Source organism: uncultured Sphingomonas sp. (assembly GCF_937871615.1).
Classification (GTDB): domain Bacteria; phylum Pseudomonadota; class Alphaproteobacteria; order Sphingomonadales; family Sphingomonadaceae; genus Sphingomonas.
Genome location: NZ_CALMPA010000040.1, coordinates 1 through 53,944, shown reverse-complemented (window position 1 = coordinate 53,944; position 53,944 = coordinate 1). Strand labels below are relative to the sequence as shown.

Annotated in this window: 68 protein-coding genes (1 of these 68 cut by a window edge); 52 read left to right on the top strand and 16 right to left on the bottom strand. The window is 65.7% G+C overall.

Annotation, left to right across the window (positions count from 1 at the left end):
- From Q0316_RS11040 to Q0316_RS10835, 42 genes are all read left to right on the top strand, one after another.
- A protein-coding gene (locus Q0316_RS11040; protein WP_298672270.1) for an amidohydrolase family protein crosses the window boundary here: on the top strand, positions 1-989 show its 3' portion. 304 nt of this gene lie to the left of the window's left edge; 989 of the gene's 1,293 nt are visible here — the last part of the coding sequence; its start codon lies off the left edge, out of view; it ends in the stop codon at positions 987-989.
- A gap of 300 nt (positions 990-1,289) precedes the next feature.
- On the top strand, positions 1,290-1,661 hold the full coding sequence (rpsL, locus tag Q0316_RS11035; protein ID WP_298672268.1) for a 30S ribosomal protein S12: 372 nt from the start codon (positions 1,290-1,292) through the stop codon (positions 1,659-1,661).
- 45 nt (positions 1,662-1,706) lie between these two features.
- Positions 1,707-2,177, top strand: a complete 471-nt coding sequence (gene rpsG / locus Q0316_RS11030) for a 30S ribosomal protein S7 (protein ID WP_298672266.1) — start codon at positions 1,707-1,709, stop codon at positions 2,175-2,177.
- A 79-nt stretch (positions 2,178-2,256) separates the two neighbouring features.
- A complete protein-coding gene (gene fusA, locus Q0316_RS11025; RefSeq protein ID WP_298672263.1) occupies positions 2,257-4,329 on the top strand; it encodes an elongation factor G in 2,073 nt (690 codons plus the stop codon).
- Positions 4,330-4,469: 140 nt separating this feature from the next.
- Complete coding sequence (gene tuf / locus Q0316_RS11020; RefSeq protein WP_298672262.1) at positions 4,470-5,660, top strand: elongation factor Tu; 1,191 nt, start codon at positions 4,470-4,472, stop codon at positions 5,658-5,660.
- Positions 5,661-5,850: 190 nt separating this feature from the next.
- Entirely contained in the window at positions 5,851-6,159 is a 309-nt protein-coding gene (rpsJ, locus tag Q0316_RS11015; protein WP_022687067.1) for a 30S ribosomal protein S10, read from the top strand.
- Between the two features lie 293 nt (positions 6,160-6,452).
- Complete coding sequence (gene rplC / locus Q0316_RS11010) at positions 6,453-7,202, top strand: 50S ribosomal protein L3 (protein WP_298672260.1); 750 nt, start codon at positions 6,453-6,455, stop codon at positions 7,200-7,202.
- A 3-nt stretch (positions 7,203-7,205) separates the two neighbouring features.
- Positions 7,206-7,823, top strand: a complete 618-nt coding sequence (gene rplD, locus Q0316_RS11005; protein WP_298672258.1) for a 50S ribosomal protein L4 — start codon at positions 7,206-7,208, stop codon at positions 7,821-7,823.
- Positions 7,816-8,136: a 50S ribosomal protein L23 gene (locus Q0316_RS11000; RefSeq protein WP_298672256.1), complete on the top strand. Its 321-nt coding sequence runs from the start codon at positions 7,816-7,818 to the stop codon at positions 8,134-8,136. The genes rplD and Q0316_RS11000 overlap by 8 nt, the downstream gene beginning before the upstream one ends.
- Positions 8,136-8,969: a 50S ribosomal protein L2 gene (gene rplB, locus Q0316_RS10995; RefSeq protein WP_298672254.1), complete on the top strand. Its 834-nt coding sequence runs from the start codon at positions 8,136-8,138 to the stop codon at positions 8,967-8,969. Before Q0316_RS11000 ends, rplB begins: the two co-directional genes overlap by 1 nt.
- Positions 8,969-9,247: a 30S ribosomal protein S19 gene (rpsS, locus tag Q0316_RS10990; RefSeq protein ID WP_298672253.1), complete on the top strand. Its 279-nt coding sequence runs from the start codon at positions 8,969-8,971 to the stop codon at positions 9,245-9,247. The genes rplB and rpsS overlap by 1 nt, the downstream gene beginning before the upstream one ends.
- Positions 9,247-9,624 (top strand): 50S ribosomal protein L22, encoded by a 378-nt coding sequence (gene rplV, locus Q0316_RS10985; protein WP_298672251.1) that lies wholly within the window; start codon positions 9,247-9,249, stop codon positions 9,622-9,624. Before rpsS ends, rplV begins: the two co-directional genes overlap by 1 nt.
- On the top strand, positions 9,624-10,331 hold the full coding sequence (rpsC, locus tag Q0316_RS10980) for a 30S ribosomal protein S3 (RefSeq protein ID WP_298672249.1): 708 nt from the start codon (positions 9,624-9,626) through the stop codon (positions 10,329-10,331). Before rplV ends, rpsC begins: the two co-directional genes overlap by 1 nt.
- Before the next feature lie 12 nt (positions 10,332-10,343).
- Positions 10,344-10,778, top strand: coding sequence for a 50S ribosomal protein L16 (rplP, locus tag Q0316_RS10975; RefSeq protein ID WP_298672247.1), 435 nt, complete (start codon positions 10,344-10,346; stop codon positions 10,776-10,778).
- 1 nt (position 10,779) lies between these two features.
- Complete coding sequence (rpmC, locus tag Q0316_RS10970) at positions 10,780-10,980, top strand: 50S ribosomal protein L29 (RefSeq protein WP_298672246.1); 201 nt, start codon at positions 10,780-10,782, stop codon at positions 10,978-10,980.
- A gap of 13 nt (positions 10,981-10,993) precedes the next feature.
- Complete coding sequence (gene rpsQ / locus Q0316_RS10965) at positions 10,994-11,278, top strand: 30S ribosomal protein S17 (protein WP_298672244.1); 285 nt, start codon at positions 10,994-10,996, stop codon at positions 11,276-11,278.
- 84 nt (positions 11,279-11,362) lie between these two features.
- Positions 11,363-11,731, top strand: coding sequence for a 50S ribosomal protein L14 (gene rplN, locus Q0316_RS10960; RefSeq protein ID WP_137786756.1), 369 nt, complete (start codon positions 11,363-11,365; stop codon positions 11,729-11,731).
- Positions 11,731-12,048, top strand: a complete 318-nt coding sequence (gene rplX, locus Q0316_RS10955) for a 50S ribosomal protein L24 (RefSeq protein ID WP_298672240.1) — start codon at positions 11,731-11,733, stop codon at positions 12,046-12,048. Before rplN ends, rplX begins: the two co-directional genes overlap by 1 nt.
- On the top strand, positions 12,041-12,625 hold the full coding sequence (gene rplE, locus Q0316_RS10950) for a 50S ribosomal protein L5 (protein WP_298672239.1): 585 nt from the start codon (positions 12,041-12,043) through the stop codon (positions 12,623-12,625). The genes rplX and rplE overlap by 8 nt, the downstream gene beginning before the upstream one ends.
- 39 nt (positions 12,626-12,664) lie before the next feature.
- The gene (gene rpsN / locus Q0316_RS10945; protein WP_298672237.1) at positions 12,665-12,970 is read left to right on the top strand and encodes a 30S ribosomal protein S14; all 306 of its coding nucleotides are present in this window, start codon (positions 12,665-12,667) and stop codon (positions 12,968-12,970) included.
- A gap of 12 nt (positions 12,971-12,982) precedes the next feature.
- Positions 12,983-13,378 (top strand): 30S ribosomal protein S8, encoded by a 396-nt coding sequence (gene rpsH, locus Q0316_RS10940; protein ID WP_298672235.1) that lies wholly within the window; start codon positions 12,983-12,985, stop codon positions 13,376-13,378.
- Entirely contained in the window at positions 13,378-13,911 is a 534-nt protein-coding gene (gene rplF, locus Q0316_RS10935) for a 50S ribosomal protein L6 (protein WP_298672229.1), read from the top strand. Before rpsH ends, rplF begins: the two co-directional genes overlap by 1 nt.
- Positions 13,908-14,258: a 50S ribosomal protein L18 gene (gene rplR / locus Q0316_RS10930; RefSeq protein WP_298672227.1), complete on the top strand. Its 351-nt coding sequence runs from the start codon at positions 13,908-13,910 to the stop codon at positions 14,256-14,258. The genes rplF and rplR overlap by 4 nt, the downstream gene beginning before the upstream one ends.
- A gap of 3 nt (positions 14,259-14,261) precedes the next feature.
- A complete protein-coding gene (rpsE, locus tag Q0316_RS10925) occupies positions 14,262-14,999 on the top strand; it encodes a 30S ribosomal protein S5 (RefSeq protein ID WP_298672225.1) in 738 nt (245 codons plus the stop codon).
- 6 nt (positions 15,000-15,005) lie between these two features.
- Complete coding sequence (gene rpmD, locus Q0316_RS10920) at positions 15,006-15,182, top strand: 50S ribosomal protein L30 (protein ID WP_298672223.1); 177 nt, start codon at positions 15,006-15,008, stop codon at positions 15,180-15,182.
- Between the two features lie 98 nt (positions 15,183-15,280).
- A complete protein-coding gene (rplO, locus tag Q0316_RS10915) occupies positions 15,281-15,811 on the top strand; it encodes a 50S ribosomal protein L15 (RefSeq protein ID WP_298672221.1) in 531 nt (176 codons plus the stop codon).
- Between the two features lie 199 nt (positions 15,812-16,010).
- Positions 16,011-17,375: a preprotein translocase subunit SecY gene (secY, locus tag Q0316_RS10910; RefSeq protein WP_298672219.1), complete on the top strand. Its 1,365-nt coding sequence runs from the start codon at positions 16,011-16,013 to the stop codon at positions 17,373-17,375.
- 28 nt (positions 17,376-17,403) lie between these two features.
- Positions 17,404-18,051, top strand: a complete 648-nt coding sequence (locus Q0316_RS10905; RefSeq protein ID WP_298672217.1) for an adenylate kinase — start codon at positions 17,404-17,406, stop codon at positions 18,049-18,051.
- Between the two features lie 582 nt (positions 18,052-18,633).
- Complete coding sequence (gene rpsM / locus Q0316_RS10900; protein WP_298672290.1) at positions 18,634-19,002, top strand: 30S ribosomal protein S13; 369 nt, start codon at positions 18,634-18,636, stop codon at positions 19,000-19,002.
- A 114-nt stretch (positions 19,003-19,116) separates the two neighbouring features.
- Positions 19,117-19,506, top strand: coding sequence for a 30S ribosomal protein S11 (gene rpsK / locus Q0316_RS10895; protein ID WP_066486290.1), 390 nt, complete (start codon positions 19,117-19,119; stop codon positions 19,504-19,506).
- A gap of 89 nt (positions 19,507-19,595) precedes the next feature.
- Positions 19,596-20,657, top strand: a complete 1,062-nt coding sequence (locus Q0316_RS10890) for a DNA-directed RNA polymerase subunit alpha (protein WP_298672210.1) — start codon at positions 19,596-19,598, stop codon at positions 20,655-20,657.
- A 223-nt stretch (positions 20,658-20,880) separates the two neighbouring features.
- A complete protein-coding gene (rplQ, locus tag Q0316_RS10885) occupies positions 20,881-21,303 on the top strand; it encodes a 50S ribosomal protein L17 (protein ID WP_298672207.1) in 423 nt (140 codons plus the stop codon).
- A gap of 224 nt (positions 21,304-21,527) precedes the next feature.
- On the top strand, positions 21,528-23,081 hold the full coding sequence (gene guaA / locus Q0316_RS10880; protein ID WP_298672205.1) for a glutamine-hydrolyzing GMP synthase: 1,554 nt from the start codon (positions 21,528-21,530) through the stop codon (positions 23,079-23,081).
- On the top strand, positions 23,078-23,902 hold the full coding sequence (bla, locus tag Q0316_RS10875; RefSeq protein ID WP_298672202.1) for a subclass B3 metallo-beta-lactamase: 825 nt from the start codon (positions 23,078-23,080) through the stop codon (positions 23,900-23,902). The genes guaA and bla overlap by 4 nt, the downstream gene beginning before the upstream one ends.
- A complete protein-coding gene (locus Q0316_RS10870) occupies positions 23,899-24,306 on the top strand; it encodes a GNAT family acetyltransferase (RefSeq protein ID WP_298672200.1) in 408 nt (135 codons plus the stop codon). The genes bla and Q0316_RS10870 overlap by 4 nt, the downstream gene beginning before the upstream one ends.
- A gap of 6 nt (positions 24,307-24,312) precedes the next feature.
- Positions 24,313-24,654, top strand: a complete 342-nt coding sequence (locus Q0316_RS10865; protein ID WP_298672198.1) for an ArsC family reductase — start codon at positions 24,313-24,315, stop codon at positions 24,652-24,654.
- 47 nt (positions 24,655-24,701) lie between these two features.
- Positions 24,702-25,136 (top strand): hypothetical protein, encoded by a 435-nt coding sequence (locus tag Q0316_RS10860; RefSeq protein ID WP_298672196.1) that lies wholly within the window; start codon positions 24,702-24,704, stop codon positions 25,134-25,136.
- Positions 25,137-25,179: 43 nt separating this feature from the next.
- On the top strand, positions 25,180-26,037 hold the full coding sequence (panB, locus tag Q0316_RS10855; protein WP_298672193.1) for a 3-methyl-2-oxobutanoate hydroxymethyltransferase: 858 nt from the start codon (positions 25,180-25,182) through the stop codon (positions 26,035-26,037).
- Positions 26,038-26,104: 67 nt separating this feature from the next.
- Positions 26,105-26,812 (top strand): tetratricopeptide repeat protein, encoded by a 708-nt coding sequence (locus Q0316_RS10850; RefSeq protein WP_298672190.1) that lies wholly within the window; start codon positions 26,105-26,107, stop codon positions 26,810-26,812.
- Positions 26,812-28,137, top strand: coding sequence for a PQQ-like beta-propeller repeat protein (locus tag Q0316_RS10845; protein WP_298672188.1), 1,326 nt, complete (start codon positions 26,812-26,814; stop codon positions 28,135-28,137). The genes Q0316_RS10850 and Q0316_RS10845 overlap by 1 nt, the downstream gene beginning before the upstream one ends.
- A 31-nt stretch (positions 28,138-28,168) precedes the next feature.
- Positions 28,169-29,551: a ribosome biogenesis GTPase Der gene (der, locus tag Q0316_RS10840; RefSeq protein ID WP_298672186.1), complete on the top strand. Its 1,383-nt coding sequence runs from the start codon at positions 28,169-28,171 to the stop codon at positions 29,549-29,551.
- A gap of 122 nt (positions 29,552-29,673) precedes the next feature.
- Positions 29,674-30,105, top strand: a complete 432-nt coding sequence (locus Q0316_RS10835) for an Hpt domain-containing protein (RefSeq protein WP_298672184.1) — start codon at positions 29,674-29,676, stop codon at positions 30,103-30,105.
- A 48-nt stretch (positions 30,106-30,153) separates the two neighbouring features.
- Here Q0316_RS10835 and bfr read toward each other — a convergent pair whose 3' ends face one another.
- From bfr to Q0316_RS10800, 7 genes are all read right to left on the bottom strand, one after another.
- Entirely contained in the window at positions 30,154-30,636 is a 483-nt protein-coding gene (gene bfr / locus Q0316_RS10830; protein WP_298672181.1) for a bacterioferritin, read from the bottom strand.
- Between the two features lie 100 nt (positions 30,637-30,736).
- The gene (locus Q0316_RS10825) at positions 30,737-30,907 is read right to left on the bottom strand and encodes a (2Fe-2S)-binding protein (RefSeq protein WP_298672178.1); all 171 of its coding nucleotides are present in this window, start codon (positions 30,905-30,907) and stop codon (positions 30,737-30,739) included.
- Positions 30,908-30,989: 82 nt separating this feature from the next.
- Positions 30,990-32,249: a DUF418 domain-containing protein gene (locus tag Q0316_RS10820; protein ID WP_298672176.1), complete on the bottom strand. Its 1,260-nt coding sequence runs from the start codon at positions 32,247-32,249 to the stop codon at positions 30,990-30,992.
- Complete coding sequence (locus Q0316_RS10815; RefSeq protein WP_298672174.1) at positions 32,246-32,698, bottom strand: hypothetical protein; 453 nt, start codon at positions 32,696-32,698, stop codon at positions 32,246-32,248. Before Q0316_RS10815 ends, Q0316_RS10820 begins: the two co-directional genes overlap by 4 nt.
- 96 nt (positions 32,699-32,794) lie before the next feature.
- Positions 32,795-33,772, bottom strand: coding sequence for a cation diffusion facilitator family transporter (locus Q0316_RS10810; protein WP_298672171.1), 978 nt, complete (start codon positions 33,770-33,772; stop codon positions 32,795-32,797).
- Entirely contained in the window at positions 33,772-35,427 is a 1,656-nt protein-coding gene (recN, locus tag Q0316_RS10805; protein WP_298672168.1) for a DNA repair protein RecN, read from the bottom strand. Before recN ends, Q0316_RS10810 begins: the two co-directional genes overlap by 1 nt.
- 75 nt (positions 35,428-35,502) lie before the next feature.
- On the bottom strand, positions 35,503-36,435 hold the full coding sequence (locus Q0316_RS10800; RefSeq protein ID WP_298672167.1) for an outer membrane protein assembly factor BamD: 933 nt from the start codon (positions 36,433-36,435) through the stop codon (positions 35,503-35,505).
- Positions 36,436-36,536: 101 nt separating this feature from the next.
- On the opposite strand from Q0316_RS10800, the gene Q0316_RS10795 reads away from it, so the two are divergent.
- A complete protein-coding gene (locus tag Q0316_RS10795) occupies positions 36,537-37,379 on the top strand; it encodes a phosphoheptose isomerase (protein ID WP_298672164.1) in 843 nt (280 codons plus the stop codon).
- Positions 37,380-37,524: 145 nt separating this feature from the next.
- On the top strand, positions 37,525-38,148 hold the full coding sequence (locus tag Q0316_RS10790; RefSeq protein ID WP_298672162.1) for a PEPxxWA-CTERM sorting domain-containing protein: 624 nt from the start codon (positions 37,525-37,527) through the stop codon (positions 38,146-38,148).
- A gap of 426 nt (positions 38,149-38,574) precedes the next feature.
- Here the strand turns inward: Q0316_RS10790 and Q0316_RS10785 are convergent, their stop codons facing one another.
- The 8 genes from Q0316_RS10785 to aroQ form a co-directional block, all read right to left on the bottom strand.
- Positions 38,575-39,120, bottom strand: a complete 546-nt coding sequence (locus Q0316_RS10785) for a hypothetical protein (RefSeq protein WP_298672159.1) — start codon at positions 39,118-39,120, stop codon at positions 38,575-38,577.
- Positions 39,120-41,324, bottom strand: a complete 2,205-nt coding sequence (gene purL, locus Q0316_RS10780) for a phosphoribosylformylglycinamidine synthase subunit PurL (protein WP_298672157.1) — start codon at positions 41,322-41,324, stop codon at positions 39,120-39,122. The genes Q0316_RS10785 and purL overlap by 1 nt, the downstream gene beginning before the upstream one ends.
- A 70-nt stretch (positions 41,325-41,394) precedes the next feature.
- Positions 41,395-42,825: a phospholipase D-like domain-containing protein gene (locus tag Q0316_RS10775; RefSeq protein ID WP_298672155.1), complete on the bottom strand. Its 1,431-nt coding sequence runs from the start codon at positions 42,823-42,825 to the stop codon at positions 41,395-41,397.
- The gene (locus Q0316_RS10770; RefSeq protein ID WP_298672153.1) at positions 42,822-43,142 is read right to left on the bottom strand and encodes an arsenate reductase family protein; all 321 of its coding nucleotides are present in this window, start codon (positions 43,140-43,142) and stop codon (positions 42,822-42,824) included. Before Q0316_RS10770 ends, Q0316_RS10775 begins: the two co-directional genes overlap by 4 nt.
- Before the next feature lie 193 nt (positions 43,143-43,335).
- Positions 43,336-44,025: a hypothetical protein gene (locus tag Q0316_RS10765; RefSeq protein ID WP_298672152.1), complete on the bottom strand. Its 690-nt coding sequence runs from the start codon at positions 44,023-44,025 to the stop codon at positions 43,336-43,338.
- 208 nt (positions 44,026-44,233) lie between these two features.
- Positions 44,234-45,583, bottom strand: a complete 1,350-nt coding sequence (gene accC, locus Q0316_RS10760; RefSeq protein WP_298672150.1) for an acetyl-CoA carboxylase biotin carboxylase subunit — start codon at positions 45,581-45,583, stop codon at positions 44,234-44,236.
- A gap of 112 nt (positions 45,584-45,695) precedes the next feature.
- Positions 45,696-46,178 (bottom strand): acetyl-CoA carboxylase biotin carboxyl carrier protein, encoded by a 483-nt coding sequence (gene accB, locus Q0316_RS10755; RefSeq protein ID WP_298672145.1) that lies wholly within the window; start codon positions 46,176-46,178, stop codon positions 45,696-45,698.
- 41 nt (positions 46,179-46,219) lie between these two features.
- On the bottom strand, positions 46,220-46,654 hold the full coding sequence (gene aroQ, locus Q0316_RS10750) for a type II 3-dehydroquinate dehydratase (protein WP_298672142.1): 435 nt from the start codon (positions 46,652-46,654) through the stop codon (positions 46,220-46,222).
- A 74-nt stretch (positions 46,655-46,728) separates the two neighbouring features.
- Between aroQ and thiS the strand changes: the two genes are divergently transcribed.
- From thiS to Q0316_RS10735, 3 genes are all read left to right on the top strand, one after another.
- Positions 46,729-47,724 carry a sulfur carrier protein ThiS gene (gene thiS, locus Q0316_RS10745; protein ID WP_298672140.1) on the top strand — a complete coding sequence of 332 codons (996 nt, stop codon included), beginning with the start codon at positions 46,729-46,731 and terminating at the stop codon, positions 47,722-47,724.
- Positions 47,725-47,817: 93 nt separating this feature from the next.
- Positions 47,818-48,018, top strand: coding sequence for a CsbD family protein (locus Q0316_RS10740; protein ID WP_298672138.1), 201 nt, complete (start codon positions 47,818-47,820; stop codon positions 48,016-48,018).
- Positions 48,019-48,129: 111 nt separating this feature from the next.
- Positions 48,130-48,333 carry a hypothetical protein gene (locus tag Q0316_RS10735; protein WP_298672135.1) on the top strand — a complete coding sequence of 68 codons (204 nt, stop codon included), beginning with the start codon at positions 48,130-48,132 and terminating at the stop codon, positions 48,331-48,333.
- Positions 48,334-48,467: 134 nt separating this feature from the next.
- On the opposite strand, the gene Q0316_RS10730 is transcribed toward Q0316_RS10735, so the two are convergent.
- Positions 48,468-50,117 carry a thiamine pyrophosphate-binding protein gene (locus Q0316_RS10730; RefSeq protein ID WP_298672132.1) on the bottom strand — a complete coding sequence of 550 codons (1,650 nt, stop codon included), beginning with the start codon at positions 50,115-50,117 and terminating at the stop codon, positions 48,468-48,470.
- A gap of 69 nt (positions 50,118-50,186) precedes the next feature.
- Between Q0316_RS10730 and Q0316_RS10725 the strand changes: the two genes are divergently transcribed.
- The 5 genes from Q0316_RS10725 to Q0316_RS10705 form a co-directional block, all read left to right on the top strand.
- Positions 50,187-51,143: an SMP-30/gluconolactonase/LRE family protein gene (locus tag Q0316_RS10725; protein WP_298672129.1), complete on the top strand. Its 957-nt coding sequence runs from the start codon at positions 50,187-50,189 to the stop codon at positions 51,141-51,143.
- A 45-nt stretch (positions 51,144-51,188) separates the two neighbouring features.
- Positions 51,189-51,842: an HAD-IA family hydrolase gene (locus Q0316_RS10720; RefSeq protein WP_298672127.1), complete on the top strand. Its 654-nt coding sequence runs from the start codon at positions 51,189-51,191 to the stop codon at positions 51,840-51,842.
- 113 nt (positions 51,843-51,955) lie between these two features.
- Positions 51,956-52,663 carry a CoA transferase subunit A gene (locus Q0316_RS10715; protein ID WP_298672125.1) on the top strand — a complete coding sequence of 236 codons (708 nt, stop codon included), beginning with the start codon at positions 51,956-51,958 and terminating at the stop codon, positions 52,661-52,663.
- Between the two features lie 74 nt (positions 52,664-52,737).
- Positions 52,738-53,550 (top strand): HAD family acid phosphatase, encoded by an 813-nt coding sequence (locus tag Q0316_RS10710; RefSeq protein WP_298672288.1) that lies wholly within the window; start codon positions 52,738-52,740, stop codon positions 53,548-53,550.
- A 3-nt stretch (positions 53,551-53,553) separates the two neighbouring features.
- Positions 53,554-53,944: CoA-transferase (locus Q0316_RS10705; protein WP_298672123.1), on the top strand; the 391-nt coding region annotated here is incomplete at its 3' end.

The window sequence follows — 53,944 nt, the reverse complement described above, 5'->3', positions numbered from 1 at the left end:
GCTATCAGTCACTCAAATATACCGACAGTTTCTGGGGCGCGGTGAGCGTGGGCAATGCGCTCAAGACATTGCGCGCGGGGTTCACCTCGGTCCGCAATGTCGGCGCGGCCAATTTCCAGGATGTCGGGTTGAAGGAGGCGATCGATGGCGGCTGGGTGCCTGGGCCGCGCATCACGCCCGCCGGCTATGCGCTCGGCGCGACCGGCGGGCATTGCGACAATAACGCGCTCCCGCCGAGCTATGACCGCAAGGAACCCTCGGTGGTCAACTCGCCACAGGAGGCGCGCGCCAAGGTGCGCTGGCTGCACAAATATGGCGCGGAGGTAATCAAGATCTGCGCGACCGGCGGCGTCTTCTCACTCGGCGATTCGGTCGGCGGGCAGCAACTGAGCTATGAGGAGATGAAGGCGATCGCGGACGAGGCGCACATGCTCCACATGCGGGTTGCCTCCCATGCGCATGGCGATGAGGGGATCAAGGCGGCGATCCTCGCAGGCATCGACACGATCGAACATTGCAGCCTTGCCTCCGACGAGGCGATGAAGCTCGCGATCCAGCACAAGACCTGGTTCGACATGGATATCTACAACGACGATTATATCCTTGCGACCGGCACCGCCAACGGCACCGAGCAGGAGAGCCTCGACAAGGAAAAGGCGATCGGCCTGAAACAGCGCCAGACCTTCCAGCGCGCGGTGAAAATGGGGGTGCAGATGCTGTTCGGCACCGACGCGGGCGTCTATCCGCACGGCGACAACGCCCGGCAATTCGCCAAGATGGTCGAATGGGGGATGACCCCGATCCAGGCGATTCGCGCGGCCACGACCAGCGCGGCGCAGGCGCTGGACCGCAGCGACGACGTTGGCGTGCTCGCGATCGGCCATTACGGGGATATCGTCGCGGTGAAGGGCGATCCGCTCACCGACGTGCGCACGCTGGAGCATCCCGTCGCGGTGCTGAAGGGCGGCGTGCCGGTGGCGATGCGCTGATCGGGGCGCGGCGGCTGCCCGTCAGGGCGCCGCTCCGCCCGGCGGCGCCCGAAGGGGCGTGAGCGATCCCCCTGACCATCGACCGGCCCGCGCCATCGACCGGCCCGGCCATTGACCCGAACGCGGCCCGAGCGTATAGGCGCGCCCGTTCGTGGGGCCTTGTGCCCTTCAGACATGCTTGAACATTGCTGGGTGCATGAAGGGCCGGGAGGTCGCGCGCGACCGCCCTGTGGTCCTTTTCGTATTCCGTAAGCTTGTGAAGGCTCCAGCAAAGTAACCTAATGAAAGGTGAAGGCTTCAATGCCGACGATTAACCAGTTGGTCCGCAAGGGCCGCGATCCGCAGAAGGCCGCCAGCAAGGTCCCTGCGATGGAACAGAACCCGCAGAAGCGCGGCGTTTGCACGCGCGTCTACACCACGACCCCGAAGAAGCCGAACTCGGCATTGCGCAAGGTGGCCAAGGTTCGCCTGACCAACCAGCGCGAAGTCATCAGCTACATTCCGGGTGAAGGCCACAACCTTCAGGAGCACTCGGTGGTGCTGATCCGTGGCGGCCGTGTGCGCGATCTTCCGGGTGTGCGCTATCACATCCTGCGCGGCGTGCTCGACACCCAGGGCGTCAAGGACCGCAGGCAGTCGCGGTCGAAGTACGGCGCGAAGCGGCCGAAGTAAGCCGTTTTTCCGCTGCTCTTCCCATCTGTTTGAAAGGTTTTTGCCATGGCGCGTCGTCGTCGTCCCGAGAAGCGGGAAATCCTGCCTGATCCCAAATTTGGTGATGAGGTTCTGTCGAAGTTCATGAATTCGGTGATGCTGGACGGCAAGAAGTCCGTCGCCGAAGGTATCGTGTACGGTGCGCTCGAAACCGTCGAGACCCGCGCGAAGAAGGAGCCGCTCGGCGTGTTCCACGAGGCGCTCAACAACGTGAAGCCGGGCATCGAGGTCCGCAGCCGCCGCGTTGGCGGTGCGACCTATCAGGTGCCGGTCGAGGTTCGCCCGGAGCGCGCGCAGGCGCTGGCGATCCGCTGGCTTATCGCCGCGGCGCGCGGGCGCAGCGAGAACACGATGGCGGCGCGCCTTTCGGGCGAGCTGCTCGACGCGTCGAACAACCGCGGCAACGCGGTGAAGAAGCGCGAGGACACGCACCGTATGGCCGAGGCGAACCGCGCCTTCAGCCATTATCGCTGGTAACCTGGCGAACGCCGCACAACTAACCATATCGTGGGGAGCCGGATCGTCCGGCTCCCCGCATCGTTGAGGAAGCACGACAATGGCCCGCAGCCATCCGCTCGAGAAATATCGCAATATCGGCATCATGGCGCATATTGATGCCGGCAAGACGACCACCACCGAGCGCATCCTTTATTACACCGGCAAGTCGTACAAGATCGGCGAAGTGCATGAAGGCACGGCGACGATGGACTGGATGGAGCAGGAGCAGGAGCGCGGGATCACGATCACGTCGGCTGCGACCACGTGCTTCTGGAACGATCACCGCATCAACATCATCGACACCCCCGGCCACGTCGATTTCACCATCGAGGTGGAGCGTTCGCTGCGCGTGCTCGACGGCGCGATCACCGCGTTCGACGGCGTTGCCGGCGTGGAGCCGCAGTCGGAAACCGTGTGGCGCCAGGCGGACAAGTATCGCGTGCCGCGCATGTGCTACGTCAACAAGCTCGACCGTACCGGCGCGAGCTTCGAGCGTTGCGTGAAGATGATCAAGGACCGTCTCGGCGCGCGTCCGGCGGTGCTGTATCTCCCGATCGGCATCGAGAGCCAGTTCATCGGCCTCGTCGATCTCGTCCATGACCGCGCGATCGTGTGGCTTGAGGATTCGCTCGGCGCGAAGTTCGAATATCGCGACATCCCGGACGACATGAAGGACGCCGCCGCTGCCGCGCGCGCCGAGCTGATCGAAATCGCGGTCGAGCAGGACGATGCCGCGATGGAAGCGTATCTCGAAGGCAATGAGCCTGATGTCGCGACGCTCAAGAAGCTGATCCGCAAGGGCACGCTGGCGTTCGATTTCGTGCCGGTGCTGTGCGGCTCGTCGTTCAAGAACAAGGGCGTTCAGGCGCTGCTCGACGCGGTTGTCGATTATCTGCCGAGCCCGCTCGACGTGCCGGCGATCAAGGGCGTCAAGCTCGACGGCGAGACCGAGGATTCGCGCCCGGCCGACGACAATGCGCCCTTCTCGGCGCTGGCGTTCAAGATCATGAATGATCCGTTCGTCGGCTCGCTCACCTTCACCCGCATCTATTCGGGCAAGCTCGAAAAGGGCTCGTACCTGAACAGCGTGAAGGACAAGAAGGAAAAGATCGGCCGCATGTTGCTGATGCACGCGAATTCGCGTGAGGACGTGGATGAGGCGTTCGCGGGCGATATCGTCGCCATCGCGGGGCTGAAGGAAACGACGACCGGCGACACCTTGTGCGCGCCGGCGGCGCCGATCATCCTTGAGCGGATGGAATTCCCCGAGCCGGTGATCGAGCTGTCGGTGGAGCCGAAGACCAAGGCCGACCAGGAGAAGATGGGCATCGCGCTCAATCGCCTCGCGGCGGAGGACCCCTCGTTCCGCGTTTCGACCGATCACGAATCGGGCCAGACCATCATCAAGGGGATGGGCGAACTCCACCTCGAAATCCTGGTCGACCGCATGAAGCGCGAGTTCAAGGTCGAGGCGAATGTCGGTGCGCCGCAGGTGGCGTATCGCGAATATCTCGGCAAGAAGGTCGATATCGACTACACCCACAAGAAGCAGTCGGGCGGCTCGGGCCAGTTCGGCCGCGTCAAGGTGACGGTGGTGCCGGGCGAGCGCGGTTCGGGCTTCCAGTTCTTCGACGAGGTGAAGGGCGGCAACATTCCGCGCGAATATATCCCGTCGGTGGAAAAGGGCTTCCGCGAAACCGCCGAGACCGGCTCGCTGATCGGCTTTCCGATCATCGATTTCGAAGTGCACCTGACCGACGGCGCCTATCACGACGTCGACTCCTCGGCGCTCGCGTTCGAAATCTGCGCGCGCGGCGCGATGCGCGAAGCCGCGCAGAAGGCGGGTATCAAGCTGCTCGAACCGATCATGAAGGTCGAGGTCGTGACGCCGGAGGATTATCTGGGCGACGTGATCGGCGACATGAACAGCCGGCGCGGGCAGATCCAGGGCACCGACACGCGGGGCAATGCCCAGTGCGTCGAGGCGATGGTGCCGCTGGCGAACATGTTCGGTTACGTGAATCAGCTGCGTTCCTTCACGCAAGGCCGCGCGAGCTATTCGATGCAGTTCTCGCATTATGACGAGGTGCCGCAGAACGTCGCCGACGAAGTGAAGGCGAAGATGGCGTAAATCCGGCACCTCCCGTTCCGCCCGCCCTGGTGGTGGTCGGACGGCGGGGGGCTGGCATTGGGTGAAAACAGTCGCTATGGGGCCGCCTTCACGGCGAGTCCTAGTGCGGCTCACACGGAAATTCAGAAGGTAGGGAATCAATGGCCAAGGCTAAATTTGAGCGGACCAAGCCGCACCTGAACATCGGCACCATCGGTCACGTCGACCATGGCAAGACCTCGCTCACCGCGGCGATCACCAAGGTGCTCGCCGAAACGTCGGGCGGCGTCGCGGTTGACTTCGCCAACATCGACAAGGCGCCGGAAGAGCGCGAGCGCGGCATCACCATCTCGACCGCGCACGTCGAGTATGAGACCGCGAATCGCCACTATGCGCACGTCGACTGCCCCGGCCACGCCGATTATGTGAAGAACATGATCACCGGCGCGGCGCAGATGGACGGCGCGATCCTCGTCGTGTCCGCCACCGACGGCCCGATGCCGCAGACCCGCGAGCACATCCTGCTCGCCCGCCAGGTCGGCGTGCCGGCGATGGTCGTGTTCATGAACAAGGTCGATCTGGTCGACGATCCCGAGATTCTCGAGCTGGTCGAGCTGGAAATCCGCGAACTGCTCAGCTCGTATGAATTCCCCGGCGACGATATTCCGATCATCAAGGGTTCGGCGACCTGCGCGCTGAGCGGCTCGGATCAGAAGCTCGGCCAGGACGCCGTGCTTGAGCTGATGAAGGCGGTGGACGAATATATCCCGCAGCCGGAGCGTCCGCTCGACAAGCCGTTCATGATGCCGATCGAAGACGTGTTCTCGATCTCGGGCCGCGGCACGGTCGTCACGGGCCGCGTCGAAACCGGCATCATCAAGGTTGGCGAGGAAGTCGAGATCGTCGGCATCCACGACACCCGCAAGACCACGGTTACCGGCGTCGAAATGTTCCGCAAGCTGCTCGATCAGGGCCAGGCCGGCGACAACGTCGGCGCGCTGATCCGTGGCGTTGCGCGCGACGAGGTGGAGCGTGGCCAGGTGCTCGCGAAGCCGGGTTCGATCACGCCGCACACCGAGTTCAAGTCGGAAGTGTACGTCCTGTCGAAGGACGAGGGTGGCCGTCACACGCCGTTCTTCGCGAATTATCGCCCGCAGTTCTACTTCCGCACGACCGACGTGACCGGCACCGTCGAGCTGCCTGAGGGCACCGAAATGGTCATGCCGGGCGACAATGTCGCGCTGGGCATCAAGCTCATCGCGCCGATCGCCATGGACGTCGGCCAGCGCTTCACGATCCGCGAAGGCGGCCGCACCGTCGGCGCCGGCGTGGTCAGCGCGATCGACAAGTAAGCGGCTCGACGCAAATCAGCCGCCCGGCACGCCGAAAGGTGTGTCGGGCGGTTGCCTTTTTATGAGGGCGCAGTTATTCGCCGCGCCTTCGGTTCGTGTTTGAAAACAGCAAGAGGCGGCCAGTGATTCGCCATCCACTTCGGGATGGCGCGTGGTTGAGTTGCCCCGCTCTTTCGCATCGGTAGGGAAAATGGACAGCAATATCCGCATTCGCCTGAAGGCGTTCGATCATCGCGTGCTCGATCAGGCAACCGGCGACATCGCCGAAACCGCCCGACGCACGGGCGCTCTTATCCGCGGTCCAATCCCGCTCCCGACGCGAATCGAGAAGTTCACGGTCAACCGTGGCCCCCACATCGACAAGAAAAGCCGCGAGCAGTTCGAGGTGCGCACCTACAAGCGTATGCTCGACATCGTGCAGCCCACCCCGCAGACGGTCGACGCGCTGATGAAGCTCGATCTCGCGGCGGGCGTTGACGTAGAGATCAAGCTGGCGTAATGGCCGGCATCCCGCGGTTGACGCCGAGTCCCGCGGGTTTGTCGTTCCCGGTGGTTCGGGGGCGAGCTTTGGAAACCCTGCCGACGCGGGGCGACTGAAAGACAAAGAGATACCGCCGGAGGGCATCGCCTTTCGGGACAGCGTCTCCCGTCATGCCCCCTTCGCGGGGGCGCCGGCCCGGGACGGGGGCGCTTCGCATTTTCCGGGCCGAACCGATCATCCCTATCAACAGGGGTGGTCACAAGCACCTGCGGGATGGGCCTGCAGGTGCCTCTGTAAGGAGCTTGTAGATCATGCGCACTGGCGTGATCGCGAAGAAAATGGGGATGACCCGCCTGTTCCAGGACGATGGCCGCCACGTGCCGGTTACCGTTCTGCAGATCGAGGCGCTTCAGGTCGTCGCTCGTCGCGAACAAAATCGTGATGGCTATACAGCCGTCCAGCTTGGCGCCGGGAGCGCCAAGGCGAAGAATGTCGCCAAGCCGCAGCGTGGCCATTTCGGCAAGGCCGAAGTGGAGCCGAAGGCGATCGTGCACGAATTCCGCGTGACCGAGGAAAACCTCCTCGACGTCGGCGCGGAGCTGTCGGCCGATCACTTCGTCGCCGGCCAGTATGTCGATATCCAGGGGCGCACGCAGGGCAAGGGCTTTGCCGGCGGCATGAAGCGCTGGGGCTTCGGCGGTCTGCGCGCCACGCACGGCGTGTCGGTCTCGCACCGCTCGCTCGGTTCGACCGGCCAGCGCCAGGATCCGGGTCGCGTCTTCAAGAACAAGAAGATGGCCGGCCACATGGGCGACAAGAATCGTACCCAGCAGAATCTTGAGGTCGTCGGCACCGATGCCGAGCGTGGCCTCATCTTCGTCAAGGGCTCGGTCCCCGGCTCGAAGGGTGGCTGGCTGTTCGTCAAGGATGCGGTCAAGGAACCGCGTCACGCTGACGCGCCGCTGCCCGCCGGCCTGAAGGCTGCCAACAGCAACACCGCTGCGGATACGCCGGCCGAGGCTTCGGTCGCGCCCGAAGCGACCGACGGCCAGGAGGGCTGATAAGTGAAGGTCAAGGTATCCTCCTTCGACGCCAAGGCGAAGGCCGCGGACGTCGAGCTTTCGGACGAGGTCTTCGGCGTCGATCCGCGTGCGGACATCCTGCACCGCGTCGTCACCTGGCAGCTCGAAAAGCGCCGCGGCACCGCGCGCGGCACCCGTGAGCGCAGCGATGTCGCACGCTCGGGCAAGAAGCTCGGTCGCCAGAAGGGCGGCGGTGTCGCCCGTCACGGTGATCGCCGCGCCCCGGTGTTCATCGGCGGCGGCAAGGCGCACGGTGCGCGTGTTCGCGATTTCAATCCGTCGCTGAACAAGAAGATCCGCGCGCTGGGCCTGAAGATGGCGCTTTCGAGCCACGCCAAGGCTGGCTCGCTGATCGTGCTCGATGCTTTCGAAGTCGCCAAGACCAAGGAGCTGAAGGGCCATTTCGAGACGCTCGGCGTCGGCAAGCGGACGCTGGTTATCGACGGCGACGCGGGCGCGGGTTTCCGTTCGGCGCGCAATCTGCCGGGCGTGGATCTGCTCCCGGCCGTGGGCGCGAACGTCTATGACATCATCAAGGCCGACACGCTGGTGATTACCCGCGCTGCGGTCGAGAAGCTGGAGGCGCGCTTCAATGGCTAAGAAGCCGACCAAGGCGATCGACAATCGTCACTATGACGTGATCGTCGCGCCGCACATCACCGAGAAGGCTACCCTTCTCTCCGAGCAGAACGCGGTTGTGTTCAAGGTGGCGCGTGACGCCTCCAAGCCGGAGATCAAGGCCGCCGTGGAAGCGATCTTCGACGTCAGCGTCGTCGGCGTGAACACGATCGTCCAGAAGGGCAAGACCAAGCGCTGGAAGGGTGCTCCCTATCAGCGGTCCGACATGAAGAAGGCGATCGTCACGCTCAAGGAAGGGCAGTCGATCGACGTGACCGAGGGGGCCAAGGCGTAATGGCACTCAAGCATTATAACCCGACCAGCCCAGGCGTTCGTGGCCTGATCCTGATCGACCGCTCGGCGCTCCACAAGGGGCGTCCGGTCAAGGCCCTCACCGAGGGCAAGACCAAGACGGGTGGCCGCAACAACAAGGGTCATGTCACGTCGCGCGGCATCGCCGGCGGCCACAAGCAGCGTTATCGCTTCATCGATTTCAAGCGCCGCAAATGGGATGCCGAGGGCATCGTCGAGCGCCTGGAATATGACCCGAACCGCACCGCGTTCATCGCGCTGGTGAATTATGCGGACGGCGAGCAGGCTTATATCATCGCGCCGCAGCGTCTGGGCGTCGGCGACAAGGTGATCGCCGGCAAGAAGACCGACGTGAAGCCGGGCAACGCCATGGAGCTGGGCCAGATGCCGGTCGGCACCATCGTCCACAACGTGGAGATGAAGCCGGGCAAGGGCGGCCAGATCGCCCGCTCCGCCGGCACCTATGTGCAGGTCGTCGGTCGCGACAAGGGCATGGTGATCGTCCGCCTGAACTCGGGCGAGCAGCGCTATATCCGCAGCGATTGCATGGCGACGGTTGGCGCGGTGTCGAACCCCGACAACCAGAACCAGAACTTCGGCAAGGCCGGCCGCACGCGCTGGAAGGGCAAGCGTCCGCTTACCCGCGGCGTCGCGAAGAACCCGGTCGACCACCCGCACGGCGGCGGTGAAGGCCGCACCTCGGGCGGCCGTCACCCGGTCACCCCGTGGGGCAAGCCGACGAAGGGCGCCCGCACGCGCCACAACAAGGCGACTGACAAGATGATCATTCGCAGCCGTCACGCGAGGAAGAAGTAATGGCGCGCTCAGTCTGGAAGGGTCCGTTCGTGGACCTGCACCTGCTCAAGAAGGCAGAAACCGCGCAGGACAACGCTGGTCGCGCCGGCCCGATCAAGACCTGGTCGCGTCGCTCGACGATCCTGCCGCAGTTCGTTGGGCTTACGTTCAACGTGTATAACGGCCGCAAGTTCGTGCCCGTCTCGGTCAACGAGGACATGGTCGGCATGAAGCTCGGCGAGTTCGCGCCGACCCGGTATTTCCCGGGTCACGCGGCTGACAAGAAGGGCAAGCGCTGATGAGCAAGCCTGCATCCCCCCGCAAGGTCGGCGAGAAGGAAGCGCTCTCGGTCGGCACGCAGATCCGCGGTTCGGCGCAGAAGCTGAACCTCGTCGCGGGCCTGATCCGTGGCCGCAAGGCCGGCGACGCGCTGAACATCCTCGCTTTCTCCAAGAAGGCGATGGCGGTCGACGCGCGCAAGGTGCTCGCCTCCGCGATCGCCAACGCCGAGAACAACCATAACCTCGATGTCGACGCGCTCGTCGTCGCCGAGGCGTCGGTCGGCAAGTCGATCACCATGAAGCGGTTCGCGACGCGCGGCCGCGGCAAGTCCACCCGCATCCTGAAGCCGTTCTCGCGCCTCCGGATCGTCGTGCGCGAGCAGGAAGAAGCCTAATGGGTCACAAGAGCAACCCGATCGGTCTGCGCCTGCAGATCAACCGCACCTGGGACAGCCGCTGGTACGCCGACGGCGCGGATTACGGACGCCTCCTGCTGGAGGACATCAAGATCCGCCAGTACATCCTCAAGACGCTGCCGCAGGCCGCGATCTCGAAGGTGGTGATCGAGCGTCCGGCCAAGCTGTGCCGCATCTCGATCTATGCGGCGCGCCCCGGCGTCATCATCGGCAAGAAGGGCTCGGACATCGAGAAGCTGCGTCGTGCCATCGGCGCGATGACTTCCTCCGAGGTCAGCCTGAACATCGTCGAGATCCGCAAGCCGGAAGTCGATGCCAAGCTCGTCGCGCAGGGCATTGCCGACCAGCTCGAGCGCCGTATCGCGTTCCGCCGGGCGATGAAGCGCGCGGTGCAGTCCGCGATGCGCCTGGGTGCCGACGGCATCCGCGTGCAGTGCGGCGGTCGTCTCGGCGGCGCCGAGATCGCGCGCACCGAAAGCTATCGCGAAGGCCGTGTGCCGCTGCACACGCTCCGCGCGAACATGGATTATGCCGAGGCCCAGGCCCACACCGCTTATGGCGTGTGCGGCGTGAAGGTCTGGATCTTCAAGGGTGAGATCCTGGGCCATGATCCGATGGCCACCGACCGGCTGATGATGGAGGCTCAGACCTCCGGCGTGCGCCCCGCGCGCGATGACCGCCGCTAAGGAGTAAGAGACGTGCTGCAACCGAAGCGCACCAAGTTCCGCAAGGCGTTCAAGGGCCGTATCCACGGCGACGCCAAGGGCGGCACCGCGCTCAACTTCGGGGCCTATGGCCTCAAGGCGATGGAGCCGGAGCGGATCACCGCACGCCAGATCGAGGCGGCCCGCCGCGCGATCACGCGTCACATCAAGCGCCAGGGGCGTTTGTGGATCCGCATTTTTCCGGACGTGCCGGTTTCGTCGAAGCCCGCCGAAGTCCGCATGGGCAAGGGCAAGGGTTCGCCCGAATTCTGGGCGGCACGGGTCAAGCCGGGTCGCATCCTGTTCGAGCTGGACGGTGTTCCGGGCGCGCTTGCCGCCGAAGCGTTTGAACGCGCGGCGATGAAGCTCCCGATCAAAACCAAGGTCGTGGCGCGTCTCGGCGACACGTCGCACCTCGGAGGCGAGTAAGATGTCGAAGAATAGTGATTTCACCGGGCAGAGCGACGACCAGCTGGGCGAAGCGCTGGGCCAGCTGAAGCGCGAGCAGTTCAACCTGCGCTTCCAGGCCGCGACCAACCAGCTCGAAAAGCCGAGCCGCGTTCGCGAGGTCCGCAAGGACATCGCCCGCATCAAGACCCTGCAGGCGCAGCGCGCCGCAGTGGCCAAGTAAAGGACGAGAAGACATGCCGAAGCGCGTGCTGACCGGGGTGATCGTCTCGGACAAGGGCGATAAAACGGTGGTCGTGAACGTGGAGCGCAAGGTCAAGCACCCGCTCTACGGCAAGATCATCCGCCGCTCGAAGAAGTATCACGCCCATGATGAGGCGAACGAGTTCAAGGCCGGCGAAACGGTGCGGATCGAAGAGACCAAGCCGATGTCGAAGCTGAAGACCTGGAAGGTGCTCGATCGGGTCAACACCCGCGCGACACCGGAGCAGGTCGATATCGACGGCGACGTCGCGGCTTGATCGTTCGTCCGGGCGACCGGGCAATAGTTTGAAGGCGGCGCTGGGTCGGTATCCAGCGTCATAAAGCGAGAAGGAAGCGGATCAATGATCCAGATGCAATCCAATCTCGACGTCGCTGACAACAGCGGCGCGAAGCGGGTGCAGTGCATCAAGGTGCTGGGCGGCTCGAAGCGCCGCACGGCCAGCGTTGGCGACATCATCGTGGTGTCGATCAAGGAAGCGCAGCCACGCGGCAAGGTGAAGAAGGGCGACGTGCATCGCGCCGTCATCGTGCGCACCGCCAAGGACATTCATCGTGCGGACGGCTCGACCATCCGTTTCGATTCGAACGCCGCGGTGCTGGTCAACAAGAACGAGGAGCCGATCGGCACCCGTATCTTTGGCCCGGTGGTTCGCGAGCTGCGCGCCAAGAAGCACATGAAGATCATCAGCCTCGCGCCGGAGGTGCTGTAATGGCCGCCGCGAAGATCAAGAAGGGTGACCGCGTGATCGTCCTGTCCGGCAAGGACAAGGGCAAGACCGGCACCGTCACGCTCGCCATGCCGAAGGACGGCAAGGTCGTCGTGGAAGGCGTCAACGTCGCCACCCGTCACCGCAAGCCGAGCCAGGCGAACCCGCAGGGTGGCCTGGAGCGTTCGGAAGCGCCGCTGCACATCTCGAAGGTGGCGCACGTCACCGCCGAGGGCAAGCCGACGCGCATCCGTTTCGAGGTGCAGGACGGCAAGAAGGTCCGCGTGGCCGTGAAGTCCGGGGAGAAGATTGATGGCTGACGCTTACAAGCCGCGCCTCCGCAAGCTGTACGACGACAAGATCGCCAAGGCGATGGTCGAAAAGTTCGGCTACAAGAACGCGCTGGAAATCCCGCGGATCGACAAGATCGTCATCAACATGGGCGTCGGCGAGGCGACCCAGGACAAGAAGCGCGTCGAGCAGGCCGCTTCGGAGATGGAGCTGATCGCGGGCCAGAAGCCGGTGGTCACCAAGGCGAAGAAGTCGATCGCGCAGTTCAAGCTGCGTGAAGGGATGCCGATCGGCGTCAAGGTCACGCTGCGCCGCGAGCGCATGTATGAGTTCCTCGACCGCTTCGTCACCATCGCGCTGCCGCGCGTGCGCGACTTCCGCGGGCTGAACCCGAAGAGCTTCGATGGCCGTGGCAATTATGCCTGCGGCCTGAAGGAGCAGCTCGTGTTCCCGGAAATCAACTATGATCGCATCGACAAGGTGCGTGGTATGGACATCATCGTGGCGACGACCGCGAAGACCGACGACGAGGCGCGCGAGCTGCTTCGCCTGTTCGGCTTCCCGTTCCCGCAGGATGCCGATGCCGAAGAGAAGAAGGCGGCATGATCGCCTTGATTACGAATCCGAACGAGAGAGCTTAAGTCCATGGCGAAACTGAGTTCCGTTAACAAGAACGAGCGTCGCAAGAAGCTGGTGAAGCAATATGCCGGTAAGCTTGCTGCGCTGAAGGCGAAGGCGAACGACAAGTCGCTCGACGAGACCGAGCGTCTCATCGCGCGCCTCAAGATGGCCGAGCTGCCGCGCAATGCGAACCCGACGCGGGTGCGCAACCGCTGTGAGGTGACCGGTCGTCCGCGCGCCTATTATCGCAAATTCCGTCTCTGCCGCGTGCAGCTCCGCGAACTGGCCAACAAGGGCCTGATTCCCGGTGTCACGAAGTCGAGCTGGTAAGGATCACGAACAATGGCAGTGACCGATCCCCTGGGTGACCTGCTCACCCGTATCCGCAACGGCCAGCGCGCGCGCAAGGACAGCGTCGTGTCGCCGGCATCGAAGATGCGGACCCGCGTGCTCGACGTGCTTCAGCGCGAAGGCTATATCCGTGGCTATAGCGCCGAGGACATGGGCCCCGTGAAGGGCGTCCGCATCGAGCTGAAATATTTCGAGGGCCAGCCGGCGATCAAGCACGTCGCGCGCGTCTCGAAGCCCGGTCGCCGCATCTACAGCGGCTCGCAAGAGCTGCCGCGGGTGATGAACGGCCTTGGCATCACGATCGTTTCGACGCCGCGTGGCGTTCTGTCGGACGCGGAAGCGCGCGAGCAGAATGTTGGTGGCGAAGTGCTGGCGGAGGTGTTCTGATGAGCCGCATCGGCAAGAAGCCGGTCGCGATCCCTTCGGGCGTGACCGCGAACATCGCGGACGGCACGCTGAGCGTGAAAGGCCCCAAGGGCATTCTTTCGCTTCAGCTCGCCGACGAAGTCACCTATGACGTCCAGGCGGACGGCATTTCGGTGCAGCCGGCCAACGAGACCAAGCGCGCGCGCGCCTTCTGGGGTATGCAGCGCACGCTGGTGCAGAACCTGGTGACCGGCGTGACCGAGGGCTTCAGCAAGAAGCTGCTGATTACCGGCGTCGGCTATCGCGCCGCCGCGCAGGGCAAGAAGCTGAAGCTCCAGCTCGGCTACAGCCACGATGTCGATATCGACGTGCCGGAAGGTCTTGAGGTCAAGACCCCGGACAACACGACGGTGGAGATTTCGGGCGCCGACAAGCAGAAGGTCGGTCAGCTCGCCGCCGAGATCCGCCGCTGGCGTAAGCCCGAGCCGTACAAGGGCAAGGGCATCAAGTACGACGGCGAGTACATCTTCCGTAAGGAAGGGAAGAAGAAGTGACCAAGGGCCTTTCGCTTTTCGAAAAGCGGCGTCGCCGCAATCGCACGGCGCTGCGCGCGCGCGCTGGCACTCGTCCGCGTCTGTCGGTGCATCGCTCGGGCAAGCATATCTATGCCCAGGTGATCGACGACGAGGCGGGCCGCACGCTCGCGTCGGCATCGACGCTGGCCGGGCACGAGGGCAAGACCGCGACCGTCGCGGCGGCGTCCGAAGTGGGCAAGCGCGTCGCGGAAGCGGCGAAGGCCGCCGGCGTCACGCAGGTCGTGTTCGACCGTGGTGGCTTCCTGTTTCACGGCCGGGTGAAGGCGCTGGCGGAAGCCGCGCGCGAAGCCGGACTGGAGTTCTAAGACATGGCTGACGAGAACAACACCGAGGTGCAGGCCACCGCAGCCGCGGCTCCCGAGGCGGGCGCTCACGCGGGCGGCGAAGCGCCGCGCGGTCGTGGTGCGCGTGGCGGTCGTGGCGCGGGCGGCGGCGATCGTGGCCGTGGTGGCCGTGATGGCAACCGTGGTCGTCGCGATGATCGTCGCAACAACAACGAGGATGGTGGCGAGGAGCTGATCGAAAAGCTCGTCCACATCAACCGCGTGTCGAAGACGGTGAAGGGCGGCAAGCGCTTCGGTTTCGCCGCGCTCGTCGTCGTCGGCGATGGCAAGGGCCGGGTCGGTTTCGGCCACGGCAAGGCGCGCGAAGTGCCGGAAGCCATCTCCAAGGCGACCGCTTCGGCGAAGAAGCGGATGGTCCGCGTCGCGCTCAAGGAAGGCCGCACGCTGCATCACGATGGCAACGGCCATTTCGGTGCGGGTCGCGTCACCCTCCGCTCGGCGCCGCAGGGCACCGGGATCATCGCGGGCGGTCCGATGCGCGCCGTCTTCGAGAGCCTGGGCGTCCATGACGTGGTCACCAAGTCGGTCGGCACGTCGAACCCCTATAACATGATCCGCGCCACCTTTGAGGCGCTGAGCAGCCAGACTTCGCCGAAGTCGGTCGCGCAGCGTCGTGGCAAGAAGATCGCCGATCTGCTCGGTCGTGGCCATGGCGCTGATGCGCAGACCGCCGCTGCCGAAGCCGCGGCCGTCACGGAGTAAGCCGGCATGGCGAAGATCAAGATCAAGCAGACCGGATCGCCGATCCGCCGCACCAAGGATCAGCGCGCAACGCTGGTCGGGCTCGGCCTCAACAAGATGCACCGGGTTTCGGAGCTGGAAGACAGCCCCGAAGTCCGCGGGATGATCCGCAAGGTGCAGCACATGGTTGAAGTGCAGGGCTGATCGCCCGGCATTTCACCTCGTGACAAATCGGGGGGAGGGGGCTAACGCGCCCCCTTCCCTTTTCCATTGCGCGTAACAAGCGAAAGCGAGTGCACATTATGAAACTGAACGAACTCCGCGACAACGAAGGCGCCCGTCATCGCCGTATGCGCGTTGGCCGCGGCATCGGCTCCGGCAAGGGCAAGACCGGCGGGCGCGGCCAGAAGGGCCAGAAGAGCCGTGAAGGCGTTTCGATCGCCGGCTTCGAGGGCGGCCAGATGCCGCTGCACATGCGTCTGCCGAAGCGCGGCTTCAACAACATCTTCGCCAAGGATTATGCCGAGGTGAACCTCGGCGCGATCCAGAAGGCGGTCGATGCGGGCAAGCTGACCGCCGGCAGCGATGTCGATCACGCCGCGCTGAAGGCCGCCGGCCTGGCGCGCGGCGGCAAGGATGGCGTCCGTCTCCTCGCCAAGGGCGAGCTGAAGGCGAAGCTGAACTTCACCGTCGCCGGTGCCTCGGCCTCCGCCCGTGCCGCCGTCGAAAAGGCTGGCGGCGCGGTCTCCGTGATCGAGGTCGTTCCGGCAGCCGAAAAGGCCAAGGCCAAGAAGGGCACCGCCCTCGCCGCCAAGGCCGCCAAGAAGGGCTGAGTCGCTTCACCGTTCGCGCCGCGCCGATCGAGAGTGTTTTTCCGCCACGCGCGGGGCACAAATTTGATCGGTTCGGCGCGGACGGTGAAAGCTTATCGCCCGCGGCATTAGACATGGCGCCTGGCGCGCCTATATGAGCGGCGGGGCGGGGCATCAGCACCATCCCGCCGTTTTTCGTTTCCGAAGGCATCAACGCACGATGGCATCCGCAGCCGACCAGATGGCGCAAAGCATCAGCCTCGCGAAATTCTCGCAGGCGACCGACCTGAAGAAAAGGTTGTGGTTCACGATCGGTGCGCTGATCGTCTTCCGCATGTTGAGCTACGTGCCGCTTCCCGGCATTGATCCCACCGCTTTGGGGCTGCTGAGCCAGCAGACCAAGGGCGGTGTGCTCGATTTCTTCAACACCTTTTCGGGCGGCGCGCTTACCCGCATGTCGCTGATCGCGCTGGGCGTGATGCCGTACATCACGGCCTCGATCGTCGTGCAGCTCGCGACATCGCTGTCGCCGCAGCTCGCCGCGATCAAGAAAGAGGGCGAGAGCGGGCGCAAGAAGCTCAACCAATATACCCGCTACGGCACCGTCGCGCTCACCGCGATCCAGGGCTATTTCATCGCGGTCGGGCTGGAGGCGCTGGGCGCGAACCAGGGCGTGCAGGCGGTGATCCAGCCGGGCATGATGTTCCGCATCGCGGCGGTGATCTCGCTCGTCGGCGGCACGATGTTTCTGATGTGGCTGGGTGAACAGATCACCAGCCGGGGCATCGGCAACGGCGTGTCGCTCATCATCATGGCGGGCATCGTCGCGCATCTGCCGACGACCTTGTTCAACCTGCTCGAAGGCGGGCGTTCGGGCAGCCTCGATCCGATCAAGCTGATCGGCATCATCGCCGCCGTCCTGCTGCTCGTGCTGTTCATCTGCTTCATGGAGCGCGCGCAGCGGCGCATCCTGATCCAATATCCCAAGCGCCAGACGCAGCGCGGGATGCAGGCCGAGCGCAGCCACCTGCCGCTCAAGCTCAATACCGCCGGCGTGATCCCGCCGATCTTCGCTTCGTCGCTGTTGCTGATGCCGCTCACCATCACCCAGTTCGCGGGCAATCGCGTATCGGGCGAGAGCCGGATGGGCGATATCATCATCACCCTGAACCAGTATCTGCAGCACGGCTCGGTGCTTTATATGCTGCTGTACGGCGCGGGCATCGTCTTCTTCTCGTTCTTCTACACCGCGGTGCAGTTCAACCCGGAGGAGACGGCGGAGAATCTGAAGCGCCACGGCGGCTTCATCCCCGGCATCCGTCCGGGCAAGAATACCGAGCAATATTTCGATTACGTCCTGACGCGCATCACTGTGATCGGTGCCGCCTATCTGACGCTGATCTGTCTGCTGCCGGAATATCTGGTCACGGCGCTGTCAATTCCGTTTTATCTTGGCGGCACCAGCCTTTTGATCGTCGTCAATGTCACGATGGATACGGTAACGCAGATTCAGTCGCATCTGCTGGCGCACCAATATGGCGATCTTATCAAGAAGGCGAAGCTGAAGGGCGGTCGCCTGCGTTAAGCGCGCGGATTTGGGGGAGAGGAATCGCGTGAATATTATCCTGTTGGGGCCGCCGGGCGCGGGCAAGGGGACGCAGGCGGCGCGGCTGGTGGCCGACCGGGGCATGACGCAGCTTTCCACCGGCGACATGCTGCGCGCCGCGGTCAAGGCGGGTTCGCCGGTCGGGTTGCAGGCGAAGGCGGTGATGGAATCGGGCGGGCTGGTCTCGGATGAGATCGTCTCCGCGCTGATCGGCGAGCGGCTCGATCAGGGCATCGGTGCCGGCGCGATCTTCGATGGCTATCCGCGCACCGCCGCGCAGGCCGAATCGCTTGATGGACTGCTCGGCTCGCGCGACGCGAAGCTCGATTACGTTATCGAGCTTGCGGTGGACGAGGATGCGCTGGTCGAGCGGATCGTCGGACGCTTCACCTGCGCCAATTGCGGCGAAGGCTATCACGACAGGTTCAAGCAGCCGAAGGTCGCGGGCACGTGCGACGTGTGCGGCCATCACGAATTCAAGCGCCGCGCTGACGATAATGAGGAAACCGTGCGCACGCGCATGGCCGAATATCGCGCTAAGACCGCGCCGATCATCCCGATCTACGAAGCGCGCGGGCTGGTCCGCCGGGTCGACGGCATGGCGGATATCGCCGAGGTGACCCGCGCGATCGAGGCGATCTTCGACGGCAAGTGACGCATTGCCGCCCCGCCGCCTGTCGTGGCGGTGTGGGGCGGGGTGATGTGCGGTTTTCGGTTCGTAGGCGGTTCGCGCGCGAACCGGGGCGTTCCTGCGCTTCCGTGCCGCGCGCGCATCTGGATCGCCTTTTCGCCGATTCGTTCCTGAGCGCGCGATTCGTGCGGTGCTGCGCGACGATGCTGCGCCGTTCGCCGGTTGATGAACAAATTGTCATTCCGGAGCCACGCGGGTGATGCGTGGCGGGTTCTATCTCGTAGGTCATCGTCGGCGGTCCCCTCTGCCGGCGCCGAGGATCAGGTGTCTCCTGACCACGAGATCGGTACCCGAAACTCCCGGGGGTACCGAGGCCGGCGGGAAGTTCGCTTCCCGCCGGCTTTCCGTTTTTGGGAGGGCGAGTTCGTCGACGGCGTCGCTTGACAGGAAAGCCGCCAGTCCGTAGTGCCGGGCGCTTCCAACACAACGGTTGCCGGCGGCGCGTTTTTGCGTTCGCCGCTTTCCTGCGTCATTGGAAGGCAATGCGACGAGATAAGGCAGGCTGCAGCCATGCAGGGCCTTGTGGAGCACAGGAGAAAAAGTTTCATGGCACGTATCGCGGGTGTCAACATCCCGACCAACAAGCGCGTGGTGATCGCGCTCACCTATATCCACGGCATCGGCCCGACCAAGGCCAAGCAGATCACCGAGAAGCTGGCGATCGCACCGGAGCGCCGCGTGCAGGATCTGTCGGATCAGGAAGTGCTGCAGATCCGCGAGACGATCGACGCCGATCACACCGTGGAAGGCGACCTGCGCCGCGAGACCGCGATGAACATCAAGCGGCTCATGGACCTCGCCTGCTATCGTGGCCTGCGCCACCGCAAGGGCCTGCCGGTCCGCGGCCAGCGCACGCACACCAACGCTCGCACCCGCAAGGGCAAGGCGAAGCCGATCGCAGGCAAGAAGAAGTAAGCCGGTCGCGAAGCCGCTCGTCCGGGCGGTTTCGCAGGGTTTGCTCCGCCGGCGGCGGGTTTGAGGCGCAACGTCTCCCCACCGCCGTGTTGAAAGAAAGGTCAGGAATACCACATGGCACAGGCACCGCAGCGCCTTCGTCGGCGCGAACGCAAGAACATCACCGCGGGGGTGGCGCACGTTAACGCCAGCTTCAACAACACGATGATTACGATCACCGATGCGCAGGGCAATGCGATCAGCTGGTCGTCGGCCGGCATGATGGGCTTCAAGGGCTCGCGCAAGTCGACCCCTTATGCCGCGCAGGTCGCCGCCGAAGACGCCGGCAAGAAGGCCGCCGAGCATGGCGTCCGCACGCTTGAGGTTGAGGTGAAGGGTCCGGGTTCGGGTCGCGAATCCGCGCTGCGCGCGCTGCAGGCGGTTGGCTTCCAGATCACGTCGATCCGCGACGTGACCTCGATCCCGCACAACGGCGTGCGCCCGTCCAAGCGCCGTCGCGTCTGATTTTACGGCCCCCGGCTGACGAGTCGGGGTTCTTTTGCACCAAGGCCGGGGCGAGCCCCCGTTCCGGCCCAACTTCAGGGGACGTGAGCTTGTCCGTCAACGCAAAGAACTGGCAGGAACTGAAGAAGCCCAACGCGCTCGAGAAAAAGAGCGGCGACGGGAAGCGCAAGGCGAGCTTCGTCGCCGAGCCGCTCGAGCGCGGGTTCGGCCTGACGCTTGGCAACGCGCTGCGCCGCGTCCTTCTGTCTTCGCTCCAGGGTGCTGCCGTCACCTCGATCAAGATCGAGAACGTGCTGCATGAATTCAGCTCGCTCGCGGGGGTCCGCGAGGATGTCACCGACATCGTGCTGAACGTGAAGCAGATCGCGCTCAAGATGCAGGGCGAGGGGCCGAAGCGCCTCCAGCTTTCCGCCACCGGCCCGGCTGCCGTTACGGCGGGCGACATCGCGGTGAGCGGCGATATCGAGGTGATGAACCCCGATCTCATCATCTGCCACCTCGATGAAGGCGCGACGCTCAACATGGAGCTGACCGCTGATATCGGTAAGGGCTATGTCCCGGCTGTCGCCAATCGTCCGGCGGATGCGCCGATCGGCCTGATCCCGGTCGATGCGCTCTACTCGCCGGTGCGCCAGGTGAGCTACAAGGTCGATCCGACCCGCGTTGGCCAGGATCTCGATTACGACAAGCTCACGCTGTCGCTCGAAACCGATGGCACGGTCACCCCGGAAGATGCGCTCGCTTATGCCGCGCGCATTTTGCAGGATCAGCTCGCGCTGTTCGTCCACTTCGACGATTCGGCGGTCGCACGTTCCGCCCCGGTGGGCATGGCGGCCCCGGCTGCCGGCGCGGAGCCGCAGGGCGATACGCAGCAGATCAACCGTTACCTGCTCAAGAAGGTGGACGAGCTGGAGCTGTCGGTCCGTTCGGCGAACTGCCTGAAGAACGACAATATCATCTATATCGGCGATCTCGTCGGCAAGACCGAGGCGGAAATGCTCCGCACCCCGAATTTCGGCCGCAAATCCTTGAACGAGATCAAGGAAGTGCTGTCGTCGATGGGGCTGCGCCTGGGCATGGAAATCCCCGGATGGCCGCCCGAGAACATCGAGGAGATGGCCAAGAAGCTCGAACAGGAAATCATGGGCTGAACCGCACCGGGTTAGCGTGGCTAACCCGGAGACGGCGCAGCCCGGACGGCGGGTCGGCAAAGCCGAACCCGTCCGACGACGCGGGATTAACTCCCGCGTCGATCCTGCGAAGAAATTGGGCCTTTGCCACGGCAAGGGCGGCGTAAATCGAAGGTGGGCCGCGCCTCCACCGGGTCTGGGGTTTCCGTAAGACGGCCCCCGAACGAACGAGAAGGAAGATATCATGCGTCATAAGGTTGGCGGTCGTAAGCTCCAGCGTACCTCCGCGCATCGTCTCGCGCTGTTCCGCAACATGGCGGCGGCACTCATCAAGCATGAGCAGATCACCACCACGGTGGCCAAGGCGAAGGAGCTTCGCCCCTATGTCGAAAAGCTCGTCACGCTCGGCAAGAAGGGCGGCCTGTCGAATCGCCGTCTCGCCCATGCGCGCCTGCTCGATGACGCGCAGCTCGTGAAGCTGTTCGACGTGCTCGCCAAGCGTTACGCCGATCGCAACGGCGGTTACACCCGCATCATCAAGGCCGGCATCCGCGCGTCGGACGCCTCCCCGATGGCGGTGATCGAATTCGTCGACCGCGACGTTTCGGCCAAAGGGCAGGATTCCGGCCCGGTGATGACCGACGAGGATCTCGACGCGGCGGCCTAAGGCGTAGCGCAGCTACGCCGAGGCTAAAGCCGCGTCCGGCCGGCGGCGCGAAGGGCGCCGTCCGACGACGCAGCTTAGCTGCGGCGGACCGATAAAGAAGGGCTGCTTCCCCAACCGGGAAGCGGCCCTTTTCGTTTGAAAACTGGCGGCCGCGCAAGGCCGGGGGTGGCGGGGGACGGTTTGAGCCTCTTTCGCGCGTCGCGCCACATCGCTACAGGCCCGTCATGGAACATCCCGACAGCATCCTCATCGTCGATTTCGGCAGCCAGGTGACCCAGCTTATCGCGCGCCGCGTGCGCGAGGCGGGGGTCTATAGCGAGATCGCCCCGTTCCAATCCGCGGCGGCCGCGTTCGAGCGGATGAAGCCGGCGGGGGTGATCCTGTCGGGCGGCCCTGCCTCGGTGCTCGATGAAGGCAGCCCGCGCATCCCGCAGGAGATACTCGATGCGGGCGTGCCGCTGTTCGGCATCTGCTATGGCCAGCAGGCGCTGATGGCGCAGCTTGGCGGCACGGTGGAGCGCGGCAGTTCGGGTGAGTTCGGTGAGGCGTTCATCGACATCGCCGATCGCTGCGCCTTGTTCGACGCGGTGTGGCGCGAGGGCGAGCGGCATCAGGTGTGGATGAGCCATGGCGACAAGGTGACGGCGCTCGCCCCCGGCTTCCGCCCCGTCGCCGCCAGCGCGGGCGCGCCGTTCGCGGTGATCGCCGACGATGCGCGGCGCATCTACGCCATGCAATTCCACCCGGAGGTGGTGCATACGCCCGATGGGGCCAGGCTGATCGCCAATTTCGCGCGCCACGTCTGCGGGCTGCATGGCGACTGGACGATGGCCGAGTTCCGCGCGACCAAGATCGCGGAGATTCGCGCGCAGGTCGGCAAGGGCCGCGTGATCTGCGGGCTTTCCGGCGGGGTCGATTCGGCGGTCGCCGCGGTGCTGATCCATGAGGCGATCGGCGATCAGCTCACCTGCGTGTTCGTCGATCACGGGCTGATGCGCAGCGGCGAGGCCGATCAGGTCGTCAGCCTGTTTCGCGGGGCGTACAACATCCCGCTCGTCCATGTGAACGCCGAGACGCTGTTCATGAACGGGCTTGCCGGCGTCACCGATCCGGAGGCGAAGCGCAAGTTCATCGGCAAGACCTTCATCGAGGTGTTCGAGAGCGAGGCGAAGAAGATTGGCGGGGCGGAGTTCCTCGCGCAGGGCACGCTTTACCCCGATGTGATCGAAAGCGTCAGCTTCACCGGCGGCCCGTCGGTGACGATCAAGAGCCACCACAATGTCGGCGGTCTCCCTGAGCGGATGAACATGAAGCTCGTCGAGCCGTTGCGCGAATTGTTCAAGGACGAGGTGCGCGATCTCGGGCGGGAGCTTGGGCTGCCCGATATCTTCGTCGGTCGCCATCCGTTCCCCGGCCCCGGCCTTGCCATCCGCATCCCCGGCGAGGTGACCAAGGAGCGTTGCGATATCCTGCGCAAGGCCGATGCGATCTACCTTGAGGAAATCCGCAACGCCGGCCTCTACGACGCGATCTGGCAGGCGTTCGCGGTGCTGCTCCCGGTGCGCTCGGTGGGCGTGATGGGCGACGGGCGCACTTATGACAGCGTGCTGGCGCTCCGCGCGGTAACCTCCACCGACGGGATGACCGCGCAGGCGTTCGAATTCCCCGGCGGCTTCCTCGCCCGCGTCACCACGCGGATCATCAACGAGGTGAAGGGGATCAATCGCGTCACCTATGATTACACCTCGAAGCCGCCGGGCACGATCGAGTGGGAATGAGGGGGATTTGGCGCGCACTGCTGGCGGCGGCGTTGCTGCCCGCCACCGCCGCCGCGAACCCGCCCGCCTGGACGCGGTCGGTCGCGCCGTTGCACCTGATCGGGCCGATTGATTATGTCGGTACTGAGGGGCTGGCGGCCTATCTGATCCATACGCCCGCTGGCGCGATCCTGATCGACGCGCCGATGGCGGAGAATGCCGCGCGGCTGGAAAAGAGCATCGTCGCGCGCGCGAAGCTGCGCGATGTGAAGCTGATCCTGCTCAGCCATGCGCATTTCGATCATGCCGGGGGCCTCGCGGCGCTGAAGCGCGTGACCGGTGCGCGGCTGGTGGTGGGCGCGCGCGATGCGCGGGCGGTGGAGACGGGGACGCCGCCCGGCGAGACGAACTATGGCGTGATCCGCTTCCCCGCCGCGCATGTCGATCGGGCGATCCGCGATGGCGAGACGGTGACGCTCGGCGGGGTGACGCTGACGGCGATGGCGACGCCAGGCCACACGCCGGGCTGCACGAGCTGGAAGATGCGCATCATGGATCGCGGCCAACCGCGCGACGTGCTGTTCGCCTGCAGCGTCACCGTGGCGGGCAACCGGCTGGTCGGCAACCGCGCCTATCCCGGCATCGTCGCCGATTTCCGCCGCAGCTTCGACCGATTGGGGCGCGAGCGAGCGGATGTGGTGCTGCCGTTCCATCCCGATTTCGCCGATCTGTCCACGCGCGCGCGGCGCGGCGATCTGGTCGATGCGACGGCGCTGCCGAAAATGGTCGCCGATGCTCGTAGCGCGTTCGACGCCGATCTCGCGAAGCAGCAGGCGAAATGATCGCCGAGGCGACCGGAGCGGACGAAGCCGCGCTCATCGCATTATGGGATGGTTGTGGCCTGACGCGGCCATGGAACCCGCCTGCGGACGATATCGCGCGGGCGCTTGCCGGCCCCGCCTCGGCTATCCTCGTCGCGCGGCGCGCGGGGGCGATCGTCGGCAGCGTTATGACGGGGTATGACGGGCATCGCGGCTGGGTCTATTATCTCGCGGTCGCGCCAGACGCGCGCCGCGCCGGGCTGGGCCGCGCATTGATGGACGCGGCGGAGGCATGGCTGCGGGCACGCGGCGCGCCCAAGCTGCAATTGATGGTGCGCGCGGGCAATGAGGGCGCGCAGGCTTTCTATCGCGCGCTCGGTTTTGTCGATCAGCCGGTTGCGGTGCTTGGCCGTTTCCTCGATTGAGGGGGGATGATTACGCTCTATGGCATCCCCAATTGCGACACCGTGAAGAAGGCGCGCGTCTGGCTTGACGCGCGCGGCGCGGCTTATGCCTTCCATGATTACAAGAAGGCGGGTGTCGACGAGGCGGCGTTGCGCGAGTGGGTGGCGCGGCTCGGGTGGGAAAAGCTGCTCAACCGCGCCGGCACGACGTTCCGCAAATTGCCCGATGCGGCAAAGGCCGATCTCGATGCGGAAAAGGCGATTGCGGTGATGCTCGCCAATCCCTCCGCGATCCGCCGCCCGGTGGTGGTGAGCGGCGACGCGCTGGTGGTCGGGTTCGACGCGGCGCAATATGAAACGCTTGTGTAACGGATATTTGCGGGGCACATTCGCGCTTCGCAGCCGGGGGACATCGAATGAGCCAGTTCGCAACGCGCGTGCCAATGTGGTTTCGGATCGCGGCCCTGTTGCTGGTCATCTGGGGCGCCGGGGGCGTTTTTTCCTGTGTCCAGCAGTTCCGGCTTGGCGCCGATGCGATGGGCGAGGCGACGGCTTATGATCGCGCGCTCCATGCCGCGCTGCCGGGCTGGTATAATTGGGTCTATGCGCTGGCGGTCGGCAGCGGCTTTGCCGGTGCGGTGGCGCTGCTGCTCGGCAAGGCCGTGGCCCGCCCGTTGTACCTGATCTCGCTGATCGCGGTGATCGCCCAGTTCGGATATTTGTTCGCGACCACCGATATCATCGCGGCCAAGGGCGTGTGGGTGACGTATTTTCCGCTGGCGATCGTCGCGATCACGTTGATCGCGGTGCGGCTGGCCGGTGTCGCGCGGCGTAGCGGCTGGGTGCGATAGGCAAGGCTGGCATCGCGGCAAGGGACTCGATAAGCCACCGCTCATGTCCACGACTTTCACGATCGACAGCTCCACCAGCCGCGCGACGCCGGTTTCCGCACCGATGAAGCGCGTCACCGTCCCCGCGGTGCGCAAGCGCAAGGGGACGGAGCCGCTGGTGATGCTCACCGCTTATACCGTGCGAACCGCGCAATTGTTCGATCCGCATTGCGATCTGCTGCTGGTCGGCGACAGCCTGGGGCAGGTGATCTACGGGCTGCCTTCCACCGTGCCGGTCACGCTGGAGATGATGGCGGCGCACGGCGCGGCGGTGGTGCGCGGCAGCTATCACGCGATGGTCGTCATCGACATGCCGTTCGGCAGCTATGAGGCGTCGCCCGAAAAGGCGTTCGAGAGCGCGGCGTGGCTGCTGAAGCAGACCGGCGCGGCGGCGGTGAAGCTTGAAGGCGGGGTGGCGATGGCGCCGACCGTGAAGTTCCTCGTCGATCGCGGCATCCCGGTGATGGGGCATGTCGGCCTTACGCCGCAGGCGGTCAACATGCTCGGCGGCTATGGCGCGCGCGGCCGCACGCAGGAGGAAGCGGCGAAGATCATCGACGATGGCCAGGCGATTGATCGCGCCGGCGCGTTCGCGATGGTGGTGGAGGGCGTGGTTGAGCCGATCGCGATCGAGCTGACCCGCTCGGTGGAGTGCGTGACGATCGGCATCGGTGCATCGGCGCGGTGCGACGGGCAGGTGCTGGTGGCTGAGGATATGCTCGGCCTGTTCGAGCGCACCCCGCGTTTCGTGAAACGCTATGGCGACATGGCGGGCTTCATCTCCGAACGTGCCGAAGCTTATGCGAGCGAAGTCCGCGCCCGCGCCTTTCCGGGTGCGGAGCAGACCTATCAGCCGAAATAGCAATCCGCTTCCGTTTCTCCCGGCGCGTCGCTAAACAGGCGCGCTTTCCCCGGACCCGGAGTTCCCCTTGGCCCTGACGCCGCAAAATAACGAAGCCTTCCTGCGTGAAGTCGATGAGGAATTGCGCAAGGATCAGGCGCTCGATTTCTGGCGGCGTTACGGCAAGTGGCTGGTGGCCGCGATCGTCGGCGGGCTCGCGGTGTTCGCGGGTTTCCTGATCTGGCAGAACCAGCGGCACAAGAGCGCCGAGCGCGAGGGCGAGCAGCTTCAGGTCGCCTATGACGATCTTGCCGCGGGGAAGGCGGACGCGTCCGCCAAATCGCTGGCGCAGCTCGCGCAATCGAAATCGGATGGTTATCGCGCGGTGGCGCGCTTCACTGAGGCCGATATCGCGCTGCGCAAGCAAGACCTGAAGGGCGCGGCGCGGGCGTTCGGCGCGATCGCGGAAGATCAGTCGATCGCCAAACCGTTCCGCGATCTCGCGCTGATCCGCCAGACCAGCGCGGAATTCGATACGCTGAAGCCGGATGTGGTGGTCAGCCGGCTGCGCGGTCTGGCGATCGCGGGCAATCCGTATTTCGGCAGCGCGGGCGAACTGGTGGCGATCGCTTATCTGAAGCAGGGACGGCGCGATCTCGCCGGGCAATTGTTCGGGCAGATCGCTGCATCGGAGCAGGTGCCGCCCTCGATCCGTCAACGCGCGGTTCAGATGGCCGGGGTATTGGAAGCGGGCAACGCGAAGAACGCGAGCGGCAACGAAAAGGCCAAACAGTAATGAAGAAGGTTTTGGCTGCGCCGCTGGTGATTGCCGCGCTTGTGGGTTTGAGCGGCTGCGGCATTTTCAAGGGGCAAGGCCCGAAGAAGACGCCGACGCTGGGTGAGCGCATCCCGATCCTGGTTGCGGAAAATGGCGCGGCGGTCGATCCGTCGCTCGCCGGGGTGGCCGTGACGCTGCCGCCCGCCGCACCCAACGACGCCTGGGCGCAGCCCGGTGGCAACGCATCCAAGACGATGGGCAATCTCGCACTGGCCGCATCGCCGAAGCGGGCATGGTCGGCGCGGATCGACGGCGGCTCGAACCGGCAGCGGCTGGGCGCTGCGCCGGTGATTGCGGATAACAAGCTGTTCGTGGTCGATGTCGATGCCGTGGTCCACGCGTTCCGCGCGGATAGCGGGGCGCCGCTGTGGACCACCGCGATGGCGAGCGGCAAGAAGAACGCCGCGGCGCGCTTCGGCGGCGGGGTCAGCTTCGAGGACGGCAAGGTTTACGCCACCGACGGGCTGGGCGACGTGGTGGCGATGAACGCCGCGGATGGCGCGATCCTGTGGCGCGCGAAACCGGGCGGCCCGTTGCGCGGCGCGCCGACCCTCGCCAACGGCCAGGTCTATGTGCTGAGCCAGGACAATCAGTTGTTCGCGCTGGGCGAGGCGGACGGCAAGGTCATCTGGGCCGAATCCGGCAGCCTCGAATCGCAGGGCGTGTTCGGCGTCGCGGCGCCGGCGGCGGCGGCCGGAACGATCGTCGCGGGATTTTCGTCGGGCGAACTCAACGCCTATCGCTACGAGAACGGGCGCACCTTGTGGCAGGACGCATTGTCGCGCACCTCGATGTCCACCTCGGTATCGAGCCTCGCCGATATCGACGCCGATCCGGTGATCGCCGATGGCCGCGTCTATGCCGTCGGGCAGGGCGGGCGCATGGTCGCGCTGGAGATTTCCACCGGCCAGCGATTGTGGGAGCAGAATCTCGCCGGAACCTCCACCCCGTGGCTGGCGGGCGAGTGGCTGTTCGTCGTCACCGATGACGCGCGGCTGATCTGTCTGTCGCGCGCGAACGGCAAGGTGCGCTGGATATCGCAACTGCGCGGCTACAAGAACGTCAAGAAGAAGTCCGGCGCCTATGTCTGGTTCGGGCCGGTGCTGGCGGGCGACAAATTGTGGCTCACCAATACGCGTGGCGAAATCGTGGGTGTTTCGCCCACCGATGGCAGCGTGGTGACGACGATCCAGCAGGGCGCGGAGCTTGGTTTGCCGCCGGTCGTGGCCAATTCGACACTCTATGTCCTCGATCAAAAGGGTCGATTGACCGCCTATAGGTGACGGCGGCGCGGATCGCGGCTATTGCGCCGCGATGCCGCTTCCCACTGTAGCGATCGTCGGCCGGCCAAATGTCGGCAAATCGACCCTGTTCAACCGCCTCGTCGGCAAGAAGCTCGCGCTGGTCGACGACCGGCCCGGCGTGACGCGAGACCGGCGCGAGGGCGATGCGCACCTGCTCGGCCTCGATTTCCGCGTCGTCGATACCGCGGGCTATGAGGATCACGATCCCGATACGCTCCCAGGCCGGATGCGCCGCCAGACCGAAGCGGCGGTGAAGATCGCGGACGTCGCGCTGTTCATCATCGACGCGCGCGCCGGGATCGTTCCGCTCGACGAGGAAATCGCGCGCTGGCTGCGCGGCTCGACCACACCGATCATCCTGGTCGCCAACAAGGCGGAAGGGCGCGCGGGCGAGCAGGGGATTCTCGAATCGCTCGCGCTCGGCTTTGGCGATCCGGTGCAGCTCTCGGCGGAACACGGCGAGGGCGTCGCCGATCTGTTCGAGGCGCTGCTGCCGCATCTTGAGCGCGAGGAGGAGGGAGAGGCGCCCTTCGCCGACGAGGACGACCAATCCGACGAGGACCGGCTCAATGCGCCGCTCCAGCTTGCGATCGTCGGGCGGCCCAATGCGGGCAAGTCGACGCTGGTGAACCGGATGCTGGGTGAGGATCGCATGATTACCGGCCCCGAAGCGGGCATCACGCGCGATTCGATCGCGATCGACTGGGAATGGCAGGGGCCGGATGGCCCGCGCCAGGTGCGGCTGATCGACACCGCGGGGATGCGCAAGCGGGCCAAGGTGCAGGACAAGCTGGAGAAGCTTTCCATCGCCGATGCGCTTCACGCGGTCGATTTCGCCGAAGTGGTCGTGCTGCTGCTCGACGCCACTTTGGGGCTGGAGGCGCAGGATCTGCGAATCGCGGACAAGGTGCTGTCCGAGGGGCGCGCGCTCATCATCGCGCTCAACAAATGGGATGTCGCGGCTGATCCTTCGGCGTTGTTCAACGGCGTGCGCAAGGCGCTGGAGGATGGGCTGAGCCAGGTGAAGGGCATCCCGCTGCTCACCGTGTCGGCGGTGACGGGGAGGGGCATCGACCAGCTTATCGGCGCCGCGTTCCAGACGCGTGCGGCATGGTCGCGCCGGGTCGGGACGGGTGAGCTGAACCGCTGGTTCGAACGCGCGATCGAGGCCAATCCTCCGCCCGCGCCCGGCGGCAAGCGGATCAAGATGCGTTATGTGACGCAGGTGAAGACGCGACCGCCCAGCTTCGTGATCTTCGGCACGCGCGTCGATCAATTGCCGGCAAGCTATGAACGCTATCTGACGAACAGTATGCGCCGGGAACTGGATTTCGGCGCGGTGCCGATCCGTCTGTCGCTGCGCGCCGCGCGTAACCCTTATGCGAAAGACTGAAAGTCCGTTCGTTTCGTGTGCGAAAAGTTTCACCGCGCTAACCCATGCTTACGCGGTGTTTACGAACGTGGGTTAATGACGGCGCCGGACGCCGCGATCGAAGCGCGAGCATGGAGGGGCAAGTGACGATCGAAAGCTCCACGCTGGTCGATTGGAACATTTTCGCACGCGCGCGCACCGAATTGGGCGCGGGCTTCATCCGCATTCTCGGTTATTTCCGCGAAGACGGGGTGAAATCGGTCGATGCGCTTGAGCGGGCGGCGCAAAATCATAATGCCGCCGCGATGGTGATTCCGGCGCACACGCTGAAAGGCGAATCGCTGCAATTCGGGGCGGAGCCGCTTGCGGCGCTTGCCGAATCAATCGAGCTTGCCGCGCGCTATTGCGTCGAAACGCGTGATGCGCCGACCGGGCTGATCGAGCATATCGTCAAGCTGCGGCCATTGTTCGATCAAACGCTGGCGTTGCTCGAACAGGAGGCCAATCCGCTGGTCGAGCGGCGCTCAGGCGGGTTTGGCCGTCGTGCGGGCCTGAACGGCTACGGCCACGAATAAGGCGCTCGTCCGCGCCCATCGCGGGCGCGGAGAGGTGTGTTCGGACGTTCAGCCGTCCTGCTCGCTCTTGGCATTGAGCTGGATGTAATTCTGGATGCCCATCCGCTCGATCATGTCGAACTGGCGCTCCAGCGTATCGACATGTTCTTCCTCGCTTTCGAGGATCTTGGTGAACAGATCGCGGCTGACGTAATCCTTCGCTTCCTCGCAATAAGCGATCGCGCCCTTGAGCTGCGCGACGGCCTCCTCCTCCAGCGCAAGATCGGACTTCAGCACTTCTTCGACGGTTTCGCCGATGCGCAGCCGTCCGAGCAACTGGAAATTGGGCAAGCCATCGAGGAACAGGATTCGCTCCGCCAGCCAGTCGGCGTGCTTCATCTCGTCGATGGATTCGTGGCGTTCGAACTCGGCGAGCTTCTTGACGCCCCAATGATCGAGCAGGCGGTGATGCAACCAATATTGGTTGATGGCGGTCAGCTCATTCTTCAGCGTCTCGTTGAGCAGTTCGATGACGCGCGCGTCGCCCTTCATTGATCCATAACTCCGTTTGTCGTGGCTGTTTTACGCCCCGATGGGCAGCCACGGCAACCGGGAAAATGGCGGATTTCTGCGGATTTCGTTGCTGCGACTGTTACGCAGCAGCGCGTTCTTCGTCGATAATGGCTCGCGCGAACGTGACGCATTGGCCGCATTTCGGCTGGCGACCGAGCGAGCGATAAGCCTGGCAGGTCGTCTTCGACCCGGTTCGCGCCGCTTCGCGTACTTCACTCTCACGGATGGCATTACAAACGCAGACAACCATGCGAATCTCCCTCGCTCGGCATGGATTTAATGTTATTGCGATGCGCTCGCAAGTGCTTTTGCGGATGGTTCGCAATTACAGGTCAGGCGCGTCGCCGCAACGCCTGCCAGCGCCCGCGCGCCATGCTGCGCCACAGCCATTCGCACGGGCCATAAGCGAATCGCCCCAGCCACGGCGCCGACCACAGCAGCATCGCGATCCACACCGCCGCCACGACGGGATAGAGCTGCCACCGCTCAAGCCGACCGAACCAGCCAAGGCCGTAACCGTAGAACAGCAGGGTGCAGACGATACTGGTGGCGAGATAGTTGCTGAACGCCATGCGCCCGGCGGCGGCGATCCGCGTCGTCAGCCACTGCACCCGCCCCGAAGTGACGAACAGGATAACGAACGCGGCGTGCGCGATCGCAAGCCATGGGCGCAGCAGAACGAGGTGCAGCGGTTCGCTCAGCATCAGCACGATCGGGTCGAAGCGCGTGCGCGTCAGCCAGCCGGCAAGTGCGATATAAAGCGGGAGCGTGAGCGCATATCCGCCGATCGCCACACCCCAATAAGCGCGCCGCGACCATGCGCCGGAGAAGAAGCCGGTGCGGAACAGCGCCATGCCGAGCAGCATCAGGCCGAGCGTTTCCGGCAGTATCGCCGGCATGACCTGTGTTTCGAGATGGAATGCCGTGCTCGCGCGGGCGCGGGCGATCGTGGGCCAGTCGCCGCGATAGGTCGCGATCTCCTCGGCGGCGGGCGGGTGCGCTGGCACCAGCGCCGCGCGATAGCTTGTCCATTGCGCCCGTGTCGTCTCGTTCGCGTCGGGCGCATTGGCGACCGACTCGAACCGCCGCGTGTCGATATAACCGAGCGCACCGAACGCGAGTTGCCACAGCAGCAGCCCGGCCCCGACGCCGACCAGCAGCCGCACGGGCCAGCGCCACATCGGGAACAGCAGCGCGCCGCAGATCGCGTAGAGCGTCAATATATCGCCCGCCCAGATCAGCCAGGCGTGAACGAGCCCGATCGCCAGCAGGCTAGCCATCCGCGCATAATGCACCCGCGCCGGGCTGTCGCCGCTCGCCAGCGCGCGCTCCGCGATCAGCAGGGTCGATGCGCCGAACAGCATCGCGAACAGGCCGCGCATCTTGCCGTCGGCGAGGACGAAGACGATGGCCCAGCTCAACCAGTTCGCGCCTGTCGCGCCGCCGGCGAAATTGGGATCGACATAGGCGTAGGCGGGGAGCGCGAAGGAAACGATGTTGAGCAGCAATATGCCCATCACCGCGACGCCGCGCACCGCGTCCAGCGTCGCGATACGCGGCGGCGGGGGGGCCGCGCCGGGGAGCGGGATCACCGCCGTGCGATAAACGCGATCGGCAGGCCGACCAGCACGATATGGCAGAACAATTGCGTTTCAACCGCGAGCGTTGACGGCATCACGCCGAAACGCAGCGGCACGACGACGAGGTTCATCGCCGCGAAGGTGATGAGGCCATAAGCGACCCCCGCGACAACCGGCTGGCGCCGCAGCCATGACAGGCGATCCGCCGCGAGGACGAATGCCGCCGCCATCACCGCCATCAGCGTGAAATGCACCGCAAGCCCGAGTAGCGCGACCGGAAGCCCGCGCACCGGCACGCCCGGAAACGGCCCGGACGCGACATAAGCGAGCATCTCGGACACCGTGCGCCGGCCCGCAAGCAGCGTCAGCCCGGTTGCCGCGAGGATATCGAGCGTTCCGGCCACCAGCGTCGCGCGGATGATGCGGGTGATGGGGGGAAGCGTCGCGCGGGCTTGCTGCATGTAATCGCCTGCCTTCTCTGGTGCGACCGACGGCATAGATTGCCGGCGGCGGATTGCCAATTCGCCAGTGGATGCGTTTCCCTGGCCGGGCCACGTTCAGACGATCGCGGCGCTCGCCAGCCCGCATTCAGCCTCGCCCGTCTCGATCTGGATCGTCGCGTGGCCGATCCCGAAGCGTTGGTGGAGCATGGCCTGCGCGGCATGGAGGAATTCGTCGCCCGGATGCCCGGCGGGGATTTGCAGATGCGCGGTCAACCCCGGCTCGGTGGTCGACATCGGCCAGATGTGGAGATCGTGGACATCGCTCACACCCGGCAGCGCGGCAAGCGCGGTCGCCACGCCATCGTAATCAATGCCGCGCGGCACGGCGGCGAGCGCCATCTCCACCGTTTCGCGCAACAGGCCCCATGTCTGCCAGAAGATCAGTGCGGCGATCAGCAGGCTGACGGCGGCGTCGATCCATCCCGCGCCGGTCAGCCAGATCACGATGCCCGCCACCACCACGCCCGCCGAGACCATCGCGTCCGCCGCCATGTGGAGATAGGCGCCACGGATATTGGCATCGCCCTTGCGCCCCGAGGCGAACAGCAGCGCGGTGCCGGCGTTGACCAGAATTCCGATCCCCGCGACCCAGGATACCGTCAGCCCGGAGATCGGCTCCGGCTCGCCGAAACGCTGCACCGACTCGAGCACGATCGCGCCGAGCGCCACGAGTAGCAACAGCCCGTTGGCGAGCGCGGCGAGGATCGTCGATCCCTTCAGCCCGTAGGTGAACCGCTTCGATGGCGGGGTGCGCGCCAGCGCCGCGCCGCCCCACGCCACCGCGAGGCCAAGCACATCGGACAGATTGTGCCCGGCATCGGCGAGCAGCGCGACCGAATTGGTCAACAGCCCGGCGATCGCCTCCGCGATCAGATAGGCGAGATTTAGCCCGATCCCGATCGCGAAGGCGCGATCCCAGCGCGCTGGCGGGGCGTGATGGTGGTGGCTGTGGCCGTGGTCATGGCTATGCCCGCCGCCATGGTCATGCGAATGATCGTGTCCGTGTCCGTGTCCGTGATGATGCAGCCCCATCAGGCAGCCTCCAGCAATCGTTCGGCCTGCGCGCGCGCCTCGTCGGTGATCGTCGCGCCCGAGAGCATTCGCGCGATTTCCTCACGCCGATCGCCATCGTCCAGCGCGGTGACGCCGGTGCGTGTGACGATCCCGTCGTGGCGCTTGGCGATCAGCAGATGCGCCGCGCCGCGCGCCGCGACCTGCGGGCTGTGCGTCACGACAAGCAATTGCGCGTGGCCGGCGAGCCGCGCCAGCCGATCGCCGATCGCAGAGGCGACCGCGCCGCCCACGCCGCGATCAATTTCGTCGAACACCATCGTCGCCGCGCCGCCTTCCGCCGCCAGCGCGACCTTGAGCGCGAGGATGAAGCGCGAAAGCTCGCCGCCGCTGGCGATGCGGATCAGCGGCGCGAAGGGCGCGCCGGGGTTGGTCGCGATCTCGAACTCCACGCGATCCTTGCCCGCCGCGCCCCAGCCATCGGGGGCGGCGGGGGCGATCGCGGTGCGGAAACGCGCGGCATCGAGCTTGAGCGGGGCGAGTTCGCCCGCCACCGCGGCATCGAGCCGGGCGGCGGCGGCGGCGCGCGCTTCGCTCAACGCGGCGGCGGCGGCGTCATAATCGCGCGACGCCCGCGCGACGCGCGCCTCCAGCGCGGCGATGCCCTCCTCACCGGCGTTGAGCCGGGACAGGCGCCCGCGCAATTCGTCGGCCAGCGCGGCGAGATCATCGGGCTGAACACGATGCTTGCGCGCGAGGGCGCGCAGCTCGAACAGCCGCGCCTCGTCATCCTCCAGCGCGCGCGGATCATAGGCCAGCGCGATCCGCGCATCATGCAGCCGTTCCTCAACTGTCGCCGCTTCGGAAAGCGCGCGGTCGATCGCGGTGAGCGCGTCGGCCAGCGCGGCGTGATCGGGGGCGATCCGCTCCAGCACTCGTGCCGCCTGCCGCAGATGCGCGAGCGCGCCGTCCGATCCCTCAAGATGATCGGCGATCGCGCCCAGATCCTCGGCGACCTTCGCCGCGCGCTGCATCGAGCGGCGCTTGTCCGCCAGCGCCTGTTCCTCGCCCGGTTCGGGGGCGAACGCATCCAGCTCGCTCACCGCATGTTCGAGCCATTCGCGATCGCGCGCGGCGGTGTCGATCTCCGCGCGCGCGGCGGCCAGCGCATCCTCCGCCGCGCGCCGCTGTGCCCAGGCGGCACTGGCGGCGGCGGTGTCGATCCGCCCGAACGCGTCGAGCAATGCGCGGTGCCCGGCGGGCGCGAGCAGCCCGCGATCGTCGTGCTGGCCGTGAATCTCGACCAGCAGCGCGCCGATCTCGCGCAGCAAGGCGGCGGAGGCGGGCTGATCGTTGATGAAGGCGCGGCTGCCGCCATCGGCCTTCACCGTGCGGCGGATGATGAGCGGCTCGCCCGGCTCGGCTGCGAATCCGTTGGTGTCGAGCAGGCGCAGCGCTTCGGCGGGGGGATCGAAACTGGCGGTGACCGATGCCTGAGCGGCGCCGTGGCGCACCAGCCCGCTATCGGCGCGCTGGCCCAGCGCAAGCCCGAGCGAATCGAGCAGGATCGACTTGCCCGCGCCCGTCTCCCCGGTCAGCACGCCAAGGCCAGCGCCGAATTCGAGATCGAGCGCCTCGATCAGCACCACGTCGCGAATGGACAGCGCCGTCAGCATCGCGCGCGGCCATGCGCGCGCCGCCCCGGCGAATGGCCAGACCGGGCGGCAGCGATCCGCGCCCGGATCATGCCATCAGTTTCCCGGCGTGGCGGAAGACGGGCTCGCCGGTGTCGGCGTGCCGGGCGCTTCCACCGCGGGCGCGGCGGATGGCGCGGCGGTGCCCGGCGCCGCGGCTGGCGCGGTAGCCACCGGCACGATCGGCTGGCCGCGCGGGATCGGCGCGATCGTCGCGGGCGGATATTCCTTCGTCAGCTTATATGCGCGGGCATACCAGTCTGTGCCGGGATAGTTCGCGCCGAGCACGGCGGCGGCCTTCTCCGCCTCGTTGCGCACGCCGAGCGCGAGATACGTCTCGGTCAGCCGCATCAGCGCCTCGGGCGTGTGGGTGGTCGTCTGATATTCGTCGATCACCTTGCGGAAGCGCAGCGTCGCGGCGAGCCACTGCCCGCGCCGTTCGTAGAAGCGCCCGATCTCCATTTCCTTGCCGGCAAGGTGATCGCGGACCAGATCGACCTTCAGCCGCGCATCGGCGGCATAGCGCGAATTGGGGTAGCGGCGGATCAGCTCGCCCAATGCGTCCTGCGCCTGCGAGCTGATCTTCTGATCGCGCGTCACGTCGCTGATCTGCTCATAATAGCACAGCGCGATCAGATAATAAGCGTAAGGCGCATCCTTGTTGCCCGGATGGACCGAGATGAAACGCTGCGCCGACTGGATCGATTCGGTGTAGCTGCGCGCGAGATAGTGGCTGAACGCCCCCATCAATTGCGCGCGGCGCGCCCAGATCGAATAGGGGTGCTGCCGCTCAACCTCGTCGAACAGCGCGGCGGCTTCCTTGTAGCGATGCTGATCGAGCCGGTTCTTCGCGGCGGTATAAAGCGTCCCCACGTCGCGCGCGACATAGGGCAGATCGCCCTTGGCGCGATTGCGGGCGCAGCCGGCGATCGGAATGGCGAGAGCGGCGACCAGCGCCAATGCCAGCGGACGAGAGAAATGGGTACGCATCTGCAACGCCTTTAGCCTATGCCCGCCGCCGCGAACAACGGGGAAACGCATTCGATGCGACGCGCGTTGAATGCTGGTGATCGAGCTATTCGGAGAAGAACATGACTGCGACCTTGCTGGCGACGAAACGCGTCGAAAAGCCGTGGGGGCGCCATCAGCTCTATCCGGGCTTTCCCGATCCAGCGCCCGGCGGCGAGCCGATCGGCGAAGTGTGGTTCCAGTCGCCGCACCCGCAAGAGCCGGAATTGCTCATCAAATATCTGTTCACCAGCGAAAAGCTTTCGGTGCAGGATCATCCTTCCGATGCCGAGGCGCGCGCGCGCGGATTGCCGCGCGGCAAGGACGAATGCTGGGTGGTGCTATCCGCCGAACCCGATTCGACGATCGCGATCGGGCCGAAGGCGCCACTGACCGCCGGTGAACTGCGCGAAAGCGCGCTCGACGGGTCGATCGAGGGCAAGCTCGACTGGAAGCCGGTGAAGGCGGGCGATTTCTATTATTCGCATTCCGGCGTGATCCACGCGATCGGCGCCGGGCTGACCGTGATCGAGGTGCAGCAGAACGCAGACATCACCTATCGCCTCTATGATTATGGCCGGGGGCGGGAATTGCATCTCGATGATGGCGTGGCGGTGGCCGATCTCGATCCATGGACCGCGCCGCCGATGCCGGGCGAGGTGTCGCCGGGGCGCACGATATTGGTGGAGGGGCCGAAATTCGTGCTGGAGCGCTGGACCGGCGGCGATCGGGAAATCCCGCTGCCAGAGGGGAGGGCGGGGTGGCTGGTGCCGATCAGCGGCGCGGGCGTGATCGGCGGCGTGGCGTTTCGCCCGGGCGAATGCGTGATGGTGTCCGGCAGGGAGGAACTGCGCGCCGAGGCCGGAAGCGATCTGCTGTTCGCTTATCCGGGGACGCGGCGGATAGCGGCGGCGACTGTCGGTTAAGGATATGCCGTCCCGAAACAGGATTCATTGTAAGAAATTGCAACGTGAACGAATCATTAAGTCCCGGTAAAAGGCCCGTATACACACGCCATATATCGAAAAGTTTGGGTCGCTTTTGCATATACGCGATTGCAGGAGATTCGGGATGTTTACGAAATTTGGGGGCGCCGCGACGCTGGCTGTTTCCGCACTGATCGCCGCAGCGCCGGCACAGGCGGCCACGGTGTTTCAGTCGAACTTCCAGGGGGCGACTTTCACGCTGACCCAGAACAGCGCCACGAGCGCGACGTTCGACATCGCGGGCGTTAACAACCTGACCGGCAACTGGTCGACCGCCTCGTTCCTTGGCGCCTTTTCGTTCAACGGGCTCGGTGTCAGCGCGGCGACGGCGACCTTGCTCGGCGGCGGTTCGACCACCAACTCGCAAAGCGGCGGCCTCAATGCGAATGGCTGCAACGGCAACGGCGCCGGCTTCATCTGCTTCGATCTTTCGCCGAACGTGGCGATCGCGGGCAAGAACAATCTGACGTTCGATCTCCTCGCCACCAGCGGGATTTTCAATATCTCCGCGCCGCACCTGAAGATCCTGTGGTCGAACAGTGCATCGAGGGACAATAAGGTTGGCGATTTGTATTCGCAGGATCTGAAGTTCGTCGGGAATGTCGGCGGCGTGCCGGAACCGGCGACCTGGGCGATGATGATCTTCGGCTTCGGTGCCGTAGGCGGCATGATGCGAATCCGCCAGCGCAAGGTGCGTTACGCGGTCTGAGCGATCGCGATCATCCACGCAAAAAAGGCGCCGGTCGGAATACGACCGGCGCCTTTTTTGCGTCTCGATAATGCCGAGCGGGGCGGCGGGCCAACGATCATTCTGGCCCAGGCCCGATGCACCTGCCAAATCTCCCTCGCGATCGGGCTGGCGAGCGAGCGATCGAAGTGCGCGTCAGAGCGGTTTTCGATCCGATTGCATCGGATCGCCGCTCAACTTTCCTTTGTTCGCCGCGATTTTACGAGCCAGCAGGTGATTCCACCTGCCTTGAAATCGCGCTAGGGCCAATCGACATTCAGGTCAGGTCGAGCCGAAAATGGTGGTTTCTCGTGACCCGCAAGCGCAGCGTACTAAAGGTACGTGAGCACCGAAAAGCACGGGAAACCGCCATTTGCAGGCCGGCATGGGTTGAATGTCGCGTCGTCCCTAGCGCTGTCTGTTCTGCGCCTTCTCGAACATCTCCAGCCGCTCGCGATCCTCGTTCGAGACGAATTCGCACGCCAGCATCGTCCGGCCCTTGAGCCCCGGTCCCTGCCGCGCGACGATCGAAACCAGGCCCGTGCCCTTCATCGGTTGCTCGGCATCGGGCAGCGCGCGCGCGAAGCCGAGCGAGGATGCGCCGAGCAGATGCGTCGTTTCCGGGGAGAGGTGATAGGTCTCGGCCAGTTTCGCCGCCACCTCTCCGGCGATCAGCACGCCATAGGCGGAGCCGGCGAACAACACGTCCTGCGTGGTGAAGCCATCGCGCGTGATCGGCGCGGGGAGGTGATAGACCGCCCCGCCCAGCCCGGACGTGTCGGCTTTCCCCAGCTTCTCCGCCGCGTGATAAAGCGCGGTTGCGCCGTCGATCGAATAGGGCGGCTGGCAGATCGCGCCGCCGAAGAAATCGGGCTGCGCGGCTTCCTCGGCGCCCGCTGGCATCGCCGTGCTCGCGAGCGTCGCGAGCATGGCGATGCGAAGCGCCGCGGGCATCACGCCTGCATCAGCTTGGGGAAGAAGCCTTCGTGCGCCGCGCGCAGCACATCCAGCGCCACCACGTCGTCGCGATTGGGGCGTTCGAAGATCAGGCGCTTGCCGCCGGTGCGGCCCAGCGGCTCGGCCTCCACGCCCGCCTCATGCGCGGCGGCGAGGAAATCGGCCAGCGCATGATCGTGGACGGTCACGACATAGACACCCTGATCCTCCGCGAAGAACGATTCGGCGCAACCGAACGGCTGCTTGCGGTCGATCATCGCGCCGATATCGCCCGCGAGCGCCATTTCAGCGAGCGTCACCGCGATGCCGCCATCGGATACGTCATGCACCGCCGAAAGCTGGCCCGCCTGAATCCCCGTGCGAATGAGATCGCCCGTCGCCTTCTCCCGCGTGAGGTCGACGCGCGGCGGCGGGCCTTCCTCGCGGCCATGGCATTCGCGCAGCCACAGGCTCTGCCCGAGATGCCCGTGGCGCGTGCCGATCGCGAGGATCACGTCGCCCGATCCCTTGAACGCGATCGTTGCTGATTTCGTCCAGTCCTTCAGGATGCCGACGCCGCCGATCGCGGGGGTGGGCAGGATCGCGGAGCCGCCGCCGGTAGCCTTGCTTTCGTTGTAAAGGCTGACGTTGCCCGAGACGATCGGGTAATCCAGCGCGCGGCACGCCTCGCCCATGCCTTCGAGGCAGCCGACGATCTGGCCCATGATCTCGGGCCGCTGTGGATTGGCGAAATTGAGGCAATTGGTGATGGCAAGCGGGGTCGCGCCCACCGCGGTCAGGTTACGCCAGGTTTCGGCCACGGCCTGTTTGCCGCCCTCCACCGGGTCCGCGAAGCAATAGCGCGGGGTGCAATCGGTGGTGATGGCGAGGCCCTTGTCGGTGCCGTGAACGCGCACCACCGCCGCGTCGCCACCGGGGCGCTGCGCGGTGTCCGCGCCGACCATGTGATCGTATTGCTCCCAGATCCAGCGGCGGCTGGCGATATCGGGCGAGCCCATCAGCGTGACGAGATCGGCGGCGATATCCTCAGTCTGCGGCACGTTCACCAGCGCCTTCGCCGGCGGGGTGGGGACGTGCGGGCGATCGTAGAGCGGCGCTTCGTCGGCGAGCGGCCCGAGCGGAATGTCGCACACGACATCGCCCTTCCACTTCAGCACCATCCGCCCGGTATCGGTGACATGGCCGATCACCGCGAAATCCAGCTCCCACTTGCGGAAGATCGCCTCCGCCTCGGCCTCGCGACCGGGCTTCAGCACCATCAGCATCCGCTCCTGCGATTCGGAAAGCATCATCTCATAGGGCGTCATGCCGGTTTCGCGCTGTGGCACATCGTCCATGACCAGTTCGATGCCGACGCCGCCCTTCGACGCCATCTCGACGCTCGACGAGGTTAGCCCCGCCGCGCCCATGTCCTGGATCGCAACGATCGCGTCGGATGCCATCAGCTCAAGGCAGGCTTCGATCAGCAGCTTTTCGGTGAAGGGATCGCCCACCTGCACGGTGGGGCGCTTCGCATCCGCATCCTCGCCGAAATCCGCGCTCGCCATCGTCGCGCCGTGGATGCCGTCACGCCCGGTCTTGGAGCCGACATAGACGATCGGATTGCCGACGCCCGAGGCAGCGGAGTAGAATATCTTGTCGGTATCGGCGATGCCCACCGTCATCGCGTTGACGAGGATGTTGCCATCATAGGCGGGGTGAAAATTCACCTCGCCGCCCACCGTCGGCACGCCGACGCAATTGCCATAGCCGCCGATGCCGTGGACGACGCCCGAAATCAGGTGGCGCATCTTGGGATGATCGGGCCGCCCGAAGCGCAAGGCGTTCATATTGGCGATCGGCCGCGCGCCCATCGTGAACACATCGCGCAGGATGCCGCCCACGCCGGTCGCCGCGCCCTGATATGGCTCGATGTAGCTCGGATGGTTGTGGCTCTCCATCTTGAAGATCGCCGCCTGCCCGTCGCCGATGTCGATCACGCCGGCATTCTCGCCGGGGCCGCAGATCACCCATGGCGCCTCGGTCGGCAGCTTCTTCAGGTGGATGCGGCTCGATTTGTAGCTGCAGTGCTCGGACCACATCACCGAGAAGATGCCCAGTTCCACCATGTTGGGCGCGCGGCCCAATGCGTGGAGCAGCCGGTCATATTCCTGCGGGGAGAGGCCGTGCTCGGCAACGATCTCGGGCGTGATCTGGGTCATGCCAGCGCCCTTAAGGCGCGAAGCCGATCGGAACAACACCGGGATGGCGCGATCGGGGATCGAAACGGCGTTATCGCCACAAATTCGCGCGGCGCCCCAGCCGCCGCAGCAGCCCGCGCTTCGACAGCGGCTCGAACATCTCCGCCGGGCCTTCGGGATCGAGCACCTCATTATCGGCGAGCCATTTCTCCACCGCGTCGAGATCGGGCACCTTATAGGGGATCAGCGTTCGCCCCGCACCGCGCAGCGCCTCGATCGTGGCGATCAGCCCCTTGTCCGCGATTCCCGCGGCGATTTCGGCGGGATCGCGGCCAAGGTGCTCGGCGATCAGCCCGTCGCGGATCTGGGCGATGCGCGGGCCATCGTCGACGATCGTAACGTCGCATTCGGTGTCGAGCCGGAGCGAGCGATTGTTGAAGTTCGACGAGCCGACGCGGATCACCGCCTCGTCGATTACCAGCACCTTGGCATGAACATAGATCGCCCGGCCCGATGCGGCGATCGGGTGATACATGCGCAGCCGGTCATGCCGGTCGTGCCGCTTCAGCGCCTGGAACAGCCGCGCGCGGGCCGTATCCATCGCGATCGGCTCCAGCCAGCCCTGCGCCACGACCGGGTTGATGATGACGATCTCCGGCCCATCCGCCTGGGCGAGCCGCGCGGCGATCGCCTCCGCCACGCGGCGCGATGCGAAATACTGGCTTTCGGCATAGATGCGCCGTTTCGCGCGGTGGATCAGATGGACGTAAAGCCGCTCGATCTCGCGAATTTCGGGCTGTTCGCGGTAATGCGGCTGGGTTCGCGAAATGGCGACATCGGTGTCGATGAAGTCGGGCGCGAGGCTTGGCGGCCAGCAATCGTCGTGGGTTGGCGGTGGTGCGACGGGCGCGCCACCCGCGAGCCGCCACCGCTCGCGGCACAATTCGCCAAGTGCTGCGGCGACCGGCCCGGCCAGCGCGGTGGTGGCGTCATGCCAGGGTTTGTAGGGCTTGCCGCGCGGGGTGATGCGGTGCGGGTCGCCATCCAGATGCGCGCGGGTATCCCAGCGGGCATCGGTCATGTCGATCCCGCCGCAAAAGGCGATCGAATCGTCGATCACCACGATCTTCTGGTGCTGCGAGGCGGCGATCGGATGGTAATTATCGAGCTTCAGATGGATGCGCCGCCGCGCGAAACGCCATTTGGTGAGCGTCCACAAGGTCTTGCCGCGAAACAGCGTTTTCAGCGCGCCCTTGTCCCAGCGCAGGATATAGACTTCCAGCCCCGGCGTGCGATCGACCAGCCAGCCGATGAACTCGCCCACCGTTACCGGCGCATCCGGCTGGTCATCGTCCCACACCAGCCGAATGCGGGCGTCGAAATCCCAGCCGACCAGCAGGATCTGGTGCCGCGCGCGTTGCATCGCCTCCCATGCGGCGCGGAAATAATCCGCCGCGTCGATCACCACCGTCGCGCGCCCGGCACGCGCGGCGCGCCACCGGGTCGCGCCGGGAAGCGTCACAATATCTCGTGCACGCGTTCAGGCGGGCGGGCGAGGACGACGCCCTTTTCGGTTTCGACCACGGGGCGTTCGATCAGCGCGGGGTTCGCCACCATCGCATCCAGCGCCGCGTCGTCGCTGGCGAGCGCCGGCGCATCCTTGCGCATCGCCTCGCGCGGCGCGATTCCGCCGCGCGCATAGACGCGCGCCAGTTCCTCGCGCGTCGGCCCGGCCTTCAGATATTCGACGATGGTGACATCGGCCCCGGCCTCGTTGAGCAGGGCGAGCGTCTCGCGTGATTTGGAGCAGCGCGGATTGTGCCAGATGGTTGCCTTCATATTTTCTTTCTAGGGTCCAAACTCGACCAGGACAACGCCGTGACGGAGCGGATTGTGGTGCCAGGCAAGGAGCAAGGAGGGAGCGATGCTCAAGCATTGTGACCGAAGCAGCGACGCCGCATGGCGCCGCAATCCGCCCGCCGCATAGCGGTCGCGCGGAGAAGCGGGCTTCTCCGCGCGATCACGGGGCTGTCTAAACTAGCCGGACGCGCGGTCCACCCTTCAGCGCACGTGCGCGCGCGACCCAGAAAGCGAGCGCGGCGAGCAGCGCATAAGCGACCAGCGCGAGTAAAGGTTGCGACGCGGGCACCGGATTGATCGGGGTGGCTGGCTGCGGTTCCAGCCAGTTGAACGCCTGCAACCCGGCAAGCGTGGCGGCGAGCAGCGCGAGCGATACGCGCCCGCCCGCGCCGCGCGGCTCCGTGCGGGCGGCGTAGAACAGCAGGGCGCCGCCGGTCAGCCCCAGTTCGAGCGGCATTTCGATCGCCGGATGGTTCCACAGCCCGAGGCCATAGCGCGGGCCGGCGCCGAGCAATGTCAGATCGGGCGCGTGGACCAGCAGATCGAGCAACCAGTGCGATGCCACCACCGCCGCGCCGATCGCCGCCGCCGGCCAGCTACCGCCCAACAATCGCGTGCCGACCGCCCAGGCCGCCGCGAAGCCCAGCGCGCCGATCAGGCTGTGCGTATAGGGCATGTCGTACAGGTCCATCGCGTTCATCGCGGTGAAGCCGGGCACGGCGCGCATATGTTCGATGCCGATCAGGACGAAGCCGAAGAAGGCGATGTCGATCAGTTGCGCGGCGACGAACAGCGCGCCCAGTCGTTGCGCCTTCGGGCTGGTCGCGGCGATGAAAGCCGGTGCGTAATGGCCGATGAACATGCGCTGCTCCCCCCAAGCCGACCGGGCCGACCGCCGATCGTTGCCCAACGCCCCCGGCGATGCAAGCAATCTCCCCGCCAGCGAAGGCGGGGGGAGAAAGGCGAAAGAATGGAGGCTGTGCCCGAAGCATCATGCGCCGGGCAGCGCATGTTCCGTGAAGCGAACCATCGGGCGGCGAGGCGAAGGGGCGATCGCCGCCCGACGGCGATTATTGCTGCTCGGCCAGCCACTCCTCCAGCCATTTGATCGTATAGTCGCCCTGCTGGAAATCGGGATCGTCGAGCAGCGCCTGATGCAGCGGGATGGTGGTCTTCATCCCGTCGACCACGAATTCCCTGAGCGCGCGGCGCAGGCGGCGCAGCGCGCCCTGCCGCGTGGTGCCATAGACGATCAGTTTGGCGATCATGCTGTCGTAATAAGGCGGCACGCGATAGCCCGCGTACAGCCCCGAATCGACGCGGACATGCATCCCGCCCGGCGCGTGGAACTGCTTCACCAGCCCCGGCGAGGGCGCGAAGGTGCGCGGGTCTTCCGCGTTGATGCGGCATTCGATCGCATGGCCGCGAATCTGCACGTCCTGCTGGCGCAGCGTCAGCGGATGGCCTTCGGCGATGCGGATCTGCTCGCGCACCAGATCGAGGCCGGTCACCATTTCGGTGACGGGATGCTCGACCTGAAGGCGGGTGTTCATTTCGATGAAATAGAACTCGCCGGCCTCCCACAGGAATTCGATCGTGCCCGCGCCGCGATAGCCCATGTCGGCCATCGCCTTGGAAACGATCCCGCCCATCCGCGCGCGCTCGGCTTCGGAGATGACGGGGGAGGGAGCCTCCTCAAGCACCTTCTGGTGGCGGCGCTGGAGCGAACAATCGCGCTCGCCGAGATGGATCGCATTGCCGTTGCCGTCGCCGAACACCTGAAATTCGATGTGGCGCGGGTTGCCGAGATATTTCTCCATATAGACGGTGGCGTCGCCGAACGCCGCCTTCGCCTCGCTGCCGGCCTGCTGCATCAGCGTTTCGAGCTGGTCCTCGTCCGGCACCACCTTCATGCCGCGCCCGCCGCCGCCCGACGCGGCCTTGATGAGCACCGGATAGCCGATTTCGGCGGCGAGCTTCTTCGCCTCCTCCACATCGGTGATCGCGCCGTCCGAACCGGGGACGAGCGGCATACCCAAAGCGCCGGCGGTGCGCTTGGCTTCCACCTTGTCGCCCATCGTGCGGATATGTTCGGGCTTGGGGCCGACGAAGATCAGCCCGTGCGCCTCGACGATTTCCGCGAACTTGGCGTTTTCGGAAAGGAAGCCATAGCCCGGATGGATCGCGTCCGCGCCGGAGATTTCGGCGGCGGAAATGATGTTCGGGATGTTGAGATAGCTTTCGGCGGCGGACGGCGGCCCGATGCAGATCGCCTCATCGGCCAGCCGCACGTGCATCGCATCGGCATCGGCGGTGGAATGGACCGCGACCGTCTTGATGCCCATTTCATGGCACGCGCGATGGATGCGGAGCGCGATCTCGCCGCGATTGGCGATCAGCAGTTTCTTGATCTGGGGCATGAATCCGAAGCCTAGATAGCCACCGTTCGGGCTGAGCTTGTCGAAGCCCTGCCTTTCCTCGCCGCGAAGGGCAGCCCTTCGACAGGCTCAGGGCGAACGGTGGAAAAGAGTGTCACTCGACGACGACCAGCGGCTGATCGAATTCGACCGGCTGGCCGTTTTCGACCAGCACCGCCTTCACCGTGCCGGCGGCGGGCGCCAGGATCGGGTTCATCACCTTCATCGCCTCGACGATCAGCAACGTGTCCCCCGCCTTCACCTGCGCGCCGACCGAAACGAACGGCGCGGCGGCGGGATCGGCGGCGAGATAGGCGGTGCCGACCATCGGCGAACGCACCGCATTGGCGTGGCTCGGCGCGGCTGGTGCCTCGGCGGCAACGGTGGGTGCTGCGTGCGGCGCCGGCGCGACGACGGGCGCGGGGGCGTAGTGCATCGCCGGCGCGGTGGCGGCGGCCTTGCGCGCGACGCGGATTTTGCGATCGCCTTCTTCCACCTCGATCTCGGTGAGGTGGGTCGCGTCGAGCAATTCGGCGAGCTGGCGCACCAGCCCGACATCGACCTTCATCGCGCCTTTGTTATCTTCACTGTCAGCCATGTGACCAATTTTCCCCTGGGAATTTCAGGGCGCGCGCTCTGTCAGAACCGCGCCGCTGCTTCAAGCGCGAGCATATAGGACATTGCGCCGAAACCGGCGATCGTGCCCTTCGCGGCGCGCCCGACGAAAGAGATATGGCGGAATTCCTCCCGCGTGTGTGGATTGGACAGGTGCACCTCGATCACCGGGGTCCGCACCGCCTTGATCGCGTCATAAAGCGCGATCGAGCTGTGGGTGAAGGCCCCGGCATTGAGGATCACGGCTTTCGCGTCATGCGCCTGTGCTTCATGCAGCCAATCGACGAGGTGCCCCTCGTGGTTCGATTGGCGCATGTCGATTTCCAGCCCCAGTTCGCGTCCGCGATCCTCCAGCCGCCCGGCGATATCGTCGAGCGTGTCATGCCCGTAAATCTCCGGCTCGCGCGTGCCGAGCAGGTTGAGATTGGGGCCGTTGAGGACATAGACGAGGCTGCTCATCGCCGCCCTTGTCGCATTGCCGCACGCCAAGCGCAACATTGCCCCTGCCGCATGACCGCCCTAGATGGCGCGGCATGACGCATATCGACGGCACAATTTCGATCACCGTGAACGGCGAGCATCGCCGCGTCGCGGCCGGCCTGACGCTCGCGGGCCTCGCCAGTGAACTTGGTTTTCCGCCGGAGAAAGTGGCGGTCGAGCGCAATCTGGTGGTGGTGCCGCGCTCGACATTGGGCGCGGTGCAACTGGCGGATGGCGATGAGCTGGAGATCGTGCATTTCGTCGGCGGCGGCGATCATTCGGGCGACACATGGTCGGTGGCGGGGCGGACATTCCGGTCGCGGCTGATCGTCGGCACGGGCAAATACAAGGATTTCGCGCAGAACGCCGCCGCGCTGGAGGCATCGGGGGCGGAGATCGTCACGGTCGCGGTGCGGCGCGTCAACGTCAGCGATCCCAAGGCGCCGATGCTCACCGATTTCATTGATCCCAAGAAGATCACCTATCTGCCGAACACCGCCGGTTGCTTCACCGCCGACGACGCGATCCGCACCTTGCGGCTGGCGCGCGAGGCGGGGGGCTGGGATCTGGTGAAGCTGGAGGTGCTGGGCGAGGCGCGCACGCTTTATCCCGATATGGTGGAAACGCTCCGCGCGACCGAGGTGCTCGCGAAGGAGGGCTTCCTGCCGATGGTCTATTGCGTCGACGATCCGATCGCGGCGAAGCGGCTGGAGGATGCGGGCGCGGTGGCGATCATGCCGCTGGGCGCGCCGATCGGCTCTGGCCTCGGCATCCAGAACGAGGTGACGATCCGCCTGATCGTGGAGGGCGCGGGCGTGCCGGTGCTGGTCGATGCCGGGGTGGGGCAGGCGTCGGACGCGGCGCGTGCGATGGAGCTTGGCTGCGATGGCGTGTTGATGAACACCGCGATCGCCGAGGCGAAAGACCCGATCCTGATGGCGGCGGCGATGAAGGCGGCGGTGGAAGCCGGGCGGCTGAGCTATCGCGCGGGCCGGATGGGGAAGCGCCGCTATGCCGATCCGTCGAGCCCGCTCGCCGGGCTGATCTGAGGCGCGACGACCCGAGGAACCGCGCGCCGGATGGTCCGTTGGCTTTCCATGGATGCCGCCCCCGTGCGCGGCATTTCCCGCAGGAGACCGGACATGGGCGAGTTGATCGACAGGATCAAAGGCGATGTGAACGAGGCGGTCGGCAAGGCGAAGCGGGCGATGGCGGAGAAGGATTCCGCCGCCCGCGCCGACAAGGATGCGAAGCCGGCGGTCGAGCGCGCCGCGCAGGAAGTGAAAAGCAAATCCCGCCAGTTCATCGGCAGGGTGAAGGCCGCACTAGGCGACGATTTCTGACCGCCATCTGATCGCGGCGATGCAAATGGCGGCGCGTGAACGGGGGGGCGCTTGCGGCGGTGGCGCATTAATATGCGCGCAGAGGGTCAGGGGAGAGGGGGGGCAATACCGATGACCGCTGACGAGTTTCGCGCGGCGCGTGCGTCATTCGGCATCTCCGCCGAGGCGCTCGCGCGCATCCTCAAGGTGCAAGGGAGCAGGACCATCTACAAATGGGAGCGCGGCGAGTGCGCCGTCCCCGGCCCCGTCGCCGTCCTCGTCACCGCGATGCTGGAGAGCGAGGACGTGCGGGCATATTTTGGCCTCGCCCGATAATCACGCATCGCCTGATGCGCCCGATATCGAAGCGGTGCCCGGTGATGCTCCAGCGGAATTGATCGACACGGTAGGGCTGCATGGTTGGCCCATTTCGCTTCGGTTACGACCTCGCAGGGCAGGGCGGCCCTGCCCTACCGCCTCGCGATCGCCGAAAGCGTCGTGCCGGCGGTGATCTGCTCGATATCGGTTTTCACATGGAGCAGCCTGACGCCGCGTTCGGCCAGCGCGCGATCCAGCGCGGGGGCGAAGTCGGCTGTGCGCGTCACGGTTTCGCTCCATCCGCCATAGGCGCGCGCGAGCAGGGCGAAATCGGGGTTGGCGAGCCGGGTGGCGGAGATGCGCCCCGGAAACTCGCGCTCCTGATGCATACGGATCGTGCCGTAAGCGCCATTGTCGACGAGAATCACCAGCAGGTTCGCGCCATGCTGCACGGCGGTCGCCAGTTCCTGCCCGTTCATCAGGAAATCGCCATCACCCGCCAGCGCGACGACCATCCGTTCCGGGTGGCGCAATGCCGCCGCGATCGCCGCAGGCACGCCATAGCCCATCGCCCCGGCGGTCGGCGCGAGTTGCGTCCCCGGCCCCGCATAGGGCCAATAGCGGTGCCACCAGCCGGAGAAATTGCCCGCGCCGTTGCAGATGATCGTATCCGCCGGCAGCCGATCACGCATCGCCGAAACGCATGGGCCGAGGTCCATCGAAACGCCCTCGCGCGGGTGCGGCGTGGACCATGCGCGATAATCGGCGTGCGCCGCCGCCGCGTCCGCCCGCGCGGGGGAGTCGATCGCGGCGACCGCGCTGGCGAACCCCGCCATCGACGCGCAGATCGAAAGATCGGTGGCATAGGTCATGCCCAGTTCGTCCGCATCCGGGTGGACGTGGATCAGCTTCTGGCCGGGGTGATCGGGGGTGATGAGCGTATAGCCGTCGGTCGTCGCCTCACCCAGGCGCGCGCCGACGACGAGCAGCAGATCCGCCTCGCGCACCCGCGCCGCCAGCCGGGGGTTGGGGCCATAGCCGAGATTGCCGGCATAGGCCGGGCTGTCGTTGGGCACGGCATCCTGCCGGCGGAACGCGGCGATCATCGGCACGCCCGCGCGATCGGCCCAGGCGGAGAAATCGCGCGCCGCATCATGATCCCATCCGGCGCCGCCGATGATCGCGACCGGACGTTCAGCGGCGGCGAGCAATTCCGCGAGCTGGTCGATCGCCGCCGTGTCGGGCGCCTGCGCGACACGTTCGACGCGCGCGCGGTCTATCGCCTCCACCCGATCGAGCAGCATATCCTCGGGCAGCGCCAGCACCACCGGGCCGGGCCGCCCGTTCATCGCCACGGCATAGGCCCGCGCGACATATTCCGGGATGCGCCGCGCATCGTCGATCCGTGCGGCCCATTTGGCGATTGCGCCGAACATCGCCTCGAAATTGATCTCCTGAAACGCCTCGCGATCACGCGTGCCGCGATCGACATCGCCGACGAACAGGATCATCGGCTGGCTGTCCTGCATCGCGACATGCACCCCGATCGAGGCGTTGGTCGCGCCGGGGCCGCGCGTGACGAAGGCGATGCCGGGGCGATGCGTCAGCGTGCCGTCGGCGCAGGCCATGAAGGCGACGCCGCCCTCCTGCCGGCACGTGACGACCTCGATCGCCGGCGTATCGACCAACGCGTCGAGCACCGCGAGGAAGCTCTCGCCCGGCACGGTGAAGACGCGCTCGCAGCCTTGCGCGACAAGTTGATCGACGAGGATACGCCCCCCGGTGCGGTTCTTGCTCTCCATGCCGCCGGGTCTAGCCGCGCCATCGCGAGGGCGAAAGGGCGGCTATTGCTAAGTCGCTCGCCTTAACCGATGCTCGCCGGCAGAGGATGCAAGGAGAGCGATGGCGTGAGCGATTTCACCCTGGTGGCCGATGGCCTGCGTTTCCCCGAAGGCCCGGTGTGGATGCCCGACGGCAGCATCATCCTGGTCGAGATCGAATCGGGGCGGATCACCCGCATCGCCCCCGATGGGCGCAAGCAGACGGTGGCCGAGCCGGGCGGCGGCCCCAACGGGCTGGCGATCGGGCCGGACGGGATGCTTTATTGCTGCAACAACGGCGGGTTCGAATATCTCGAATCGAACGGCTATCTCGCGCCGCACGGCATCGCGAAAAATTATTCCGGCGGGCGGATCGAGCGGATCGATCCGGTGAGCGGCAAGGTGGAGGTGCTCTACAAATCGGGCGATTTCGGCTGCACCTTGCGCGGGCCGAACGACATCGTGTTCGATTCGCACGGCGGCTTCTGGTTCACCGATCACGGCAAGATCGACTATGCCAGGCGCGCGCATGACATTGTCGGCATCTTCTACGGCAAGGTCGATGGCAGCCATCTGGAGGAGGTGATCTTCCCCTCGAACAATCCCAATGGCTGCGGCCTTTCGCCCGATGGGACGATCCTCTACGCCGCCGAAACCTATACCTGCCGGCTGATGCGTTTCAACATCACCGCGCCGGGCAAGGTCTCGCCCGATGCCGGGCCGGGTGGGCCGGGCATCCCGCTCTATCGCCCCGCCGGTTACAAATTCTTCGATTCGCTGGCGGTGGAGGCATCGGGCAATGTCTGCGTCGCGACGATCGGGGAATGCGGGATCAGCGTGATCTCGCCGGCGGGCGAACTGGTGGAGTTCATCGCGACCGACGATATCTTCACCACCAATATCTGCTTCGGCGGCGCGGACATGATGGATGCGTGGATTACATTGTCCGGCACCGGGCGGCTGGTGAAGACGCGGTGGAAGCGACCGGGGCTACGGCTCGAATATTGATCGGCGGGCTTGCGCGTCGCCTCTCGTCGCGGCACGGAACGGGCGATGAAGCGCGATACAGTGATCTTCGATTTCGGCGGGGTGGTCACCTCCTCCCCGTTCGCGGCGTTCAACCGGCTGGAGCGGGAGCACGGCCTGCCGCGGGATTTTGTCCGCAAGGTCAACGCGCTGTCACCGGATGACAATGCCTGGGCGCGGTTCGAGCGGGCGGAGATCGATTCGGCCGGGTTCGACGCGGCGTTCGCGGCGGAGGCGCGCGCGCTCGGCCATGAATTGCGCGGCAACGATGTGCTCGCGGTGCTCGCCGGGGATATCCGCCCGCGCATGGTCCACGCGCTCGATTGGCTGAAGCGCCACGGCTACCACATCGGCTGCATCACCAATAACGTGCCGGCGGGCGAGGGCGCGGGGATGGAGCGCACGAGCGAACGGGCGATTGCGGTGAGCGAGGTGCTCGCGCGGTTCGATTGCGTGATCGAATCGAGCAGGGTCGGCATCCGCAAGCCCGATCCGCGCATCTATCAGATGATGCTGGCGCATTTTTCCAAACCCGCGTCGGCGTGCGTCTATCTCGACGATCTTGGCATCAACTGCAAACCGGCCGCCGAGCTTGGGATGCACGCGATCAAGGTGACCGGCGAGGCGCAGGCGCTGGACGACCTTGCCGACGCGCTGGGCGTGGAGCGGGGATTGTTCTGAACCGCGCGGCGTGCGCGCCAGACGACAAAGTTGAATAGTCATTCAAGTTGGCTTGCGGTGGCGCGCGTCCCCGGCTAACCCGCCGAGCCGGACGAACGGAGAGTCACCGGCCGATGAAAAAGCTCTACCCCGACGCCGCCGCCGCCCTCGATGGCGTGCTGTTCGATGGCATGACGATCTGCGCGGGCGGCTTTGGCCTGTGCGGCATCCCGGAACGGCTGATCGACGCGATCCTTGGTGCGGGCACCAAAGGGCTGACGATCGCCAGCAACAACGCCGGGATTGATGGCGAGGGGCTGGGCAAGCTGCTGCGCAGCCGGCAGGTGAAGAAGATGATCTCGTCCTATGTCGGCGAGAACAAGGAATTCGAGCGGCAATATCTGGCGGGCGAGCTTGAGGTTGAGTTCTGCCCGCAGGGCACGCTTGCGGAGCGTTGCCGGGCGGGCGGCGCGGGCATCCCCGGCTTCTACACCAAAACCGGCGTCGGCACGCAGGTGGCCGAGGGCAAGGAAGTCAAGCTGTTCGACGGGCAGGAATATATCCTCGAACGCGGCATTCGCGCCGATCTCAGCATCATCAAGGGCTGGAAGGCGGACGAGGCGGGGAATCTGATCTTCCGCAAGACCGCGCGCAATTTCAACCAGCCGATGGCGACGGCGGGCAAGGTGTGCGTCGCCGAGGTGGAGGAAGTGGTGCCGGTCGGCAGCCTCGATCCGGATCATATCCACCTGCCGGGCATCTACGTGAACCGGCTGTTCCTCGGCGCGCCATATGACAAGAGGATCGAATTCCGCACCGTGCGCGAGCGCGCCGCGGCGTGATGCGGCGCGCGGGCCTTGCCGCGCTCGGCCCTGTGCTCGGGCTGGCAGCGTGCGCGACGGCGCCCGTCGCGCCCATGGCGCGCCCTCCCGCGACGGTGGCGCCCGCGCAGATCGCGCCGGGGGTCCAGTATCTCTACGGCTCGGCGGAGGGTGCGGCGATCAGTATCCAGGCGTGGAATGCGCTGGTTGCTTATGCTGCCGGCCAGGTTCGCGCCCGCCCGCGAGACAGCGTGGTGCTGGCCGAAGGTGCGACGCTCGCCGCTCCTGCGTGGGAGTCGTGCGGCGACAAGCCGTTCGCGGCGGTGTTCGACGTGGACGAAACCGTGCTGCTCAACCTCGGCTATGAGGCGGATGACGCGCAGCATCCCGGTCGCGCGTTCGATGCGGCGCGCTGGGATCGGTGGGAGCGCACCGGCATGGGCAAGGTCGCGCCCGTGCCCGGCGCGCGCGATGCGCTCGCCGCGCTGCGTGCGATGGGCGTGACGGTGGTGTTCAACACCAATCGCGCGGCGAAGAACGCCGCCGAAACCGTCGCGACGATCGAGGGCGCGGGGCTCGGGCCGGCGAAGCATAAGGATACGCTTTATCTCGCCGGCGACGACAATACCGGCAGCGCCAAGGACGTTCGGCGGTGGTGGATCGCCGATCGCTTCTGCGTGATCGCGATGGGCGGCGATCAACTCGGCGATTTCAGCGATCTGTTCAACGCGATTTCCAATCCCGCCGCGCGCCGCGCCGCCGCGAGCCAGCCCGCGATCGCGCGGCTGTGGGGGGCGGGCTGGTTCGTGCTGCCCAATCCGGTTTACGGCACCGCGCTGAAGGGCGGCCTCGACGATATTTTTCCCGCAGACAAGCGCTGGCCCGATCCCGGCGCGCGCAAGGAGTAAGCCATGGCCTGGACCCGCGACGAGATGGCGGCGCGCGCCGCGAAGGAATTGCGCGACGGCTTCTACGTCAATCTCGGCATCGGCATCCCGACGCTGGTGGCGAATCATATCCCGGCGGGCGTGGAGGTGACGCTCCAATCGGAAAACGGGATGCTCGGCATCGGGCCGTTCCCGTATGACGATGAGGTTGACCCGGACCTTATCAACGCCGGCAAGCAGACGATCAGCGAACTGCCGCAATCGGTCTATTTCGGCTCGGACCAGAGCTTCGCGATGATCCGCGGCGGGCATATCGACCTCACCGTGCTGGGCGCGATGGAGATTGCAGAGAATGGCGATATCGCCAACTGGATGATCCCCGGCAAGATGATCAAGGGCATGGGCGGCGCGATGG

Excerpts from the sequence above, each read along its gene's own strand:
- rpsL (WP_298672268.1), top strand. The coding sequence starts at position 1,290 with ATGCCGACGATTAACCAGTTGGTCCGCAAGGGCCGCGATCCGCAGAAG.
- rpsG (WP_298672266.1), top strand. The coding sequence starts at position 1,707 with ATGGCGCGTCGTCGTCGTCCCGAGAAGCGGGAAATCCTGCCTGATCCC.
- fusA (WP_298672263.1), top strand. The coding sequence starts at position 2,257 with ATGGCCCGCAGCCATCCGCTCGAGAAATATCGCAATATCGGCATCATG.
- tuf (WP_298672262.1), top strand. The coding sequence starts at position 4,470 with ATGGCCAAGGCTAAATTTGAGCGGACCAAGCCGCACCTGAACATCGGC.
- rpsJ (WP_022687067.1), top strand. The coding sequence starts at position 5,851 with ATGGACAGCAATATCCGCATTCGCCTGAAGGCGTTCGATCATCGCGTG.
- rplC (WP_298672260.1), top strand. The coding sequence starts at position 6,453 with ATGCGCACTGGCGTGATCGCGAAGAAAATGGGGATGACCCGCCTGTTC.
- Q0316_RS11000 (WP_298672256.1), top strand. The coding sequence starts at position 7,816 with ATGGCTAAGAAGCCGACCAAGGCGATCGACAATCGTCACTATGACGTG.
- rplB (WP_298672254.1), top strand. The coding sequence starts at position 8,136 with ATGGCACTCAAGCATTATAACCCGACCAGCCCAGGCGTTCGTGGCCTG.
- rpsS (WP_298672253.1), top strand. The coding sequence starts at position 8,969 with ATGGCGCGCTCAGTCTGGAAGGGTCCGTTCGTGGACCTGCACCTGCTC.
- rplV (WP_298672251.1), top strand. The coding sequence starts at position 9,247 with ATGAGCAAGCCTGCATCCCCCCGCAAGGTCGGCGAGAAGGAAGCGCTC.
- rpsC (WP_298672249.1), top strand. The coding sequence starts at position 9,624 with ATGGGTCACAAGAGCAACCCGATCGGTCTGCGCCTGCAGATCAACCGC.
- rpmC (WP_298672246.1), top strand. The coding sequence starts at position 10,780 with ATGTCGAAGAATAGTGATTTCACCGGGCAGAGCGACGACCAGCTGGGC.
- rpsQ (WP_298672244.1), top strand. The coding sequence starts at position 10,994 with ATGCCGAAGCGCGTGCTGACCGGGGTGATCGTCTCGGACAAGGGCGAT.
- rplN (WP_137786756.1), top strand. The coding sequence starts at position 11,363 with ATGATCCAGATGCAATCCAATCTCGACGTCGCTGACAACAGCGGCGCG.
- rplX (WP_298672240.1), top strand. The coding sequence starts at position 11,731 with ATGGCCGCCGCGAAGATCAAGAAGGGTGACCGCGTGATCGTCCTGTCC.
- rplE (WP_298672239.1), top strand. The coding sequence starts at position 12,041 with ATGGCTGACGCTTACAAGCCGCGCCTCCGCAAGCTGTACGACGACAAG.
- rpsN (WP_298672237.1), top strand. The coding sequence starts at position 12,665 with ATGGCGAAACTGAGTTCCGTTAACAAGAACGAGCGTCGCAAGAAGCTG.
- rpsH (WP_298672235.1), top strand. The coding sequence starts at position 12,983 with ATGGCAGTGACCGATCCCCTGGGTGACCTGCTCACCCGTATCCGCAAC.
- rplF (WP_298672229.1), top strand. The coding sequence starts at position 13,378 with ATGAGCCGCATCGGCAAGAAGCCGGTCGCGATCCCTTCGGGCGTGACC.
- rpsE (WP_298672225.1), top strand. The coding sequence starts at position 14,262 with ATGGCTGACGAGAACAACACCGAGGTGCAGGCCACCGCAGCCGCGGCT.
- rpmD (WP_298672223.1), top strand. The coding sequence starts at position 15,006 with ATGGCGAAGATCAAGATCAAGCAGACCGGATCGCCGATCCGCCGCACC.
- rplO (WP_298672221.1), top strand. The coding sequence starts at position 15,281 with ATGAAACTGAACGAACTCCGCGACAACGAAGGCGCCCGTCATCGCCGT.
- secY (WP_298672219.1), top strand. The coding sequence starts at position 16,011 with ATGGCATCCGCAGCCGACCAGATGGCGCAAAGCATCAGCCTCGCGAAA.
- rpsM (WP_298672290.1), top strand. The coding sequence starts at position 18,634 with ATGGCACGTATCGCGGGTGTCAACATCCCGACCAACAAGCGCGTGGTG.
- rpsK (WP_066486290.1), top strand. The coding sequence starts at position 19,117 with ATGGCACAGGCACCGCAGCGCCTTCGTCGGCGCGAACGCAAGAACATC.
- rplQ (WP_298672207.1), top strand. The coding sequence starts at position 20,881 with ATGCGTCATAAGGTTGGCGGTCGTAAGCTCCAGCGTACCTCCGCGCAT.
- guaA (WP_298672205.1), top strand. The coding sequence starts at position 21,528 with ATGGAACATCCCGACAGCATCCTCATCGTCGATTTCGGCAGCCAGGTG.
- bla (WP_298672202.1), top strand. The coding sequence starts at position 23,078 with ATGAGGGGGATTTGGCGCGCACTGCTGGCGGCGGCGTTGCTGCCCGCC.
- Q0316_RS10870 (WP_298672200.1), top strand. The coding sequence starts at position 23,899 with ATGATCGCCGAGGCGACCGGAGCGGACGAAGCCGCGCTCATCGCATTA.
- Q0316_RS10865 (WP_298672198.1), top strand. The coding sequence starts at position 24,313 with ATGATTACGCTCTATGGCATCCCCAATTGCGACACCGTGAAGAAGGCG.
- Q0316_RS10860 (WP_298672196.1), top strand. The coding sequence starts at position 24,702 with ATGAGCCAGTTCGCAACGCGCGTGCCAATGTGGTTTCGGATCGCGGCC.
- panB (WP_298672193.1), top strand. The coding sequence starts at position 25,180 with ATGTCCACGACTTTCACGATCGACAGCTCCACCAGCCGCGCGACGCCG.
- Q0316_RS10845 (WP_298672188.1), top strand. The coding sequence starts at position 26,812 with ATGAAGAAGGTTTTGGCTGCGCCGCTGGTGATTGCCGCGCTTGTGGGT.
- der (WP_298672186.1), top strand. The coding sequence starts at position 28,169 with ATGCCGCTTCCCACTGTAGCGATCGTCGGCCGGCCAAATGTCGGCAAA.
- bfr (WP_298672181.1), bottom strand. The coding sequence starts at position 30,636 with ATGAAGGGCGACGCGCGCGTCATCGAACTGCTCAACGAGACGCTGAAG.
- Q0316_RS10825 (WP_298672178.1), bottom strand. The coding sequence starts at position 30,907 with ATGGTTGTCTGCGTTTGTAATGCCATCCGTGAGAGTGAAGTACGCGAA.
- Q0316_RS10815 (WP_298672174.1), bottom strand. The coding sequence starts at position 32,698 with ATGCAGCAAGCCCGCGCGACGCTTCCCCCCATCACCCGCATCATCCGC.
- Q0316_RS10810 (WP_298672171.1), bottom strand. The coding sequence starts at position 33,772 with ATGGGGCTGCATCATCACGGACACGGACACGGACACGATCATTCGCAT.
- recN (WP_298672168.1), bottom strand. The coding sequence starts at position 35,427 with ATGCTGACGGCGCTGTCCATTCGCGACGTGGTGCTGATCGAGGCGCTC.
- Q0316_RS10800 (WP_298672167.1), bottom strand. The coding sequence starts at position 36,435 with ATGCGTACCCATTTCTCTCGTCCGCTGGCATTGGCGCTGGTCGCCGCT.
- Q0316_RS10795 (WP_298672164.1), top strand. The coding sequence starts at position 36,537 with ATGACTGCGACCTTGCTGGCGACGAAACGCGTCGAAAAGCCGTGGGGG.
- Q0316_RS10790 (WP_298672162.1), top strand. The coding sequence starts at position 37,525 with ATGTTTACGAAATTTGGGGGCGCCGCGACGCTGGCTGTTTCCGCACTG.
- Q0316_RS10785 (WP_298672159.1), bottom strand. The coding sequence starts at position 39,120 with ATGCCCGCGGCGCTTCGCATCGCCATGCTCGCGACGCTCGCGAGCACG.
- purL (WP_298672157.1), bottom strand. The coding sequence starts at position 41,324 with ATGACCCAGATCACGCCCGAGATCGTTGCCGAGCACGGCCTCTCCCCG.
- Q0316_RS10770 (WP_298672153.1), bottom strand. The coding sequence starts at position 43,142 with ATGAAGGCAACCATCTGGCACAATCCGCGCTGCTCCAAATCACGCGAG.
- Q0316_RS10765 (WP_298672152.1), bottom strand. The coding sequence starts at position 44,025 with ATGTTCATCGGCCATTACGCACCGGCTTTCATCGCCGCGACCAGCCCG.
- accC (WP_298672150.1), bottom strand. The coding sequence starts at position 45,583 with ATGCCCCAGATCAAGAAACTGCTGATCGCCAATCGCGGCGAGATCGCG.
- accB (WP_298672145.1), bottom strand. The coding sequence starts at position 46,178 with ATGGCTGACAGTGAAGATAACAAAGGCGCGATGAAGGTCGATGTCGGG.
- aroQ (WP_298672142.1), bottom strand. The coding sequence starts at position 46,654 with ATGAGCAGCCTCGTCTATGTCCTCAACGGCCCCAATCTCAACCTGCTC.
- thiS (WP_298672140.1), top strand. The coding sequence starts at position 46,729 with ATGACGCATATCGACGGCACAATTTCGATCACCGTGAACGGCGAGCAT.
- Q0316_RS10740 (WP_298672138.1), top strand. The coding sequence starts at position 47,818 with ATGGGCGAGTTGATCGACAGGATCAAAGGCGATGTGAACGAGGCGGTC.
- Q0316_RS10735 (WP_298672135.1), top strand. The coding sequence starts at position 48,130 with ATGACCGCTGACGAGTTTCGCGCGGCGCGTGCGTCATTCGGCATCTCC.
- Q0316_RS10730 (WP_298672132.1), bottom strand. The coding sequence starts at position 50,117 with ATGGAGAGCAAGAACCGCACCGGGGGGCGTATCCTCGTCGATCAACTT.
- Q0316_RS10725 (WP_298672129.1), top strand. The coding sequence starts at position 50,187 with ATGCTCGCCGGCAGAGGATGCAAGGAGAGCGATGGCGTGAGCGATTTC.
- Q0316_RS10720 (WP_298672127.1), top strand. The coding sequence starts at position 51,189 with ATGAAGCGCGATACAGTGATCTTCGATTTCGGCGGGGTGGTCACCTCC.
- Q0316_RS10715 (WP_298672125.1), top strand. The coding sequence starts at position 51,956 with ATGAAAAAGCTCTACCCCGACGCCGCCGCCGCCCTCGATGGCGTGCTG.
- Q0316_RS10710 (WP_298672288.1), top strand. The coding sequence starts at position 52,738 with ATGGCGCGCCCTCCCGCGACGGTGGCGCCCGCGCAGATCGCGCCGGGG.